Annotated in this window: 52 protein-coding genes, 2 tRNA genes and 1 pseudogene (2 of these 55 only partly in view); 27 read left to right on the plus strand and 28 right to left on the minus strand. The window is 70.4% G+C overall.

What is annotated here, in order from left to right; genetic code table 11:
• On the minus strand, positions 1-1177 hold the 5' portion of the coding sequence (locus ACFYPM_RS14175) for an HSP90 family protein (RefSeq protein WP_387195729.1). It extends 611 nt beyond the left edge of the window; only the first 1177 of its 1788 coding nucleotides appear in the window; it begins with the start codon at positions 1175-1177; its stop codon lies beyond the left edge, outside the window.
• A gap of 118 nt (positions 1178-1295) precedes the next feature.
• On the opposite strand from ACFYPM_RS14175, the gene ACFYPM_RS14180 reads away from it, so the two are divergent.
• Positions 1296-2522 carry an MFS transporter gene (locus tag ACFYPM_RS14180; RefSeq protein WP_387195732.1) on the plus strand — a complete coding sequence of 409 codons (1227 nt, stop codon included), beginning with the start codon at positions 1296-1298 and terminating at the stop codon, positions 2520-2522.
• Here the strand turns inward: ACFYPM_RS14180 and ACFYPM_RS14185 are convergent.
• Positions 2519-3676 carry an FAD-dependent oxidoreductase gene (locus ACFYPM_RS14185; RefSeq protein WP_387196400.1) on the minus strand — a complete coding sequence of 386 codons (1158 nt, stop codon included), beginning with the start codon at positions 3674-3676 and terminating at the stop codon, positions 2519-2521. The genes ACFYPM_RS14180 and ACFYPM_RS14185 overlap by 4 nt on opposite strands.
• A gap of 105 nt (positions 3677-3781) precedes the next feature.
• Here ACFYPM_RS14185 and ACFYPM_RS14190 point away from each other — a divergent pair, with 105 nt between their 5' ends.
• The 3 genes from ACFYPM_RS14190 to ACFYPM_RS14200 all read left to right on the plus strand — a co-directional run bounded on the left by ACFYPM_RS14190 (position 3782) and on the right by ACFYPM_RS14200 (position 6161).
• Entirely contained in the window at positions 3782-4363 is a 582-nt protein-coding gene (locus tag ACFYPM_RS14190; protein ID WP_387195735.1) for a TetR family transcriptional regulator, read from the plus strand.
• Between the two features lie 68 nt (positions 4364-4431).
• Complete coding sequence (locus ACFYPM_RS14195; RefSeq protein WP_387195738.1) at positions 4432-4980, plus strand: SigE family RNA polymerase sigma factor; 549 nt, start codon at positions 4432-4434, stop codon at positions 4978-4980.
• Complete coding sequence (locus tag ACFYPM_RS14200; protein ID WP_387195741.1) at positions 4977-6161, plus strand: hypothetical protein; 1185 nt, start codon at positions 4977-4979, stop codon at positions 6159-6161. The genes ACFYPM_RS14195 and ACFYPM_RS14200 overlap by 4 nt, the downstream gene beginning before the upstream one ends.
• An 84-nt stretch (positions 6162-6245) precedes the next feature.
• Here the strand turns inward: ACFYPM_RS14200 and ACFYPM_RS14205 are convergent, their stop codons facing one another.
• From ACFYPM_RS14205 to ACFYPM_RS14215, 3 genes are all read right to left on the minus strand, one after another.
• Positions 6246-7148: a sulfurtransferase gene (locus ACFYPM_RS14205; RefSeq protein WP_387195744.1), complete on the minus strand. Its 903-nt coding sequence runs from the start codon at positions 7146-7148 to the stop codon at positions 6246-6248.
• A gap of 124 nt (positions 7149-7272) precedes the next feature.
• Positions 7273-8814, minus strand: coding sequence for a hypothetical protein (locus ACFYPM_RS14210; RefSeq protein WP_387195747.1), 1542 nt, complete (start codon positions 8812-8814; stop codon positions 7273-7275).
• Positions 8815-8990: 176 nt separating this feature from the next.
• Positions 8991-9758: an SGNH/GDSL hydrolase family protein gene (locus ACFYPM_RS14215; protein ID WP_387195750.1), complete on the minus strand. Its 768-nt coding sequence runs from the start codon at positions 9756-9758 to the stop codon at positions 8991-8993.
• 243 nt (positions 9759-10001) lie between these two features.
• Here ACFYPM_RS14215 and ACFYPM_RS14220 point away from each other — a divergent pair, with 243 nt between their 5' ends.
• The 5 genes from ACFYPM_RS14220 (at position 10002) to ACFYPM_RS14240 (ending at position 13942) form a co-directional block, all read left to right on the plus strand.
• Positions 10002-11141, plus strand: coding sequence for a transporter substrate-binding domain-containing protein (locus ACFYPM_RS14220; RefSeq protein WP_387195754.1), 1140 nt, complete (start codon positions 10002-10004; stop codon positions 11139-11141).
• Positions 11027-12187 carry a hypothetical protein gene (locus ACFYPM_RS14225; protein WP_387196402.1) on the plus strand — a complete coding sequence of 387 codons (1161 nt, stop codon included), beginning with the start codon at positions 11027-11029 and terminating at the stop codon, positions 12185-12187. Before ACFYPM_RS14220 ends, ACFYPM_RS14225 begins: the two co-directional genes overlap by 115 nt.
• A gap of 153 nt (positions 12188-12340) precedes the next feature.
• Positions 12341-12766 carry a CBS domain-containing protein gene (locus ACFYPM_RS14230; protein ID WP_387195756.1) on the plus strand — a complete coding sequence of 142 codons (426 nt, stop codon included), beginning with the start codon at positions 12341-12343 and terminating at the stop codon, positions 12764-12766.
• Between the two features lie 67 nt (positions 12767-12833).
• Complete coding sequence (locus ACFYPM_RS14235) at positions 12834-13262, plus strand: SufE family protein (protein WP_387195759.1); 429 nt, start codon at positions 12834-12836, stop codon at positions 13260-13262.
• A gap of 20 nt (positions 13263-13282) precedes the next feature.
• Entirely contained in the window at positions 13283-13942 is a 660-nt protein-coding gene (locus ACFYPM_RS14240; protein WP_387195761.1) for a DsbA family oxidoreductase, read from the plus strand.
• Between the two features lie 68 nt (positions 13943-14010).
• Here the strand turns inward: ACFYPM_RS14240 and ACFYPM_RS14245 are convergent, their stop codons facing one another.
• The 4 genes from ACFYPM_RS14245 to ACFYPM_RS14260 all read right to left on the minus strand — a co-directional run bounded on the left by ACFYPM_RS14245 (position 14011) and on the right by ACFYPM_RS14260 (position 16839).
• Positions 14011-14559 (minus strand): YbaK/EbsC family protein, encoded by a 549-nt coding sequence (locus ACFYPM_RS14245; RefSeq protein ID WP_387196405.1) that lies wholly within the window; start codon positions 14557-14559, stop codon positions 14011-14013.
• Positions 14560-14654: 95 nt separating this feature from the next.
• Entirely contained in the window at positions 14655-14849 is a 195-nt protein-coding gene (locus ACFYPM_RS14250) for a hypothetical protein (RefSeq protein WP_357243056.1), read from the minus strand.
• Positions 14850-15131: 282 nt separating this feature from the next.
• Entirely contained in the window at positions 15132-16520 is a 1389-nt protein-coding gene (locus ACFYPM_RS14255) for an MFS transporter (RefSeq protein WP_387195764.1), read from the minus strand.
• Between the two features lie 58 nt (positions 16521-16578).
• A complete protein-coding gene (locus tag ACFYPM_RS14260) occupies positions 16579-16839 on the minus strand; it encodes a hypothetical protein (protein ID WP_387195766.1) in 261 nt (86 codons plus the stop codon).
• A 218-nt stretch (positions 16840-17057) separates the two neighbouring features.
• Here ACFYPM_RS14260 and ACFYPM_RS14265 point away from each other — a divergent pair, with 218 nt between their 5' ends.
• Positions 17058-21497, plus strand: coding sequence for an HAD-IC family P-type ATPase (locus tag ACFYPM_RS14265; protein ID WP_387196408.1), 4440 nt, complete (start codon positions 17058-17060; stop codon positions 21495-21497).
• Positions 21498-21513: 16 nt separating this feature from the next.
• Here the strand turns inward: ACFYPM_RS14265 and ACFYPM_RS14270 are convergent, their stop codons facing one another.
• Positions 21514-21864 carry a YciI family protein gene (locus ACFYPM_RS14270; protein WP_387195769.1) on the minus strand — a complete coding sequence of 117 codons (351 nt, stop codon included), beginning with the start codon at positions 21862-21864 and terminating at the stop codon, positions 21514-21516.
• A gap of 282 nt (positions 21865-22146) precedes the next feature.
• Here ACFYPM_RS14270 and ACFYPM_RS14275 point away from each other — a divergent pair, with 282 nt between their 5' ends.
• The 5 genes from ACFYPM_RS14275 (at position 22147) to ACFYPM_RS14295 (ending at position 24927) form a co-directional block, all read left to right on the plus strand.
• The gene (locus ACFYPM_RS14275) at positions 22147-22281 is read left to right on the plus strand and encodes a hypothetical protein (RefSeq protein ID WP_387195772.1); all 135 of its coding nucleotides are present in this window, start codon (positions 22147-22149) and stop codon (positions 22279-22281) included.
• Positions 22282-22410: 129 nt separating this feature from the next.
• Positions 22411-22914, plus strand: coding sequence for an O-acetyl-ADP-ribose deacetylase (locus ACFYPM_RS14280; RefSeq protein WP_387195775.1), 504 nt, complete (start codon positions 22411-22413; stop codon positions 22912-22914).
• Between the two features lie 209 nt (positions 22915-23123).
• Positions 23124-23504, plus strand: coding sequence for a VOC family protein (locus ACFYPM_RS14285; protein WP_387195778.1), 381 nt, complete (start codon positions 23124-23126; stop codon positions 23502-23504).
• A 169-nt stretch (positions 23505-23673) separates the two neighbouring features.
• Positions 23674-24549: an alpha/beta fold hydrolase gene (locus tag ACFYPM_RS14290; RefSeq protein WP_387195781.1), complete on the plus strand. Its 876-nt coding sequence runs from the start codon at positions 23674-23676 to the stop codon at positions 24547-24549.
• Between the two features lie 138 nt (positions 24550-24687).
• Positions 24688-24927 (plus strand): hypothetical protein, encoded by a 240-nt coding sequence (locus ACFYPM_RS14295; protein WP_387195784.1) that lies wholly within the window; start codon positions 24688-24690, stop codon positions 24925-24927.
• 429 nt (positions 24928-25356) lie between these two features.
• On the opposite strand, the gene ACFYPM_RS14300 is transcribed toward ACFYPM_RS14295, so the two are convergent.
• The 6 genes from ACFYPM_RS14300 to gyrB form a co-directional block, all read right to left on the minus strand.
• A tRNA-Ala gene (locus tag ACFYPM_RS14300) sits at positions 25357-25432 on the minus strand.
• Between the two features lie 43 nt (positions 25433-25475).
• The gene (locus ACFYPM_RS14305) at positions 25476-25604 is read right to left on the minus strand and encodes a DLW-39 family protein (protein WP_387195786.1); all 129 of its coding nucleotides are present in this window, start codon (positions 25602-25604) and stop codon (positions 25476-25478) included.
• Positions 25605-25647: 43 nt separating this feature from the next.
• Positions 25648-25721: transfer RNA gene (locus tag ACFYPM_RS14310), tRNA-Ile, on the minus strand.
• Positions 25722-25872: 151 nt separating this feature from the next.
• The gene (locus tag ACFYPM_RS14315) at positions 25873-26778 is read right to left on the minus strand and encodes a DUF3566 domain-containing protein (RefSeq protein ID WP_387195789.1); all 906 of its coding nucleotides are present in this window, start codon (positions 26776-26778) and stop codon (positions 25873-25875) included.
• A 4-nt stretch (positions 26779-26782) separates the two neighbouring features.
• Positions 26783-30565: an intein-containing DNA gyrase subunit A gene (gene gyrA, locus ACFYPM_RS14320; protein ID WP_387195792.1), complete on the minus strand. Its 3783-nt coding sequence runs from the start codon at positions 30563-30565 to the stop codon at positions 26783-26785.
• 130 nt (positions 30566-30695) lie between these two features.
• A complete protein-coding gene (gene gyrB / locus ACFYPM_RS14325; protein WP_387195795.1) occupies positions 30696-32642 on the minus strand; it encodes a DNA topoisomerase (ATP-hydrolyzing) subunit B in 1947 nt (648 codons plus the stop codon).
• A gap of 521 nt (positions 32643-33163) precedes the next feature.
• Here gyrB and ACFYPM_RS14330 point away from each other — a divergent pair.
• On the plus strand, positions 33164-33718 hold the full coding sequence (locus ACFYPM_RS14330; protein WP_387195798.1) for a hypothetical protein: 555 nt from the start codon (positions 33164-33166) through the stop codon (positions 33716-33718).
• Here ACFYPM_RS14330 and ACFYPM_RS14335 read toward each other — a convergent pair.
• Positions 33703-34191, minus strand: a complete 489-nt coding sequence (locus tag ACFYPM_RS14335) for a MarR family winged helix-turn-helix transcriptional regulator (protein ID WP_387195801.1) — start codon at positions 34189-34191, stop codon at positions 33703-33705. The genes ACFYPM_RS14330 and ACFYPM_RS14335 overlap by 16 nt on opposite strands.
• 118 nt (positions 34192-34309) lie before the next feature.
• Between ACFYPM_RS14335 and ACFYPM_RS14340 the strand changes: the two genes are divergently transcribed.
• Entirely contained in the window at positions 34310-34534 is a 225-nt protein-coding gene (locus ACFYPM_RS14340) for a hypothetical protein (RefSeq protein WP_387195804.1), read from the plus strand.
• A 10-nt stretch (positions 34535-34544) separates the two neighbouring features.
• On the opposite strand, the gene ACFYPM_RS14345 is transcribed toward ACFYPM_RS14340, so the two are convergent.
• From ACFYPM_RS14345 to dnaA, 5 genes are all read right to left on the minus strand, one after another.
• Positions 34545-35153: a DUF721 domain-containing protein gene (locus tag ACFYPM_RS14345; RefSeq protein ID WP_387195807.1), complete on the minus strand. Its 609-nt coding sequence runs from the start codon at positions 35151-35153 to the stop codon at positions 34545-34547.
• Positions 35143-36276 carry a DNA replication/repair protein RecF gene (gene recF / locus ACFYPM_RS14350; RefSeq protein WP_357243008.1) on the minus strand — a complete coding sequence of 378 codons (1134 nt, stop codon included), beginning with the start codon at positions 36274-36276 and terminating at the stop codon, positions 35143-35145. Before recF ends, ACFYPM_RS14345 begins: the two co-directional genes overlap by 11 nt.
• A gap of 16 nt (positions 36277-36292) precedes the next feature.
• Complete coding sequence (gnd, locus tag ACFYPM_RS14355; RefSeq protein ID WP_387195812.1) at positions 36293-37165, minus strand: phosphogluconate dehydrogenase (NAD(+)-dependent, decarboxylating); 873 nt, start codon at positions 37163-37165, stop codon at positions 36293-36295.
• A 40-nt stretch (positions 37166-37205) separates the two neighbouring features.
• A complete protein-coding gene (dnaN, locus tag ACFYPM_RS14360) occupies positions 37206-38339 on the minus strand; it encodes a DNA polymerase III subunit beta (RefSeq protein WP_387195815.1) in 1134 nt (377 codons plus the stop codon).
• Positions 38340-39111: 772 nt separating this feature from the next.
• Positions 39112-41031 carry a chromosomal replication initiator protein DnaA gene (gene dnaA, locus ACFYPM_RS14365; RefSeq protein WP_387195817.1) on the minus strand — a complete coding sequence of 640 codons (1920 nt, stop codon included), beginning with the start codon at positions 41029-41031 and terminating at the stop codon, positions 39112-39114.
• Between the two features lie 541 nt (positions 41032-41572).
• On the opposite strand from dnaA, the gene rpmH reads away from it, so the two are divergent.
• The 9 genes and pseudogenes from rpmH to ACFYPM_RS14410 form a co-directional block, all read left to right on the plus strand.
• Positions 41573-41710 (plus strand): 50S ribosomal protein L34, encoded by a 138-nt coding sequence (rpmH, locus tag ACFYPM_RS14370; protein WP_007453904.1) that lies wholly within the window; start codon positions 41573-41575, stop codon positions 41708-41710.
• 33 nt (positions 41711-41743) lie between these two features.
• Complete coding sequence (gene rnpA, locus ACFYPM_RS14375; RefSeq protein WP_387195820.1) at positions 41744-42160, plus strand: ribonuclease P protein component; 417 nt, start codon at positions 41744-41746, stop codon at positions 42158-42160.
• Positions 42157-42447, plus strand: a complete 291-nt coding sequence (gene yidD, locus ACFYPM_RS14380) for a membrane protein insertion efficiency factor YidD (protein ID WP_387195823.1) — start codon at positions 42157-42159, stop codon at positions 42445-42447. Before rnpA ends, yidD begins: the two co-directional genes overlap by 4 nt.
• Positions 42448-42449: 2 nt before the next feature.
• The gene (gene yidC, locus ACFYPM_RS14385; protein ID WP_387195826.1) at positions 42450-43445 is read left to right on the plus strand and encodes a membrane protein insertase YidC; all 996 of its coding nucleotides are present in this window, start codon (positions 42450-42452) and stop codon (positions 43443-43445) included.
• 211 nt (positions 43446-43656) lie between these two features.
• Positions 43657-44277: a protein jag gene (locus ACFYPM_RS14390; protein WP_387195829.1), complete on the plus strand. Its 621-nt coding sequence runs from the start codon at positions 43657-43659 to the stop codon at positions 44275-44277.
• Positions 44278-44419: 142 nt separating this feature from the next.
• Positions 44420-45130 (plus strand): 16S rRNA (guanine(527)-N(7))-methyltransferase RsmG, encoded by a 711-nt coding sequence (rsmG, locus tag ACFYPM_RS14395; protein WP_387196411.1) that lies wholly within the window; start codon positions 44420-44422, stop codon positions 45128-45130.
• A gap of 604 nt (positions 45131-45734) precedes the next feature.
• Entirely contained in the window at positions 45735-46706 is a 972-nt protein-coding gene (locus ACFYPM_RS14400; RefSeq protein ID WP_387196414.1) for a ParA family protein, read from the plus strand.
• 27 nt (positions 46707-46733) lie between these two features.
• A complete protein-coding gene (locus ACFYPM_RS14405; RefSeq protein WP_387195832.1) occupies positions 46734-47747 on the plus strand; it encodes a ParB/RepB/Spo0J family partition protein in 1014 nt (337 codons plus the stop codon).
• Between the two features lie 1618 nt (positions 47748-49365).
• A pseudogene (locus ACFYPM_RS14410) lies at positions 49366-49957 on the plus strand (hypothetical protein); the annotation flags it as partial.
• An 883-nt stretch (positions 49958-50840) separates the two neighbouring features.
• Here ACFYPM_RS14410 and ACFYPM_RS14415 read toward each other — a convergent pair.
• Together ACFYPM_RS14415 and ACFYPM_RS14420 are read right to left on the minus strand one after the other, a co-directional pair.
• Positions 50841-51845 (minus strand): D-alanine--D-alanine ligase, encoded by a 1005-nt coding sequence (locus ACFYPM_RS14415; RefSeq protein ID WP_387195836.1) that lies wholly within the window; start codon positions 51843-51845, stop codon positions 50841-50843.
• A 7-nt stretch (positions 51846-51852) separates the two neighbouring features.
• On the minus strand, positions 51853-53169 hold the full coding sequence (locus ACFYPM_RS14420; RefSeq protein ID WP_387195839.1) for a PLP-dependent aminotransferase family protein: 1317 nt from the start codon (positions 53167-53169) through the stop codon (positions 51853-51855).
• A gap of 295 nt (positions 53170-53464) precedes the next feature.
• Here ACFYPM_RS14420 and ACFYPM_RS14425 point away from each other — a divergent pair, with 295 nt between their 5' ends.
• Positions 53465-54130, plus strand: coding sequence for a GNAT family N-acetyltransferase (locus ACFYPM_RS14425; RefSeq protein WP_357242969.1), 666 nt, complete (start codon positions 53465-53467; stop codon positions 54128-54130).
• A 16-nt stretch (positions 54131-54146) separates the two neighbouring features.
• Here the strand turns inward: ACFYPM_RS14425 and ACFYPM_RS14430 are convergent, their stop codons facing one another.
• The 4 genes from ACFYPM_RS14430 to ACFYPM_RS14445 all read right to left on the minus strand — a co-directional run.
• The gene (locus ACFYPM_RS14430; protein ID WP_387195842.1) at positions 54147-55310 is read right to left on the minus strand and encodes an N-acetylmuramoyl-L-alanine amidase; all 1164 of its coding nucleotides are present in this window, start codon (positions 55308-55310) and stop codon (positions 54147-54149) included.
• 164 nt (positions 55311-55474) lie between these two features.
• Complete coding sequence (trxA, locus tag ACFYPM_RS14435; protein WP_053651673.1) at positions 55475-55798, minus strand: thioredoxin; 324 nt, start codon at positions 55796-55798, stop codon at positions 55475-55477.
• Positions 55799-55829: 31 nt separating this feature from the next.
• Positions 55830-56780, minus strand: a complete 951-nt coding sequence (gene trxB / locus ACFYPM_RS14440; protein ID WP_357242963.1) for a thioredoxin-disulfide reductase — start codon at positions 56778-56780, stop codon at positions 55830-55832.
• A gap of 182 nt (positions 56781-56962) precedes the next feature.
• Positions 56963-57671, minus strand: the 3' portion of a protein-coding gene (locus ACFYPM_RS14445) for a hypothetical protein (protein ID WP_387195846.1). The gene runs 278 nt beyond the window's last position; the window shows 709 of its 987 coding nt (coding positions 279-987); the start codon falls outside the window, past its right edge; the stop codon is at positions 56963-56965.

Raw genomic sequence — 57671 nt, forward strand, 5'->3', positions numbered from 1 at the left:
TGGCCGCGTAGCGGACCACGCCGTAGCGCTCGCGGAACTCGGCGAGGGTGAGCGTGCCGACGTTGCTGTCCATGGGCCACCACCTGTCGACCAGCCGGAGCATCTCGTCGTCGTGCAACGCCAGGGCCTTCACACCGAGGTGGTGCACCTGGAGGAACTGCGCCAGCCGGTGCGGGTCATGCCGCGCCAGCCGGACCAGCCAACCGCGCACCTGGTCGCCGAGCGCCTCGCGGGTCGCCGTCAGCAGCGTGTCCTCGTAGAGGGCCTCCCGGCTGGCGGTCGGGCGCAGCTCGGTCGCGTCCACCACGCAGTGCGCGAAGAACGCCCACTCGGGCAGCAGCCCGTCGGCGTTCTCGGTGAGCAGCATCCGTTTGAGGTAGACGCGGTGCCCGGCCCGGGCCGCCGGGTTCACCGGGGTGGGCAGGATGACGGCGACGCCGGTCAGCCCGGCCTCCGGCACGGCCAGCGGCAGGACGTCGAACGGGTCGACGCCGAGCGTCTCCCGCGCGTACCGGACCAACGCCGCGCGGTCCAGCGGCGCACCCGGCGTGGTCGGCCACGGCGGTGCCCCGGTGGTGGTGACGACGTCGCCGACGCGCACGGTGACCGGCAGCAGCGCCCCGAAGAGTCGGGCCAGGTCGGTGACGGTCGGGGTGGTGAACCACTGGTCGGCGTCGCGGCGGGGCACCAACGTCACAGTGGTCCCCGGCTCGGCGCGGGCGGCCTCCGGCGGGGCCAGCGTCACCGCGTAGCGACCGTCGGCGTACCCGGTCCAGCGAACGGTCGGACCGTCGCCCTGCCGGGTGAGCACCTGGATCTCGTCGGCCACCAGGAAGCAGGAAAGCAGGCCGATGCCGAACTGGCCGAGAAACTCGTGCCGGGAGAACCCCAGCTCGTCGCGCTTCGAGCTGCGGCCGATGGTGGCCAACAACTCGTGCACCTGCGCCTCGGTCAGGCCGATGCCGGTGTCGTGTACCCGCAGCGTGCCGTCCCCGGTGCGGTCCGGTGTCTCGATGCGGACCAACGCCGGCGCGTCGGGCTCGACCGCACGTCGGGCGGTGATCGCGTCCACCGCGTTCTGGAGCAGCTCGCGGACGTAGACCCGCGGGCTGCCGTAGAGATGATGGCTGAGCAGATCGACCACGCCACGTAGGTCAACCTGGAAAGAGTGGTCCACGCCTGATTTCTCCCCGGTCCAATGCCGGCGCCCACCGTACCGATGATCACCGACCGGCGCGTCCCTCTTTCGTCCGGCGGCTTGACCCTCGACCCGGTCGAACCCGCACGGTCACCGGATGACCTCTCCTGCTCTCGGTCGAAACTTCCGGCTGCTCTGGTCCGCCGCCGTCTCGTCGAGGCTCGGGGACGCGCTGCGTACGCCGGCACTGGCCCTACTGGCCGCGACCGTGACCCGCGACCCGCGGATCATCGCGGCGGTCACCGTGGCCGGTCAGTTGCCGCCGCTGCTGTTCGGCCTGCTCGGGGGCGTGTACGCGGACCGCTGGGACCAACGTCGGACGATGGCTCTGGTCGACGGGGTACGCGCCATCGTGGTGGCGGCGCTGGCCGTGGCGGTCGCCCTCGACCGGGTCGGCGTCGCGGTGCTGCTGCTGGCCGCGTTCCTCCTCGCCGCGCTGGGCACGCTCTTCGACTCGGCGTCATTCGCCCTGCTTCCGGCGCTGGTGCCCCCGGACGCGCTACCCCGGGCGAACGGTCGGCTTCAGGCGGGGTCAGCGGTGGCCGGCGGCTTCCTCGGCGCGCCCGCCGCCGGTGTCCTGTTCGCCGTCGCCCCGGCCGTGCCGTTCGCCCTCGACGCCGTCACCTTCGCCGCCGCCGCCCTGCTCGTGCTGGCCCTGGCGCCGCTTCCGGTCGCGGTTCCCCGCGCGAGCACTCGACGCCGGTCCGTGGCGAGCGAGATCGCCGAGGGGGTGCGCTGGCTACGCGGCCACCGAACACTGTGGCGGGTCACCGTGCTCGCCGCCGCCAGCAACCTGGCGATCAGCGGGATCATGGCGGTGCAGGTGCTCTACGCGCTCGACGTGCTACGGGTGCCACCGGCCGGGTACGGCGTGTTCGCCGCCGCCGCCATCGTCGGCGGTGTGACGGGGGCGCTCGGGGCGGGTCGGCTCGCCGCCCGGGTCGGCACGGTGTCGACGCTGCGTGCGGTGCTCGCCGCGCAGACCGTGGCGTTGACCGGGTTCGCGCTGGCCCGCGATCCGGTGCTCGGTGGCCTCGCGTTGGCCGTCTTCGCCGCCGGGACCGTGGTGTGGAACAGCCTGTCGGCGTCGTACGGGCAGCGGTACGTGCCGGCCGGGCTGCTCGGCCGGGTCGGTGCGGCCCAGCGGATGGTTGGTCTGCTCACCGCACCGGTCGGGGCGGTGCTCGCCGGTCTGGCTGCCGCGGCGTACGGCACGGTGCCGGTGGTCGGCGCGGCGGCACTGACGTTCGCGCTTGTCACCCTGGCCGCGTGGCGGACACTGCGGACCGCGCCCAGCGTGCTGAGCCCCAGCGGGGCCGCCTAGCCGGACGCCGGCTGCCGGTGGGACAACCCGGACAGGCGTAGCGCGACCTTCCGGCGGGCCGGCGGCAGCGCGCCGAGCAGCCGGATCAGCACGTCCCGGGCGGGACGGCGGGCCGGGGAGACGGTCGCCAGTCGGGTCAGCCCGGCGGCGAAACTCAGCACGTCCTCGGCCATCGGCCGCTGCCGGGCACTGTATTCGTCGAGCAGCGATTCGGGGCCTCCGTCGAGCACGTCCGCCACCGCGGTGCCGAGGGCGACCGCGTCGCAGATGCCGAGGTTCATGCCCTGACCGCCGGCCGGGCTGTGCACGTGCCCGGCGTCCCCGGCCAGCAGCACCGGCCCGGCCCGGAAGGTGTCGGCGATCAGGTGGTGCACCCGGAACCGGGAGCCCCAGAGCACCTCGGTCACCCGGTCGGGTCGTCGCGCCGGGCCGCGCTCGTCGAGCAACCTCTGCAGGTACGCGGCATCCGGATCCGCCGGAGCCGTCGCCACCGCGGCCACCAACCGGACCACTCCGTCCGGCAGCGGCGCCCAGATCAGCGGACCGGAACGGGCCAGGAAGAGCGCCACCTCGTCGCCGGGCAGGACGCTGTCCACCCGCACGTCGGCGAGCACGAAGGATTCCTCGTCGCGGGGGCCGGTGAGGCCGATCCCGGCTGCCTGCCGGACGGTGCTGTGCAGACCGTCGGCACCGACCACGTACCGGGCGCGCACCGCCGCCCCGTCGACCTGCGCGAGCACCCCGTCGTCGGTCGGGCTCAGGCCGGTCAGCCGGGACGGCCGTCGTACCCGGACGCCGAGGGCGGCCAACTGCGCGGTGAGGACCTCCTCGGTGACCGACTGCGAGACCAGCAGCGCGTAGGGGAAGCGGGACGGCAACTCGTGGAACGGCACCGTCAGCAACACCCGGTCCCGGTCACGGACGGTGAAGCGCGGCGACCGGATGCCCTGGGCGACGAGCGGCGCCGCCGCGTCGATCCGGTCCAGCACCTCCAGGGTGTACGCGTGCACGACCGCCGCACGGGAGGTCGTCGGCGGCGCGGCCAGTTGGTCCAGCACGGTCACCACGATCCCGCGCCGGGCCAGCGTCAGCGCGGTGGCGAGACCGGTGGGGCCGGCGCCGACCACCAGCACATCCGTGCTCTCGGGCAGCATGGCCACCTCCGGAAACTGTTGCCAACGGGCGTTGGCAAACGCTTGTTGGCAACGCTAGGGCGCTGCTGATTGTGTGTCAACAGTTGTTGGCATACGGTCGTGGGCATGACAGCGTCCGCCCAGCCGACCCACCCCCGCCGCTCCGACGCCACCCGGGCGGCGATCCTGCGGGCGGCCCGGGAACGCTTCGCGGCGGACGGATACGAGCGCGCCACGATCCGGGCCATCGCCGCCGACGCCCAGATCGACCCGTCGATGGTCATGCGCTACTACGGCAGCAAGGAGGGGCTCTTCGCGGCGGCGGCCGAGTTCGACCTGCGCCTGCCCGATCTGGCCCCGGTGCCGCCCGCGCACCTCGGCGAGGTGCTGATCCGGCACTTCCTCGCCCGCTGGGAGGGCGACGAGACACTCGTGGCGCTCCTGCGGGCCGCCAGCACCAACCCGGGCGCCGCCGAGCGCATGCGGGGCATCTTCGCCGACCAGCTCACCGCCGCCGTGGCCAGGTTCGGCACCGATCCCGCGACGACCGCCCGCCGTGCCGGTCTGGTGGCCAGCCAGATCCTCGGCCTGGCCTTCACCCGTTACATCGTCCGCCTGCCACCCATGGTGGACGCGCCAGCCGAGGAGCTGGTCCCCTGGGTCGCGCCGACTCTGCAGCGCTACCTGACCGGGATGCCGGAAAACTGACCCAACCTTTTACCCCTCCCCGTGCGTCTGGCAGGTGACGCGCAACGCGACGGCCGGGAAGGGGGCGGATGGCACCGACGGGACACGACGGCCGGGACGGCTACCTCGCCTTCGTGGAAAACCACCAACACCGGCTGCTGCGTGCGGCCTATCTGATCTGCGGCAACCAGCATCAGGCCGAGGATCTGCTCCAGGACGCCCTGCTCAAGCTCGCGCTGCGCTGGGCGTCAGTCCAGAAGGGTGACCCCTCCGCGTACGTGCGGACCATCCTCTACCGGGATGCCGTGTCGTGGTGGCGTCGCCGACGGCGGGAATGGCTGAGCGCCACACCACCGGACCGGGTGACCCACGACCGGGACGGCGCGCTACGGCTGACCATGCACGACGCACTGAGCCTGCTACCACCCCGGCAACGGGCCGTCCTGGTGTTGCGCTACTACGAGGATCTGACCGAGGTCGCCACCGCCGAGGCACTCGGGGTGACCGTCGGCACCGTGAAGAGCCAGTGTCATGCGGCGCTGCGCCGCCTCCGCGAGGTCGCCCCGGACCTCGCCCGGGACGCCCGGCCACGGCAGGGCTCGGCCGATCTGGCCGCCGGCTTGGAGGTGAACCCGTGAACGAACAGGACCTGCGGCGGCTGCTGACCATCAGCGTCGAGGACGTTCTACCCAGCCAACCGGCAACGGCCGGTTGGGACCGGGCTCGGCGCAGGCGACGAACCCGACGGGCCGTCGGCATTGTCGCTCTGGCCGTCACGCTTGTCGGCGGTGGCGCGGTGGCGGTTCTGCGACCTCCAGACCCACCGCCGAATCTCTCGGTGGCGCCGACCCCGACCCCCGTCCCCACGCACGCCGATCCCGTGCAGACCCCCCCCGCCGAGCTGACCTTCGCACCCGATCCGCTCGCCCGGCTCGGCGGCCCGGCGACCGTGCCGCTCTCCGAGCGACCGGTCGAGCGGGCTCTGGCGCTGTTCCAGCCGACGGACGAGGAAAATCGCGCGGACGGCCCGGTTCGGGTGCTCGGCAACGACGGCGTGGTGCGCAGCCTCGACGTGGTGACGCTGCAACCCACGCAGGATGCGGGCTACAACGAGGCAACCGCCGTGAAGCCGGGCGTGCTGTCGCCGGACGGCCGGTCGGCGGCGTTCGCGCAGACCAAGGAACTGGTCATCGTCGACCTCACCACCGCAGCGGTGCGCCGGATTCCCCTCGACGGCTATCTGGAGCTGGTCATCTGGGCGAACGACCGGGTGCTGGTCGGGGGCGACGACCGGACGTACGCGGTGGACCGGGCCACCGGGGCGGCGAGCAGGATCGACGTGTCGGCCTGGGTCCTGGCCGCACCCGACCCGGAGGCCGGCCGGGAGGCGCCGCTGATCGAGCTGATCGGCGAACGAGATGGCTTGGAACTGCGGAGCCGGACCGCCCGCGAGGCGACGATCCGTTCCGAACAGCGGATCACCAGCGACGGACTGCCCTCGCCGTACCGGATCAACGAGTTCTACGGCCGGGGCTGGCTGCACGGCGGGCGGCTGGCCAGCGCGGCATGGATCACCAGCGGTGAGATCGACGGCGCCGAGGGTACGGCGGTGCTGGATGCGCGGACCGGTGCCGTGGCTCACCTGCTCGACCTGGGCCGGGAGCGCAGTAAGGGCTGCTGCGAGGTGCTGGGCTGGGACAACGAGGGATCGGTGCTGCTCCGGTTGGAACCGGCCGCGCTGGCTCGCTGGAACCCGGAGACCGGTGAGGTCACCGGCATCATCCGCGACCTGCGTGGCGTGATCGCGGTCGCTGGTTGAACGACCGTCCCCGCGCGACAGGGCAGCGCGCGGGGACGGTCCACACCACTTCGGCCGCTCAGGCGGCCACCTCACCGACGCCGCTCAGGCGGCCAGGCCACCGGGCTGGTCGCCCTTGACGACGGGCGCCCGGACCAGGTTGCCCCACTCGGTCCACGAGCCGTCGTAGTTGCGCACCTGCGGGTAGCCCAGCAGGTGCCGCAGCACGAACCAGGTGTGGCTGGACCGCTCGCCGATCCGGCAGTACGCGATCACGTCGTCGTCGGGGCTCAGCCCGAGCTGGTCGGCGTAGATCGCCTTCAGCTCGTCGGCCGTCTTGAACGTGCCGTCGGAGTTGGCGGCGGACTTCCACGGCTTGCTGACCGCGCCCGGGATGTGGCCGCCCCGCAGCGCGCCCTCCTGCGGGTAGTCCGGCATGTGCAGCGTCTCGCCCGTGTACTCACCCGGCGACCGGACATCGACAAGCGGGCGGCCGGCGGCGATGTGCGCCATGACCTGCTCACGGTAGGCCCGCAGCGGTGCGTCGGCGCGTAGCGGCACCGGATAGTCGGCACGGGGGCGGGCCGGCTTGTCGCGGGTCACCTCGCGCCCCTCGGCGATCCACTTCTGCCGCCCGCCGTCGAGCAGCCGCACGTCGGCGTGGCCGAATAGCGAGAACACCCAGAGGGCGTACGCGGCCCACCAGTTGAAGTTGTCGCCGTAGAAGACGACCGTGTCACCCCGGCCGATGCCCTTCGCGGCGCACAACTCGGCGAATCGCTCGGCATCCAGATAGTCGCGGGTCACCTGGTCGTTCAGCTCCAGGTGCCAGTCGACCTTGACCGCACCGGGAATGTGACCCGATTCGTAGAGCAGCACGTCCTCGTCGGACTCGACAACCACGAGGCCCTCGTCACCCAGGTGCTCGGCCAGCCACTCGGTGGTGACCAGCCGTTGCGGGTCCGCGTACGACTGGAGGCGGGGATCAGGATCGTTCGGCACAGACATGATCCCAAACTACGCCGCGACACGACCGGACGGCCCGGCATCAGGGATCGGGAACGACACATGTGGCCGGAAACGCGCCCGGCCCACCACCCGGGAGGATGATGGGCCGGGCCGCACACCGGCTCTAACTGCCCGCGGGCTGCTCGGCAACCCCGAAGAACCAGATGGCCGCAGCGGTCTCGACGCCGTCCTGGTTGACACCGACAACCTCGAGCATCGTCCAGCCGGCCTCCGTCGGCACCCAGGTCACCGACGCGCTGCCATCGGCGTTGGCCGGCACGGTGCCGGTCTGCTCGTTGAAGGAGTAGCGGTAGCTGACCGTGCCGGGCAGGACCGGGGTGAAGGTGAACACCCCGGGTACGCCCGGTCCGCCGCTCTCGGTGAACTCCTGGTAGACGGTCGCGGAGATGGTCGGCATGGTGAGGGCGCCCGAGAAGCGGTAGTTGGTCACCGGCGACTGGTTGCCGAGGGCGTCCACGCTCCACACGTCGAGTGAATTCGGGCCGCTGCGGGGGTTCAGGGACACCGTGGCCGAGCCGCCGGGGTGATCGGCGGTCACCCGGCCGGGAGCGCCGGAGTTGAGCTGGTAGACGAATCCGACAGCGTCCGCCGCGCCCTCGGCATCGAAGGTGAACCTGCCCGACAGCGCCGGTGCCGGCGTGCCGTCGGCCGGGAAGTCGGTGGAGGACACCGCCGGTGCCGTGGCCGGCCCCTCGAAGTCAGTACGGAAGTAGCAGACCGGACTCCACGCACTGGTGGCTCGGCTGTCCGCCGCCCGCACCTGCCAGGCGTAGACCCGGTCGTGCTCGAACAGGGAGGGGATATCCCGGAACCGGCCCAGCGCCCGCTGGTCGTCGCGGGAGAAGTCGATGCGTTCCACCCGGGCGTCCGGCTCGTCGACCGGCCAGAGTGCGAACGTCGCGGTGATCTCGTCCGTCCCACCGGTGTCGGTGCGGTCCTTGTCGTGCACGACCGCCGAGAGGTCCAGGGTTCGGAACGGCAGCACCTGGTACGGCTCGGTGACAGTGCAGTTCGTGCCGTTCGCCGTCTGCAGGTCGGTCGGTACGCCCGGCGGGTAGTTGTGCTCGATCGAGAGGCCCACCTGGCTCGCGTACTTCCGGGCCAGCTTCGGGTTCTTCTCCACCTTGACCGGGAGCCGGAGCGAGAGAGTGAGCGTCGACCTGCCCTCGGCGAGGGCCTGGCGCAGCCCTTCCGTGGCGTCGAAACCGACCTGGGAAGCCGGGCACCCGGACTCCGCAGGCAGCGCGGTGGTGTCGATACGCGCGAGGTCGACCGGGGGCTTCGCCCAACTGGAGCGCGAGGTGTACGCCTCGGTGCGCCACAACTCCACCTCGGGACGCTTGGCGCAGTCGCCGGCCCCGGTCTCCTTGGCGTTGAGCGTCGCGAGTTCGATGACCGCGCCACGATAAGAGGTGATGTCGAAGGTGAAGTACGCCCGCGCGGTGTGCGGGCGTCGCTTGCTGTCGACCCAGGTGCCGACGGACACGTCGCCGGCGTGATCAATGTTGATCTTCTTTGGGCGCTCGGAGTCGGTCCAGGCCCAGGAGGTGTTCTCGATGCGCACGTCGTTCGCGTTGGCCGGCGAGGCGGTCGAGACGACCACCAGCCCGGCGGCGACCAGCGTGGACAGTGCGCCGGCCAGCAAGGATCGCCCGGTTGATCTGGGCGACGTCGTACCAGATATGAGGGTCATCCGTCATCCGCCTTCCCCTGTTGTCCCCGTGCTCGATCGACGGGGGCAACGGAGACTATCGGGTGGGCACGACGTCGGGTGATCCAATAACTGGTCTACGTGGCGGGCCGGATGCCCTGTTCGGAGGCTCAATCGACGATCGGTCCGAGCAGCGGGCGCTTCGCCGTCACGGTGTCACCGGACGACCGGCCGGTCAGCCGCCGCTTCACCCAGGGTGCGAGGTGCCGACCGGCCCACCGCACGTCGGCGGCACGGGCAGCCAACCACGGCGACGGCGCTGGGTGCGGCGGGACCAGCAGCCACTCCTCGTCGCAACCGACCCCGAGCGCGTTCAACACCTGCCCCGCGACCCGCCGGTGACCGGCCGGGGAGAGGTGCAACCGGTCGGTGCTCCAGAGCATCGGGTTGAGGAAGGCGTCGTCGGCGTACAGGTCGACCATGATCGCGCCGTGCCGCTCAGCAGTTTCACCGACTGCCTGGTTGAGCAACTGCACCCGGGGTGCGACGAGGCGCTGGCCGGGAAGTCGGGCCATCACGTCGGCGAACCGGAAGAGCAGCACGTCCGCGCCGCCGGAACGCAGTTGCCGGACCACCTCGTCGAAGCGGGCCACCAGCGCGTCCGGATCGAAGGTGCGGCGCAGCACGTCGTTGCCGCCGGCCGCGAAGCTGATCAGGTCGGGCTTCATCGCCACCGCCGACGGCACCTGCTCGGCAATGACGCTGGGAAAGAGCCGGCCCCGGATGGCCAGGTTCGCGTACCGGAAGTCGGGGCCCGTCTCGGCGGCGAGCCGGGTCGCCACCAGGTCCGCCCAGCCCCGGAAGGTGCCGTCCGGGTACGCGTCATCCATGCCCTCGGTGAAACTGTCCCCGACCGCGACAAAACTGCGCCAGCGCACCCGCGCCCCCTCACACCACTCGTTGCCTGCGGCGACCAGTCTTTCACCGAGGGCGCGGTGGACAGTGCCCCGATCGGGCGACGTGGCGGAGGTCATGCAGCCCGGCCGATCGGTCCGGCCTGCGGAGCGGAGACCGGTCCGGCGCTACTGTCGCCAATCCGGCTGGCGGCGCAGTGTCGTGGCTCGCGCCCAGGACCCACAATGAGAGGCCGATCACCGGTCCGAGCAGCGGGGAGGACCCAGTTGAGCCAGGCAAGCGAGCCGAGCCCTCCGGGGCCGACCCCGGCGACGGCCACCTCGACGCGCACCGCACGGGCCCGCCAGCTCCGACTCGTCGGGCTCATCGTGGCGCTGGCCGTGCTGGCCGCCGCCCTGGTCCCGATCGTCCTCGCGACCGGCCCGCCAACCCGCGACGAGTTGCTGGAGCAGGCCGGCCTCAAGGGAAAGCAGCAACTCGTCATCGGGGTGAAGGACGACCAGCCGGGCATCTCGCAGCGCCTCTCGAACAACGTCTGGAAGGGCTTCGACGTCGACATCGCCTACCTGATCGCGGGCTACCTCGGCTTCGACCACTCCCAGGTGCGCTTCGTGCCGATCGAGAGTGAGGACCGGGCCCGTCGACAGGCCCGGGACAACGACGGGTTCGTCATCGTCGACCTGGTCATCGCCTCGTACAGCATCAACGAGCGGCGCAAGGAGGAGGGCGCCGTCTTCTCCGCCTCGTACCTGCACACCGAGCAGTCGGCGATCACCCTGAAGAGCTTCGAGGGGCAGGTGAGCAGCCTGGAGGATCTCCGTGGGCTGACGGTCTGCTCGCTGACCACCTCGACGTCCATCCAACGCCTCGCCGAGGCCGGCGCCAGGCCGGTGGGCCGAAACCGGATCAGCGAGTGCGTCCAGGAACTGTACGACGGCAAGGTGCAGGCGGTCACCACCGACGCGGCGATCCTCGCCGGCTTCGTCACCGCCGACCAGCCGGGCGACGACGGTCAACGCTTCCCGGTGACCCTCAACAACCCGAAACCGCTCCGGCACTGGGACATCGGCTCGTCGCCGCAGGAGAAGTGGGGCATCAACGTCGGCCCGAATCAGGCCCTGCTCGACCTGGTCGACCTCGCGCTCTACGAATCGGCCCAGGACGAGGAGAACTCCACCTGGGAGAACGCGTACAACGCCAACCTCCGTTGGCAGCAGGGATACAACCTCCCGCAGCCGGTCGCGGAACAGCAGCAACCCGAGGCGAGGAAGGTGGAGGTGCGACAGTGGCCGTGGGAGAGGATCGCGCTACCGACCCCGGCGCACCCCGGATCGTCACCGTCGCCGGCGAGACCCGCCGCCCGCGCCGGATGGCGGGGGCGCGGCAGGCACAGCAGTGGCTGCTGACCCTCCTACCCGCCTTCCCCGTCCTGCTCCTGGTGCTGCGACTGTGGCAGCTCAGCCACCAGGACATGTCCACGATGCTGCTGCTGGTGCAGTACGTCAGCCCGCTCGGTCTGCTCAGCGCCCTGCTGATCGCGCTGGTGTGGGCGTTCCCCGTCGTCGTGCTCGCCTTCGGTGTGCTCGGTCGGCTGCTGCGGCTCAGTGCCCCGGACCGATTCGACCCGGAACGGTCACTCCTGGCCTCCGGGACGGCACGCACCCCGGGCTGGGTGATCAGCGCGGCGGTCGCGCTGGGGGCGCTCACCTGGCAGCTCCGCTTCCTGCCGTCGCTACTGATGCTCGCCCTCTGGCTGCTCGCGCTGCGTACCCGCTATCTGCACCCGGACCAGCCGACCCGGGTCCTGCTGGTCAGTGTGGCGCTGCCCGTGGCGGCGGCGGTCCTGGCCTACAGCGTGCTGGGGCCGGCGATCTGGACGGCCTGCCAGCATCGCGAGTGGGCCACCGCCGCGCTGCTGGCGGTGCCGCCCGCCGCCACCGTGCTGCTCACCGGCCCGATCCCCGGCTGGATCGCCCCGGCGCTGACCCACGGCCTGGCGTTCACCGTCGCCACCGTGCTCCCGGTGGTGATGGGCGCGGTCTTCCTCCGGGTGCCGCTGTTGCCCACCGCCGCGATCGAGGTGGTGCCGAGCGAGTCGGCCAGGACGAGCCCGGCCGCGACACCCGCGACGGACGACGGCGCGCCGGCCGAGGGCAGCGGGGCCGGACCGTCACCCGTCGCCGCCGCTGACCCGGAGGTGGTGCTCGGCGCGCTCATCGCGGTCACCGACACGTCGACGATCGTGCTGGACCGGGCCGCCACCGTGCGGTTCGTGCCGAACGGTTGGGTCGAGTCGCAGGTCCTCTGCCCACAGGTGACATCGGTGCCGTACAGCCTCGTGTCGGTGCGTGGTTGGCCGGTGGAGGAGACCGCGCTGGACTGGATGATGCCCCGAAAGCCGGTGGCCGATCCGGACGTCCGCTGTGCGGGCCGACTCCCCAGCGCGCGGTGACCCGGACCCGACGGCGGCTGCGGCGACCTGCCGCTTGAGGGTCTGGTGGACCGACTTGTCCACGAGGTACGCAAGGAACGTGGGAACCTGGTGTAGCTGCCGCGTCACGGGGTAGTGCAGTCGGATCGACCGAAGACGTTTGCGGAGGCTCTCATGACCGGGTACCGGGTCAGTGACGTGATGACCAAACAGGTCGTGTACCTGCCCGCCGAAACCACACTGGACGAGGCGGCCAGGGTGATGAAGGAGGCGGACATCGGTGACGTGGTGGTCACCGACGGCGCAAACCTCGCCGGCATGCTCACCGACCGGGACATCGTGGTGCGGGCCGTGGCGGAGAACAGTTCTCCCGCGGCCACCACCATCGGCTCGATCGTCACCCGCGAGGTGGTCATGATCGAACAGCACTGCACGGCGGGCGAGGCGGCGGCGCTCATGCGAGACCGGGGCATCCGCCGGGTGCTGGTCTGTGACACCGACCGCAAGCTGGTCGGCATCGTCTCGCTCGGCGACCTGGCCATGCAGCTCGACCCCACGAGCGCGCTCAGCGAGATCAGCGAACAGTCTCCGACGGTGTGACGAACGGGTCGGGGGCGCGGTATGCGCCGCCGACCTGTTCGCGAATGGCCGGCGGTAGCCTCGACGCATGGCTGACATGCCGGCCCGACTGGCCGAGATCGTCGACGAGTTCGCTGCCGCGCCGCGCGACCTGGTGCTGGAGATGCTCCTGGAGTACGCGGACGTCATCCCGGTGCTGCCGGAGGGCTCCGCCGCACGCGAGGGCATGGAGCAGGTGCCCGAGTGTCAGACGTCGTTCTTCCTGCGTGCCAGGGTGACCCCGGAGGGCACCGTGGAGACGGTCTTCGACTGCCCGCCGGAGGCGCCCACGACCCGGGCGTTCGCCGGGATCCTCGCCGAAGGGCTGGCCGGCGCGAGCGCCGAGCAGGTGCTGGACGTGCCGGACGACCTCTACCAGCGGATGGGCCTGGCGCAGGCGATCAGCCCGCTGCGGATACGCGGCGGCACGGCGATCCTGGGCCGGCTCAAGCGCCAGGTGCGGGAACAACTCGGCTGACCGCGAGGTTGCCACCGATCATGGAGATCGAGATCTACGCGGACGTCATCTGCCCGTGGTGCTACATCGGCAAGCGCCGACTGGACGAGGCTCTCGCCAGTTACCCCGGCGAGGTGACGGTCCGCTACCGGCCGTTCCAGCTCGACCCGTCGCCGGTCGCCGAGCCGCTCCCGCTGGTGCAGGCGCTGGCCGGCAAGTTCGGCGGGCCGGAGCGCGCCCAGCAGATGGTCGCGCACGTGACCCAGGCCGCGGCCGCGGACGGGCTTCGACTGGACTACGACCGCGCGGTGATCGCCAACACCTTCGACGCGCACCGGCTGGTCTCCTACGCCACCGACCACGGTCGGGCGGCCGAGATGGTGGAGGCGTTGTACCAGGCGCACTTCCACAACGGGGTCGACGTGGGCTCTCGGGAGGCGCTGGCCACCCTGGCCGGCGAGGTCGGTCTGGATGCGGCCGACGCACGCCGCTTCCTCGACTCCGACGAGCGCGTCACCGACGTCGCGGCCGAGTTGGCCACCGCCCGGGATCTCGGCATCACCAGCGTGCCGACCTTCGTCCTGGCCGGAAAATACGCGGTCACCGGCGCACAGGAGGTGCAGACTCTGCTCGCCGCGCTCAGCGAGGTCGAGCAGCGCGAGGCTGCGGCGGGCGAGCAGCGCGAGGCTGCGGCACACTGAGCCACCGGGGCACCCGGCATCGATGATCATCGTGTTTCACGTGCAACAACATCGATGCCGGTGCCTGTTCAGGCCGGCCTGGCCAGCCCTTCCACGACCTGCGCGCCGGGCAGCGCGCCCAACGCCGGCCCTGGCAGAGCAATCTTGCTGTGCCGTACGCCCGACCCGATGATCACGTGCGGAGTGGCGATGACCCGTGCGTCCACCAGGATCGGCCACTGCGCCGGCAGCCCGATCGGGGTGATGCCGCCGTACTCCATCCCGGTCAACTCGACCGCGTCGGTCATCGGGGCGAAGCTCGCCTTGCGGACGTCGAGCGCCCGGCGGGCCACCCCGTTCACGTCGGCCCTGGTGGTGGCCAGGACGATGCAGGCCGCGTAGCGGACCACACCCTCACGCTTGCCCGCCACCACGACACAGTTGGCCGACACGTCCAGTCCCACCTCGTACGCCACACAGAACGCCGCGGTGTCGGCGAGTTCGGCGTCGATCGGCGCGACCAGCACGTCGTTGACGTCCACCGGCGCCTCGGCGGGCCACTGCGCGATGGCCTCCGCCACCGGCGGGGCGAGCAGGTCCAGGCGGGCGCGGGCGGGTTCGGTCTTCAGCGTTCCCATCACGGGTGCGATCCTCGCATCCGCGACGCTGAACCGCCCAGCGGCTCCCGGGCCGTTTCGGGACGCCACCGGCCCGGGCCGAACCGATCCGGTGCTCAACTGCCGGCGAGGAACGCGTTGTCGCGCAGGAACGACTGGTCCCTGGCGGCCGCCAACTCCTCCTCGCGCCGAGCCCTGGCCCGTTGCAACTCCAGGTCCTCCAACGCGTGCCGGACACCCAGCCGGATCACGCCGTAGAGGAAGACGAAACCGAAGACGTAGAGGATCACCGTGGTGACGACAGCGAACATGGCGTCACCGTAAGACGAACGTGAACCGTTCTTGTTCTCATTTCCGCCCCTATCCCCCGTACGTGTCGCGGACCTGGCGGACAGAACCAGCGAGAAACTGGCCCACTCAGCCTCGCCGCCCGCAGCGGTCGGTCAGGGACCCACTCTGACAACATCGGCGGGCCTGAAAGGACAAGTTGGCTCCCGGCGACCATCACCACGGCGAGCGGCAGGATCGTCAGGAAGTTCATCGCCCGCCATCCTCCTGGCCCCAACCGGGCCGGCCGCGACCGAATCCCCGGATCACCCGCCCGGTCGGACGGTTCCGGCCACCACGACGCGACCGGCCAACAGCGCTCCGAGCAGTGCCAGGCCCGCCGTCACCGCAAGAGTCGCCGTGTAACTGGCCGGGCCGGGCGCGCTCCCCGCGGCCAGGACGGCACCGGTCAGCGCGAGCACGGTCGCCGCGAAGAGGGAGTCGCCCAGTTGCAGGGAGGAGCTGTTGCGGCCCTGTTCACCGGGGGCGGACAGCTCCAGGGTGAGCACCGACAACGACGGGTAGAGCAGCCCCATGCCGAGGCCGGCCATCGCCCACCCGAGCACGGCGACAGCCACCGGCAGTTCGGGCCGGACGGCCAGCGCCACCGTGGCCGTGCCGACCGTGATGCAGCTCAACCCGGCGCGCGGCAGACTGGCCCGCGACGCCGGCACCGGGATCCGGCCCTGCAACCAGGAGCCGGCCGACCAGGCCAGCGCGCCGACCGTGAGGACCAGCCCGGCGGCGGTCGGCGAGAGGCCCCGCTCCCGGGAGAGCATCAACGGGATGACCACCTCGGCGCCGACGAAGGCCGCCGACGCCAGCCCGCGCAGCCCCACCACCGTGGGAAGCCCCCGGGCCGCCCGCAGGAACCCGGCCGGCAACAGGCGCGGGGCACAGACCAACAGGCCGACCACGGCAAGCGCGGTGAGCGTCAGGGCGGGAACGCCGCGCTGCTGCCCCCCGATGTGCAGCAGAGCGGCGCTCACCGCCGCCCCACACGCCCAACCGATCCGTCCCGCCGCGCCGGCCGGTGGCCGGGTCACGGCGCTCCGCCCCAGCGACCGCAGGCCGGGATGGATCAACAACACCGCCGGCACCGCCACCGCCGGCACCGCGAGGAAGACCCACCGCCAGTCCAGGTGCTCCACGATCAGGCCGGCCACCGCCGGCCCCACCAGCGACGGTACGACCCACGCCGCCGCGAACGCCGCGAAGATCCGCCGGTGCAGTTCCGGCGGGTACGCCTGCCCGACGATCACGTAGAGCGCCACCGAGAGCAGCCCGGAGCCGAACCCCTGCACCACCCGCCCGACGACCAGCACACTCATCACGGGGGCGGTCCCGGCGATCAGCAACCCGACCACGAACCAGGTGACCCCGTGCCACATCGGACCCCGGGGGCCTCTGGCGTCACACCAGATGCCAGAGACCACCATGGCCAGCACGCCCGTGGCGAACGGGCCACCGAACGCGATCCCGTACAGCGCCACCCCGTCGAGGCTGCGGGCGACGGTCGGCATCGCCGTACCGACCGCCAGCGCCTCGAACGCGAGCAACGAGATCAAGGCGACGCTGCCCACCGTCATGGCGCGCAACCGGGGTGCGAACATCCCCGGTACGGCCGGTGCGCCGGTGGTGACTGTGCTCGACATGACCCGAGCATGCGACTTCAACCTGGATTCAGGTCAATCACCGGCGATCCGGCACTCGTCAGGCGTCCTGTAGGGCCTGCCCGGCCCCACGCACCAGTCCCGACAAGTGCTGATCCGCCAGCAGGTGGCCGGCCGTGATCACCAGGGCGATCGGCCACTCGATGACCTGGAGTGCGGCGAGCACACCGAGCCCCGCGTAGTAGGCGACCTTGTCCGGTGGCGGCACCGCCACCTCGCCCAGCATCGGTAACGCCACCCGCCGTTTGTACATCCGGACGTTCTCGTGCGAGCCGTTCAGATGTCGCGTCAACGTGCTCATGCCGGCCTCCCCATGTCCGGTGATGGTCGTCGGATTCCACGGCCCACCCCGTCCATGCGCCGGCAACGACGCAAAGTTCCGCCACTCGGGGGGCATAACGGACGGCAGGTCGGGAAGCCAGGCCGCCGGACGTGAGTGCGGTGGGAGGACGAAATGTCAAAGGTCAGGACCAGCAGCAACAGGGAGTCGGACCGGCGTCCGTCCAGCCGTACGCCTCGATGACGGCGGCGGGTCGCGCAGCTGGCCGCATCCTGCCGTCCTTCGGCATGCCGCACCTGGTCGGCGAAGCGTCCCGAACTGTCGGTTCGGCCGCGTCCCGGCTGGCCCGCACGGCCGGGCTGACGCGGCGGCGGGTCTGGTCCCGGCCGGGCCGCCACCACATCGAGGTGCACGGTGTCTGCCAGGACGGCGGCAACCGGCTGGCCCGTCAGGTGGAGGGCGCGCTGGAGCGTCTACCCGGCGTCGCCTGGGCTCGGGTCAACGCCCCGTCCGGGCGGGTGGTGGTTGCCGTCGAGACCCCCGAGCCGGCGTTGCGCGACCTGATCGCCACGATCAGCCGGGTCGAGCGGACCTGTGACCACGAACCCGACCCGGAGATCCCGCCACCGCATCCACCTGAGGAGGGGCCGCGAACCCCCCGTACCCTTGGCGCGCTCGCCTCCGACGCGCTGGGCCTGACCATCTCGGCGGCCACCCGGATCCTGCCGTTCGCGCCGCTGCCCGGTGAGGTGGCCGGCGTGCTCGCCGCGGTCGATCTACAGCCGAAGCTGCACGAGTTGATCGGCAGACGACTGCGCTCCGACCCCCGCGCCGACATCCTCTTCCCGCTGGCCGAAGCGGTGGTGCAGGGCCTGACCGGCCGTTGGACGGGGATCGTCCTGGACGGCGCCCAGCGGGTGGTGCAGTGGGGCGAGGCGCGGGCGCAACTCGCCGCCTGGGAGCGGGCCGAGCCACGACTGACCGGCGACGCGGACCGCGCCACCGCCCGCTGGCCGGTCGTCGAGCGTCCCCGGCCGAAGCCGGACGGCCCGGTCGAGCGGTACGTCAACCGCATGCTCGCCGCGGGTGCGGCGGCCGGTGCGGCGGCAATGCCGTTCGCCGGGCCGAAACGGGCCATCGCGGTGGGCTTGTCGACGCTGCCGAAGGCGCCCGGCAGCGGACGCGAAGGGTACGCCGCACAACTTGGCTGGATGCTGGCCCGGCGCGGAGTGATCGCGATGGACCGCAGCGTGCTACGGGAGTTGGACCGGATCGACACGCTCGTGCTGGACGCCGCCGTGCTCGGCTCGGACCGAGGCGTTCTCGCCGATCTGGCGCCGGCGCCCGACGCGGACGTCGACCAGGTGGCGGAGCGGGCCTTCGCGCTGTTCGACCCGGAGGATCCGGCTGCTTCCCGCACCGCGGACGGCTGGCGGCTCGGACCGCTGGATCAGCTGCCCCGCACCGACCCGGGTGACATCCCGGACGGCGACCGGCTGCGCTCGGCCGGTGGCCAACTGCTCGGTCTCGTCCACGGCGACCGGCTCGCCGCGCTCCTGCGGGTCGAGCCGGAACCCGCGCCCGGCGTCGACCGCCTCCCGGCCGCCGCCCGGCAGGCTGGCCTGCGGCTGGTGGTGGCCGGCGGCGACGAGCAGCGGTACGGCTTCGCCGACGCGATGCTGCCCGGCGGCGACCAGCTGACCGAATCGGTACGCGCGTTGCAGCGCGACGGTTCCGTGGTGATGCTCGTTTCGGGGGACCGCAGGGCGCTCGGCGCGTCCGACTGCGGTCTGGGGCTCGCCGCGCCGGAGGCGCTGCCACCGTGGGGCGCACACCTGCTGGTGGGCGCCGACCTGCGGGTGGTGGCCCTCGTGGTCGAGGCGACCGGGGTAGCCCGACGGACGGCCCAACAGAACATCCGACTGGCCATGGCGGGCACCGGCCTCGGGGCACTGGGCGCGTTCACCGCTCCGCCGACCCAACTGCCGCACAAGGCGCTCGTCGCGGTCAACGGCGCGGCCGGGTTGGCCTTCGCGAACGGGGTCTGGCAGGCCCGCCGGCTGCGCGACCAGTCGGACAGCCCGGCACCGGTGGCGACCGCCTGGCACCTGATGCCGGTCCGTACCGTGCTGGACCACCTGCACACCACGCCGGACGGTCTGGCCACCGCGGAAGCACAGCGCCGGCACCACGACGGTGGCGGGAACGGCGACGCCGGACCGGGACGCGGCGGTCTGCTGCGCGCCTTCGTGGACGAGTTGTCCAACCCGCTGACCCCGGTGCTGGCCGCCGGGGCGGTGCTGTCCGCGTCGTTCGGCTCGATTGTCGACGCCGCGCTCGTGGGCAGCGTGGTCGGCGGGTCCGCCCTGATCGGCGCGGTGCACGAACGCAACACCGAACGGTCACTCGCGGAACTGCTGTCCCGTTCCGCGGTGACCGGGCGGGTCCGCCGGGACGGTGGCGAGCAGGTTCTCGCCGCCGAGGACCTGGTCCTCGGTGACGTCATCGCCCTGGAGCCGGGTGACTCGGTGCCCGCCGACTGCCGCGTCCTCGAATCGGTGGGCCTGGAGGCGGACGAGTCGTCACTGACCGGCGAGTCGCTGCCGGTCGCCAAGTCCAACCGACCGGTGGTGGCCGCCGCCATCGCCGATCGACACTCGATGCTCTACGAGGGCACCACCGTCGCCGCCGGGCACGGCACCGCCGTCGTGGTCGCGACCGGGTCGGACACCGAAGCCGGCCGCAGCCTGGCGCTCGTCCGGCAGGCCCCACCGACAAGTGGGGTGGAAGCCCGCCTCGGTTCGTTGACCAGCGCCGCCATCCCGTTGGCCGCCGGTTCGGCGGTGGCGGTGGCCGGCGCGGGCCTGCTTCGGGGCGTACCCCTGGCCGAGACGGCGGCGACCGCCGCGAACCTCGCCGTGGCGTCGGTGCCGGAGGGGTTGCCGTTTCTGGTCAGCGCGGCGCAGTTGGCCGCCGCCCGGCGGTTGGCCGAGCACGGCGCGTTGGTCCGCAACCCGCGCACCATCGAGGCGCTGGGTCGGGTGGATGTGCTCTGCTTCGACAAGACCGGCACCCTCACCGAGGGCCAGTTGCTGCTCGCCGGGGTCGGCGACGGCGTGGGCGATCGGTACGCCCCGGTGGACCGGCTCGACGACCGGCTCCAGTTGACGCTGGCCGCCGCGCTGCGCGCCACCCCCGCCGCGGCCAACCCGGAGGAGTTGGCGTTGCAGACCGACCGGGCGGTGCGGCGGGGCGCGGGCGTGGCCGGGGTGGTGGAGCAGTCCGGCGCGACTGGTTGGCGGGCTGCCGGCGGGCTGCCGTTCGAACCGTCCCGTGGCTATCACGCAAGCATCGGAGAGACCGACGGCCGCCTCTTGCTGAGTGTGAAGGGTGCTCCGGAGACGGTGCTGCCGCGCTGTTCGAACCGGCGCACCGACGGCAGGCAGGAGCCGCTCGATGACGCCGGACGCGCGGAGCTGGAGCGGATGCTCGCCAATCGGGCCGGAGCGGGAAACCGGATCCTCGCCGTCGCCGAGTGCCAGGTGAACGACCCGAAGGTGACCGACAACGACGTCCGAGGGCTGACCTTCGTGGGCTTCCTGGCCCTGGCGGACGGGGTCCGGGAGAGCGCCGCCCCGGCAGTGCGTCGCATCCGCCAGGCCGGCGTACACACCATCATGATCACCGGCGATCACCCCGCCACCGCCGAGGCGATCGCCGCCACCATCAGCGAGCACGACGAACAGCGGGTGGTCACCGCCGGCGAACTGGACCAACTGGACGACGACGCGCTCGCCGAGCGGTTGGCCAACACCGATGTGGTGGCCCGCTGCACCCCGGCGCACAAGGTGCGGATCATCCAGGCGTTGCAGAAGCGCGGACGGACCGTCGCGATGACCGGTGACGGCGCCAATGACGCCCCGGCGATCCGGCTGGCCGACGTCGGCATCGCTCTCGGCCAACGGGGCACCCCGGCCGCCCGCGCAGCGGCCGACCTGGTGGTCACCGACGACCGGTTGGAGACCATCATCGCCACCCTGATCGAGGGGCGGGCGATGTGGTCGTCGGTGCGGCACGCGCTCAGCATCCTGGTCGGTGGCAACCTCGGCGAGATCGCGTTCAGTGTGCTGACCGCCGCGGCCACCGGCCGCTCCGCGCTCACCGGACGACAACTGCTGCTGGTCAACCTGCTCACCGACCTGGCGCCGGCGCTGGCAATCGCGGTCCGGCCACCCGCGTCGGACCGCACCGACGCGCTGCTCCGGGAGGGTCCGGACACGGCACTCGGTGAGAGCCTCACCAGGGAGATCGGCCTCCGGGCGGCAGCGACCACGCTGGGCGCGACCGCAGGCTGGACGTTGGCCCGCTACACCGGACGCCGCCAGCGGGCCGGAACGGTAGCCCTGGTCTCCCTGGTCGGCACCCAACTCGGGCAGACCGTCCTGGCCGGCGGCACGAGCCCGGCCGTGCTGGCGTCCACGGCGGCCTCACTGGGCGTACTCGTCGTGGTGGTGCAGACGCCGGGGGTGAGCCAGTTCTTCGGCTGCACCCCACTCGGTCCGGTGGGCTGGACCATCGGGGCCGGCTCGGCGCTCGGCGCGACCTTCGCCAACGGCGCGCTCACCAGGCTGATGGAACACGTGCCCCAGGCCCGACCAGCGGGCGGCTCACCGGGCTGAACACCCCGGCGCCTGCTCACGGCTCGTCGGGGTAGCGGTCGGGCATGATCTCCCGGACCTCCTGCGCGCAGCGGCACGCGGCGGCAAGCTTGGCAGCCCACGCCAGCGCGTCGTCGCGGGTGGCCACGTCGACGACCGCAAACCCGCCAATGACCTCCCTGGTCTCCGGGTACGGACCGTCGGTGACAGTGCCGTCGGTGCCCACGATGCTCGCCTGCTGCCTCTCCAGGCCGGTGCCGAACACCCACACGCCCGCGTCCACGGCCTCCTCGACCACCGCGTGCGAGGCCTTACCCACGTCGGGCAACTCCTCGGCGGGGATGTGGTCCATCGAGCCGTCATTGAACGAGATCAAGTACCGCGCCATCCTTGTGACTCCCCTGTCCGGGCGGCCACCCTCGGCCGCCTCTCGTCTTCTCTACGAACGACTCGCCGCCGATTCGACGCTCCACCGCAAAGATTTGGCGGGATCTTCGCCGGCTCGGCGCTCGCCATGGTCGTCGCCCGAGCAGATCGCGCGTGAGTCTGCCCGTCAAGGGACGTGGCTTATCTGGGCGGGTGACTGGACCGTGTGGCTACCGGCCCACAGATGAGCCGCCAGCCTTCCGGCTGGCCCCTGGATCGCCGGGTGCGAACTACCCTGACCGCCATGACGACGATCGAGCAGCTTGAACGGGACGTTTGGCCGGACCTCGGCCCGGGCGCCACGTCTCTCGTGCGGCGTTGCACGAAGCTGCGGCGCACGCCGACCGGAACGGAAGCGGCTGGAATCTGTTCTGGCTGAGCTCATTGCCGATGCCCCGTCCGCCGACCCTGACCTTGAGCCTCACGACCTGGACCGGCCTCTTCGCGAAGCCATCGTGCGGTTCCTTGGCCCAGCCGGCCTCGGGCTGGCGTGATGACATCATCAGGTATGCCCGTGATCGAAGTTGTGCTCGGTGACATCACCAGCGAGGACGTCGACGCCATCGTTACCGCCGCCAATGAATCACTGCTGGGTGGCGGCGGCGTGGATGGGGCGATTCACCGCGCGGCAGGACCGCGACTGGCCCAGGCGGGTGCCGCGCTCGGACCCTGCGCCACCGCCGACGCAGTCGCCACACCGGCATTCGACCTCAACCCGCCAGTACGCCATGTCATTCACACCGTCGGCCCCGTGTGGGAAGGCGGTAGCTACGGTGAGGCCGACCTCCTGACCTCGTGCTATCGGCGTAGCCTCGAAGTTGCCGACGAGCTCGGAGCGCGCAGCATTGCCTTCCCGGCCATCGCCACCGGCGTGTACGGCTTCCCGCCCGCACAAGCAGCGAAGATCGCGATCTCGACAATGAGAGCAACGCCTACCGAGGTCGAGCGGGTCCGCCTGGTCGCCTTCGACGAAGAGACGTACGAGCTGCTGGCTGCGGCAGCGCAGGCGTGACCGGCTCAGCGGCCGACACCTGCGGTTGACGGCTGTTGTCGCGCGTCTCGCTGACCTGCTGACTGACGACGGCCAGCCCGACGGGCACCTTCGCCCAGGACCCGCTCGCCTCGCCCGGCACGATCGCGAACTTGTTTCGTACCGCAGGGACCGATGAGATCCGCATGCGACCGCCCCGGCAGTTCCCATCCTGAAGGTAGGTTTCGTCAATGGCATGCCGCACCAGTGAGCTCGTGCTCAAATGCCGCGACCTCGAGGTGCTCGCGCGGTTCTGGTGCGAGGTCCTGGACTTCATAGTGCTCGATCGCGAAGAGGGGGTCTACATCAAGATAGGCCCGCGCGAAGGGTTCGGCGGCCCGCAGCCGACGATCTTCCTCATCCGCAACGACGAAGCGAAGAGCGGGCACGTTCGGCTGCACATCGACGTCAACCCCACCGACCGCGATCAGGACGCCGAGCTCGGGCGCCTCCTGGCCGCCGGGGCCAAGCTCGTCGACATCGGTCAGCCTGCAGATGCGTCCTGGCACGTCCTCGCCGCCCCAGAAGGCAACGAGTTCTGCCTGCTCAAGCGCCGCCTCGACCCACTCTGACGCGACCGGCTGTCTGCTTGAAGCGGGGTCACCGAGTTCGTGCGCTACGTTGATCGAACGCCCGCACCGCGGCTGATTCCCATCGCGCACGAGCCTGACTACCGGACTGTCAAGATCGACCGCCTCGCCCCCGGACCGGCGCTTCGCCCCCCGGACTCGAGGTGGTGGCATGGCGTTTCCGATGATCCTGGTGCAACATGCAGCGGTGAAGTCGATCTACCGGACTCCTGCCGGCAGGGACAGCATCCGCCAATGGTGCGAGGAGCAGCTGAGTGCCTGGCCGGTCCAACACGATCGTCACGTGATTCGCGCCCAAGGCGAAGACACGCACGTCGTCACGGCAGGCGCAGGCCCCGTCACGGTCGTATTCGTTGCTGGGGACCGCTTCAGTGCGGCCGCCTACCTGCCGTTGCTCACAGCCTTGGCTCAGCGTTACCGGGTGGTCGCTGCCGATGTTCCGGGCCAGCCTGGATTGAGTTCCGGTGAATCGGGTGTCGCCGGTGGCCGTCTCACCTGGTACGGCTCATGGCTGGGAGAGGTCATCGAGGAAAGCACCGCCGGGCCGGTCGTGGTGTTCGGGCATTCGTTCGGCGGCGCTGTCGCGCTCACGGCAGATCACTCGCGGATTCACGGCAAGGTCGCCGTGGCTCCGGGAGGGCTGTGCCAACTCAGAGTCACTCCCCGTGTCTTGTTGGCGTTCCTGAGCTGGCTGGTGCGTCCACGGGCTGCTTCGAGCCTTCGTCTGCTGCGAATCCTGTCCGCTCCCGGCCGAGCGCCCCGCGCCGACCTGGTGGAGTGGATGACGTTGGTCGCCCGACACGCCCGTCCGGTGAGTTCCGATGACCTCGTACGGCCGCTGACGCGCACGATGCCGGTCGTGGTCGCAAGCGGAGACCAAGACGTATTCTTGCCGCCGAACCGCCTGCGTTCAGGGGCACAACAGCGGCTCCATGTTGATCTAGACATCATTTTCGCCGCCGGCCACCTGGTCACCGATGAGCATCCCGATCAGCTCGCCGCGCTGGTCGGCCGACTAGTCGACTGACGCTCAAGCCCTTCGCGCGTGGGCGGTACTTCGACGCCGACGCCAAAGCCAGAACCGGCGACGTCGACGCCGCGACGGTGGACCGCGCGTGGCGCTCGGTGACCTTTCAGGACTACGCCGAACGCTGACGGCTGTCGCGTGATCACGCTGACCACCGTCTTGGAAGGGCTGACCACCCAGCTCTCCAACGACGTCCTCGAATCGTCGTCGCGCCCGCACTTCGAGCTGCTTGACGTGATCCTCGGTTGCTGGCCCACGGATGGCCCGTGGTGGCGTTCGGGTTCAGTGGTCGTGACCGGCAGCGGGACGGATGTGTTCCCACTGCGGGTCATAGCAAATAAGGCCGTGGTCAGCGGCCATTTGTGCTGCTGCGGCTGAACCCTCGTCGGACCGGTTGAACGGGACCGTGAAGTAGACCATAGGGCCGGGCCGGACGCCTCATCGATGAGCCCGTTCGACAGGGGGTAAAGCTGTCCATCGTGGCCATAGAGGTCGGGCCATCGTGCCGCCACGGCATCGACGTAGGCGCGGATACGGAGTGTGGGCGGCTATTCGTCGTTCTCAAGCTTTGAGGGACGGCCCGGCACACTCGCGCCGACAGGCCTCCGGCCCCGACGGCCGCGACACGCCGCACGGACCAGCGCAGTCGCTGTGAGCAACTACTAGAAGTGGTCCTGCTTGGGGTGGGGGCGGAGGAGGCAGCCTGCACCCTGCCCGAACCCGGCCGCATCTGGCGGGGCAGTTTGATCAGCCAACGGCGAGGCCCACCTGGCTGTACTCGAGACCGAGATCAACCGGGGAAAGTGCTGGTGGAGCCCAGGGGACTCGAACCCCTAACCCCTGCCTTGCAAAGGCAGTGCTCTGCCAGTTGAGCTAGGGCCCCGTGGACGGCCGTGACGACGATCGCTCGTCGTGGCCGTCAGGCGTCAGCGCAGGTCGGGTGCGGTGGTCGCCTCGTGCCAGAGGGCACGCTCGTCACTCGAGGCCTTGATCTTGTTGAATACGACGGCGGCCACGCCGACAACGCCGACCAGAATCAGCAGCTTCTTGAACATGGGGCGACCCCTCGTGCTCGACTAACGTCGGACGACCGTGCGGTGGGGCTAGATGGAATCGAACCATCGACCTCAGAGTTATCAGCTCTGCGCTCTAACCGACTGAGCTATAGCCCCGCGTTGCGACGAGCAAGATTAACCCATCCGCTCTGCCGACCCCAAATCGGGGTCCGAGCCTGCGAACTGAGCCGTCGCCGCCTGCCAAAACCTACCCGAGTACGGGACGCCGGAGCGACCGCATTCCGCGGCGCCCCGGCGTCCCGGTCGCTCAGTCCCGCTCGGCGAGCGTCAGCTCGATCCCGCCGACGAGGTCGGCGCAGACGTTGTAGACGAACGCTCCCAGCGTGGCCAGCGCGGTGAACAGCACCACGTTTACCAGGCCGATCAGCGCCGAGCTGAGGATCACGCCCTTGGCGGTGATCTGGAAGCCGCTGGTGCTCTGCCCACCGCCGGCGTTGACCAGGTCACCCAGGCTCTCGTTGACGCTCTTGAACACACCCATCGCGTCCAGCGCCAGGTAGAGCACCGAGGTGGCGACCACCACGACGATGAAGAGCACCACCGAGACGGCGAACGCGAACTTCATCACCGACCACGGGTCGATGCGCTTCAGGTTCAGCCGCGCCCGGCGCGGTCCGCGGGACGCGGCCGAGCTGACCGACGTACGCGCGGCACGTACCGCATCACCGACGCGGGCAGCCCCGACCGCCGACGGGTTGCCGATGCCCGGCGGCAGGCCACCGCCGCTGACCGGGCGGCCGGCGGAGGAGGTACGGGTCCCGTCCGACGGCGGCTGGGTCATGCCGGGTGTGATCCGCGGCTGGGTGCCGGTGGACCCCGTCGACGCCGCCTGGCCGGGCCGAACGTTGATCGGCTGGGTGGTCGCCGGCCGGGCCGAGGGTGCCGCCGCACCCGAAGGTGCGGCGGCGGACGTCGGCGCCTCGGCACCGGACGCCTCGGTCCTGTCATCCTTGCCAGCGTCGTCGCTGGTCGGCTCCGGCGGGGGTGTCATGCCCGGGGCCCTGGTGAATTTCGGGGCAGGCGCGTCGGCGGGGACCGTCGCCCGGCCTACGGCCGCGCGGCCAGTCGCTGGTGTGCCGCCCATGGCGGCCTCCTCGTCGACCGGGTTGGCCGAGGTCCCCGTGTTCCCCGACTTCGCCTGTGTCTCCGTCATTCAACTAGTCCTGTTCGTCAGGCTCGTCGGCATTGCGAGCAATCGCCACGATAGTCACGCCGTCCGGGAGGTCCATCAGCTTGACCCCCATTGTGTTCCGGTCACGCGTACGGCGTACAGGCTTCACCGGAGTCCGGATGACACCACCGTTGCTGGTGATCGCGAACAGCTCGTCGTCCGGATCGATCACCACCGCGCCGACCAGACCACCGCGCCGTTCGGTGATCTTTGCAGTCAACACGCCCTTACCTCCCCGGCCCTGCACCGGGTATTCCTCGATCGGGGTCCGCTTCGCGTATCCCCCGTTCGTGGCCACCAGAACGTCCAGACCCTCCCGAACGACCTCCATGGCCAGCAGGACGTCGTCGTCCGTGAAGCGCATGCCGATCACCCCCGAGGTGGCTCGGCCCATCGGCCGCAACGCCTCGTCCGAGGCGTTGAACCGGATCGCCTGCGCCTTCTTGGAGACCAGCAGCAGGTCGTTCTCCGGCGCAACCAACGCAGCACCGACCAGCTCGTCCTCATCGCGCAGGTTGATCGCGATGATGCCGCCGGAACGGTTGGAGTCGAACTCCTCGAGCCGCGTCTTCTTCACCAGGCCGTTCTTCGTGGCCAGTACCAGATAGGGGGCTACCTGGTAGTTCGGGATCTCAATGATCTGCGCTATCTGCTCGTCGGGTTGGAAGGCAAGCAGGTTGGCCACATGTTGGCCCTTGGCTACCCTACTGGCCTCCGGCAACTCGTACGCCTTGGCCCGGTACACACGGCCCTTGTTCGTCAGGAACAGGATCCAGTCGTGGGTCGAGCAGACGAAGAAGTGGCTGACGATGTCGTCCTGCCGCAGCGTAGCGCCACTGACGCCCTTACCCCCGCGTCGCTGCGAGCGGTAGAGATCGACCTTGGTCCGCTTGGCGTAGCCGGTCCGGGTGATCGTGACGACCACGTCCTCGCGGGCGATGAGGTCCTCCATCGAGACCTCGCCGTCGAACGGGATGATCTGCGTCCGGCGGTCGTCGCCCCACTTGGTGACGATCTCGCCGAGCTCCTCGGAGACGATCTTCCGCTGCCGCTCCGGCTTGGCCAGGATGTCCTTGAGGTCGGCGATCTCGATCTCGAGCTTGGCCAGGTCGTCCACGATCCGCTGCCGCTCCAACGCGGCGAGCCGGCGCAGCTGCATGTCCAGGATCGCGGTCGCCTGGATCTCGTCGATCTCCAGCAGCCGGATCAGGCCCTGCCGGGCGTCGTCCACGGTCGGCGACCGCCGGATCAGCGCGATCACCTCGTCCAGCGCGTCCAGCGCCTTGCCCAGACCGCGCAGGATGTGCGCCCGCTCCTCGGCCTTGCGCAGCCGGAACGCGGTCCGCCGACGGATCACGTCGATCTGGTGCTCGACGTAGTAGCGGAGGAACTGGGCCAGGTTGAGCGTGCGCGGCACCCCGTCGACCAGGGCCAGCATGTTGGCGCCGAAGGTCTCCTGGAGCTGGGTGTGCTTGTAGAGGTTGTTCAGCACGACCTTGGCGACCGCGTCGCGCTTGAGCACCAGCACGATCCGCATGCCGGTACGGCCGGAGGACTCGTCGCGGATGTCGGCGATCCCGGCGAGCTTGCCCTCCTTGATCAGCTCGGCGATCCGCTCGGCGAGGTTGTCCGGGTTGACCTGGTAGGGCAGCTCGCTGACGACCAGGCAGGGACGGCCGCGCTTGTCCTCCTCGACCTCCACGACGGCGCGCATCCGAATCGAGCCACGACCCGTGCGGTACGCGTCCTGGATCGCGGTCTGGCCGACGATGAGGCCGTAGGTCGGGAAGTCCGGGCCCTTGACGATGCCGAGCAGCGCTTCGAGGGTGGTCTCCTCGTCCTCCTCCGGGTGCTCCAGGCACCACTGCACCGCCGCGCCGATCTCCCGCAGGTTGTGCGGCGGGATCTTGGTGGCCATGCCGACCGCGATGCCCTCGGAGCCGTTCACCAGCAGGTTGGGAATCCGCGACGGCAGGATCGTGGGCTCCTTGGCCCGGCCGTCGTAGTTGTCCTGCAGGTCGACGGTGTCCTCGTCGATGTCCCGCAGCATCTCCATGGCCAGCGGGTCGAGCTTGCACTCGGTGTTGTGGCTGACGAAACCGTCGGAGACGAACGAGTGGTCGTCGGTGTCGACTCGAACGCTGTATACCGCTTGGACGCCAGCCTCGGTGATCTGCGCTACCTCGGCGTAGTAGAACCGCCCGTCGACCAACGGCTCGACCACGTCGAGCACCTCGGTGTTAGTGATCCGGGCGGCGATCTCGTCGCGGTCCCGCTCCCACCGCTCGACCCGGTCCACGTTGTGCCGACGCAGCCAGTCCCGCTCGGTCCAGCGCTGCGCGCCGTGCTCGCGAATGAACTCGGCAACCAGCGGCACGTGGTCGCTGGAGAGCGCGGTGCTGCTCGCCGGCACCTGAGCCAACTCCGACTCCAGCTTGGCCTGCTTGCGGCCGAGGAAGCCGACGTGCGCGGCGAAGATCCGGGCGTCACGGCGGTTGGTGACCACGACCTTGATCTCGCCGTCGTCGTAGCGGGTCTGCCGGCTGATCACGCCGAACTCCAACAGCAACTGCTGAACCTCGCCAGCCAACCGCTCACTGCGGGTCGAGTACGAGATCTGGATGGTGTGCCGGGGCAGCAGCGAGGACGAGCCGTCACCCTCGAAGAGCGCCTGGAGGAAGGCCCGTTTGATCGCGGCCGGCCCCTGCCAAACGAACTCCGGAACGAACTTGTCAGCGCTGCGAGCGCCCACCAGGTCGCCGAGGAGGCTGCTGCGCAGCGCGCTGAGGTTTTGCACATCGAGTTCGTGCAGGGTGCTGCCCGACGCGATGACCCGCTCGCTGACGTAGCGGGGGCCGCCGACGGCCAAGTCGAAGGCCGCGAGAACGCGGACGAAGAACTCCCGGTCGACGTTGTTGAATCCCGCGCGGTTCTCGGAGACCCAGCCCTCGCTGACAAAGGCACCGGCGAGGACGGCGGCCTCGACGTGCTCCAACATCGGATAGCCGATTTCGTCCGGCACCGAGCGCTGTAGGACCACCCGGTCACCCGGAGAGATCTCGGCGAGCAGCTTCCAGAGCAGGGTCGGCACGCCGGCGACGTCCACCAGGCAGAGCACCGGGTGGTTGTGGGTGCCGGTCAGTTCGTACCCCTCGCGGGTGCGCAGCCGCAGGGTGGGGTGCTCGCCGGAGTGGAAGAACTTCGAGGCGCGGACCAGGTCGCCGTTGCGGTCGCGGACCTTGAGGTCGATGTCGGTCTCGCTGCTCGCCGCCGCGCCGGGCACGATGTCGCCGACCCGGACGCTGCCCTCAGCGGTACGAATCCGGACATCTGCCGTAATACAATATCTCATGGCGGCAGCCGGATCGTTACCCGGCGAGCCGAAGTTGCCGTTGCCGTCGACCAGCGGGTAGCGCAGCGACCACGACTGGGCCATCCGGACCAGGGCGTCGTAGATGGCCGAGTCGCCGTGCGGGTGGAACTGGCCCATCACGTCGCCGACGACCCGGGAGCACTTCACGTAGCCGCGGTCCGGGCGGTAGCCGGAGTCGAACATCGCGTAGAGGATCTTGCGGTGGACCGGCTTGAGGCCGTCCCGGACGTCCGGCAGCGCACGCCCGACGATGACGCTCATCGCGTAGTCGAGGTAGGAGCGCTGCATCTCCACCTCGAGCCCGACCGGTTCGATCCGGTCGTGCGCGACCACCGCGGCGATGGCCTCGGCGGGGACCTCGGGCTCGTTCGGTGTGGACTCGGGAGAATCGGTCACTGTATACCCTTATCAGACTCAGAGTCGTTTTCGTGCTGTGGATAACCGCTGTGGATACCGGCCAAGCTGTGGATAACTCTGTGGACCGCCGGATCGGCCGGGCGTTGCCCGGCCGATCCACCGCAGTCCGTCAGATATCCAGGAACCGCACGTCCTTGGCGTTGCGCTGAATGAACGACCGGCGCGCCTCGACGTCCTCACCCATCAGCACACTGAACAACTCGTCGGCGGTCGCCGCGTCGTCGAGAGTGACCTGACGCAGGGTACGCGTCGCCGGGTTCATCGTGGTTTCCCACAGCTCGGGATAGTTCATCTCGCCGAGGCCCTTGAAGCGCTGGATGTCGTCCGGCTTGGCGTTCGGCTTCTTCTGCTGGCGCAGCGCGATCAGACCGTCCCGCTCACGGTCGGAGTACGCGTACTGGGCGTCGTCGCCCTTCTTGTTCCACTTGATCTTGTAGAGGGGCGGGGCCGCCAGGTAGACGTTGCCCATCTCGACAAGCGGACGCATGAAGCGGAACAGCAGGGTGAGCAGCAGCGTCTGGATGTGCTGGCCGTCGACGTCGGCGTCGGCCATCAGCACCACCTTGTGGTAGCGCAGCTTCTCCATGTCGAAGTCGTCGTGGATGCCGGTGCCCAGCGCGGTGATCAGCGCCTGGACCTCGTTGTTCTTCAGCACCCGGTCGATCCGGGCCTTCTCCACGTTGAGGATCTTTCCGCGGATCGGCAGAATCGCCTGGGTCCGGGGGTCGCGGCCCTGCTTGGCCGAGCCGCCGGCCGAGTCACCCTCGACGATGAACACCTCGGACTCGCGAGGGTCGGTCGACTGGCAGTCGGCCAGCTTGCCCGGCATCGAGCCGGACTCCAGCAGCGACTTGCGTCGGGCCAGCTTGCGCGCCTGCTGCGCGGCGATCCGGGCCCGGGCCGCCTGGGACGCCTTCTGGATGATCGTCTTGGCCTCGGCCGGGTTGCGGTCGAACCAGTCGACAAGCCGGTCGTTGCAGACCCGCTGCACGAAGCTCTTCACCGGGGTGTTGCCCAGCTTGGTCTTGGTCTGGCCCTCGAACTGCGGGTTGGTCAGCTTGACCGAGATGATCGCCGCGAGCCCTTCGCGGATGTCCTCGCCAGAGAGCTTCTCGTCGCCCTTGAGTAGCTTCTTGTCGGTGCCGTACCGGTTGACGACGCTGGTCAGCGCGGACCGGAAGCCCTCCTCGTGGGTGCCACCCTCGTGCGTGTTGATGTTGTTGGCGAAGGTGTAGACCGACTCGCCGTACGACTCGTTCCACTGCATGGCGATCTCGAGGGACATGCCCTCCTCTTCGGCCTCGAACTCGACCACCGTCTTGTGCATCGGGTTCTTCGAGGCGTTGAGGTGTCGGACGAAGTCGGCGATGCCGCCGTCGTACCGGAAGGTGACCTCGCGGGTCTTGCCCTCCTCGTCCTCCGCGACCCGCTCGTCGAGCAGGTGGATGGTGATGCCCCGGTTGAGGAAGGCCATCTCCTGCAGGCGTCGGTAGATGGTCTGGAAGTCGAAGTCGATCGTCTCGAAGACGTCCGGGTCGGGCCAGAAGGAGACGGCCGAGCCGGTGCGGTCGGTGGTCTCGCCCTTCTCCAGCGTGGACGGCTTGGAGTGGGCGTACTTCTGCCGCCAGACGAAGCCGGACTTGTGGATCACCACGGCCATCTTCGTCGACAGCGCGTTCACCACGGAAACGCCGACGCCGTGCAGACCGCCGGAGACCGCGTACGCCTTGCCGTCGAACTTGCCACCCGCGTGCAGCACGGTCAGCGCGACCTCGACGCCCGGCTTCTTGAGCTTCGGGTGGAGGTCGACCGGGAAGCCACGGCCGTTGTCGGTGACCTGGACCCCACCGTCGGCGAGCAGTACCACGTCGATGGTGTCGCAGTAGCCGGCCATCGCCTCGTCGACCGCGTTGTCGACGACCTCCCAGACGAGGTGGTGCAGACCGCGCTCGCCGGTGGACCCGATGTACATACCGGGCCGCTTGCGAACTGCCTCCAGCCCTTCGAGAACGGTGATCGACTCTGCGCCGTACTCCTGCTTGTCCTGCGCTGCCACCCTCGGCCACTTTCTCGCGTCAGCCGCGCCGGTAGGGCGCGGAGGGCGCGGGTTCGGCGGACAGGACGCGACGTCGGCGCGTGGACCGGTGCCGGAGACCTCCGGACAGCGGGTCGAACGCGCCGGTCGCCGCGGTTGCCCGCGGATCGCGATCGGCTCAACCCGACGTGGAGAATGAATCTGGGGCCACCGGCCCCATCCCTCTCCCGCACCGGGTCTTCGTCTCGCTGTCAATCCTACTGTGCGCGGGGGACAGAACCACCACTCGGCACCCTCAGAGAGGCGGCTGAGAAGTCCGTAGCCGGCAGAACCCCGCTGCCCGCGACTCCCCCCACACGCCAGGGTCCGATCGCACGCGCCGTCCCCGAACGGGTTGACCCGCGCTCGGGCGGGTCGGGGGTCGCGGCCGAAGCGTCCGTGCCGTACGTTTGCGGCGCTCCGGAACCAGGCTTGATCTTTACCGGCCGGAACCGGGACGATCGACCCGATCGACCCGACACGTGCTCTCTAAGAGGTGACAGATGGGGCTGGACAACGTCGCGGTGCACTGGCCGCGGACCGGCCGCTTCTATGATCCGGTCGCGCCGGCCGAGTTCGTCGACTTCGGCGAGATCGTCGATCTGCCCCGGATCTCCGCGCCGACGGCGGCGCTGGCCGAGCTGATCGCGAAGACCGGCACCATCCGGGCGACGGCGTACACCGAGTTGGTGGATCTGCTCCTCGGCCTGGAAGGTGTGTTGTACGCCACAGATGCCGCCGCCGAGGACGAGGACCCGGTGATCGACCCGGACGGCTGCGCCTGGATCGCCAGCGGCATCGAGCGGTTCGTGGCCGGGCACCGCGCGCACGGTGAGGTGGTCACGTTCGAGTCGGTGAGTACGGTGCTGCGCTCCCTGCTCGGCGACGGCAGATTGGCCGAACAGCAGCTGCGGTGGCTGGAGAGCCGCCTCGACGCGCTGCGCGACGAGCGCGGCGACCCGCCGCAGTGGAACTTCACCTGCGCCGAGATGGGCGTGCTTGCCGCTTTCTACCGGCGCTGCGCGGAGCGCGGGTTCGCCGTCTACGCCGACGTCTGACCCGCCACGTCGGCCTCCGCGGCGGCCGGTCGGTTGGCGGCGGCGATCACCTGGGTGAGCACCGCGTGCAGGTGTCGCAGGTCCTCGACCGGCAGCCCGAGCCGCTGCACGATCGCGGCCGGGATCAGCTCCGCCTGGCTCCGCAGGGCGGCGCCGCTGGCGGTGAGCGTGACGGCGAGGCTGCGCTCGTCACCGGGGTCGCGTTCGCGGCGCAGGTAGCCGGCCGCTTCGAGCCGTTTGAGCAGGGGTGAGAGTGTGCCCGGGTCGAGCTGCAACAGGCGGCTGAGGTCGCGGCCGGACAGCGGGGCGTGCTGCCAGAGCGCCAGCATCACCAGGTACTGCGGATGGGTCAGCCCCATCGGTTCCAGCAGTGGCCGGTAGACGGCCACCACGCTGCGCGCGGCCACCGACAGGGCGAAGCAGACCTGCTGCTCCAGCGCCAACGGGTCGTCGCGATCCGGTCGATCGCTCATCGGTTGCTCGTACCAGGCACGGTGACTACTCTACCGATCATTGGTGTACCAATCATTGGTGCCCCAACGATCTGCTCGTGGAACGGGCGGACGGACACGTGGTGGGAGAGGGCGGCAGATGAGCGAGGACGGTGCGGTCACCAGAGCGCCAGGCGAGGGCGGCCGGCTCCTGAGCTGGGCCTTCCGGCACCTCGCCGGCCCGGCCGAGGGTGTCCAGGGCGCGGTCCAGGGCGGTTCGACCGAGGCCCGTGAGGCGTGGAAACGCGACCTGGCCGAACGCAAGCGCTACACCCGGGAACAGCGCGAACACAGGCGAGCGGCCCGCGAGGCCGGAAAGGGCTGAGGAGCCCGACTCAGCCGTACGTGTCGCGGGGCCCCCGGCCGCGTACCCGGCGCGGCCCCTTGCCCCAGGAGGGCGCGGCCGGGCCATGGATGTGGAGCTTGCGCACCACGTTGTGGCCGACCTCGCTGGCGATCTGCTTGAGCAGCGAGCCGGCGAGCAGACGCAGTTGGGTCGCCCACGCGGTAGAACGTGCCTCCACCGTCAGCTCGCCGTTCTCCAGTTTGACCGGGCGACTGTGCTGGGCGACCTCCGCGCCGACGACTCGCTCCCAGGCGCCGAACACGGTGGCCTCGGCCGCCGGCTGTTGCCAGCCCCGCGCCTTCACCAGCCGGTTCAGCACCGCGCTGAGCGGCTGCGGGTCGCGCGGGTCGGGGCCGGGGCCGGAGTAACCGCGCAACCGCCGTCCCGACCCGCCGGCCGCGTCGCCGCCCGCACCGCCAGGGGTACGCCGGGCGCGGGCCGCCGCCTGCCGCCGGGACAGCGCCGCGTCGAGCACCGCCCGAGCCAGCTCCGGACCGCTGGCCGCCGCACCGCCCGTCGCCTCCACCCCGGGGGTACGCCCGCCCGCGGCGTCGCCCTTGCCACTCTCCGGTCGCTTGGGGCGTGGCTCATCCGACACGGCGTACCGTCCCTTCGCCGACCTGGTAGCGGGCACCGCGCAGAGCGGCTGGCACATCATCGTCCACCGCGCAGGTGACGAGCAGTTGACTCGCCCCGCCGACCAGCTCCGCCAGTCGCTCCCGACGGCCGGTGTCCAGCTCCGCGAAGACGTCGTCGAGCACCAGCACCGGCTCGATGCCGTCGGCGCGCAGCAGGTCGTACCCGGCCAGCCGCAGCGCAAGCGCGAACGACCACGACTCGCCGTGGCTGGCGTACCCCTTGGCGGGCAGCGGGCCGAGAGTCAGCGCCAGCTCGTCCCGGTGCGGACCGACCAGGGTGGTGCCCCGTTCGATCTCGGCGGAGCGGGACGCGGCCAGTGCGGTGGTCAGCGCGTCGGTCAGCGCGGCCCGGTCGGTGGTCGGCTCGGCCAGTTCGATCGAGGGTCGGTAGGCGATGCTCGCCGCGCCTCGGCCGGCGGCCACCGCGTCGTACGCCTTGGCGACGTGCGGGGTGAGCGCGGCCACGAGTTCCAGTCGGCCGGCGAGCAGCTCCGCGCCGTGCTGGGCCAGGTGGGTGTCCCAGACGGCAAGGGTGCCGAGGTCACCGCCGCGCGACCCGCCGGTCTTGCGAGCCAGGTACGCGGTGCGCAGCAGGGCGTTGCGCTGCTTGACGACCCGCTCGTAGTCGGCCCGCACTCCCGCGTACCGGGGCTGCCGGTTGACCAGCAGGTCGTCCAGGTAGCGGCGGCGCTCGGACGGGTCACCCCGGACCAGCTCAAGGTCTTCCGGGGCGAAGAGCACGAGTCGCAGGGCACCGAGCACGTCCCTCGCCCGCCGCGCCGGTGAACGGCCCAGCCGGGCCCGGTTGGCCTTGCCGGGCACGATCTCCAACTCGACCAGCAGCTCCCGGCCGTCGTGCACCACCGCACAGCGGATGACCGCGGCGGTGGCGCCCATCCGGACCAGCGGCGCGTCGGTGGCGACCCGGTGTGAGTCCAGGGTCGCCACGTAGCCCAGCGCCTCGACGAGATTGGTCTTGCCGACGCCGTTGGGGCCGGTCAGGACGTTCGCACCGGGCTGGAGGTCGACGGCCACCCGCTCGTACGAGCGGAAGTCGACAAGTTCCAGCCGGTGGACATACACAGGTTGTGGATACCGCTCAGCGCTTGTGGACGGCGTGGCCACCGAACTGCTGACGCAGCGCGGAGACGGCCTTCATGGCGGGCGAGTCGTCCTGCCGCGAGGTGAACCGGGCGAACAGCGAGGCGGTGATGACGTTGAGCGGCACCCCCAGCCGGACCGCCTCGTCGACGGTCCACCGGCCCTCGCCGGTGTCCTCGGTGTAGCCGCTCAGGTCGGCCAGCTCCGGGTCCTCGTCGAGCGCCAGATCCAGCAGGTCGAGCAGCCAGGAACGGACGACGGTGCCCTCCCGCCAGGACTTGATGACGCCCGGCACGTTGGTCACCAACTCCGAGGCCGCCATCAGCTCGTAGCCCTCGGCGTAGGCGTGCATCAGGCCGTACTCGATGCCGTTGTGCACCATCTTCGAGTAGTGCCCGGCGCCGACCGGCCCGGCGTGCACGAAACCGAACTCGCCCTCCGGCTTGAGCGCGCTGAAGATCGGCATCAGCCGGTCCACGTGCTCCTGGGCGCCGCCGACCATCAGCCCGTAGCCGTTCTGCCGACCCCAGACGCCGCCGGAGACGCCGACGTCGATGTAGCCGATGCCCCGCTCGTTGAGCCGCTCGGCCCGGGGTGCGTCGTCGCTGAAGCGCGAGTTGCCGCCGTCGATGATGATGTCGCCCTCGCCGAGCACCTTGGCCAGTTCGTCGATGGTGGCGTCGGTGACACCGGCGGGCACCATGACCCATACCGCGCGGGGCGACTCGAGCTTCTCAGCCAGGCCCGCGAGGGTCGTTACGTCGCTGATCTGCGGATTGCGGTCGAAGCCGACAACGTCGTGACCAGCGGCGCGCAACCGCTCCCGCATGTTGCCGCCCATCCGGCCGAGTCCTACAAGGCCGAGCTGCATGTGTTTCTACCTCCGTGGATCTGGGTGTTGCTGGGCGCGATCAGCGCGAGACGCGGATCGGCATGATGAGGTACCGGTACCCCGGAATTACCTCTCCATCCTCGCCGGCGGGGGAGATCACCGCGGGCTTGAAGGCGTCGACGAACGAGAGCACGGCGGTCTGCGAGCCGAGGTTGGCCAGGCCATCGATGAGGTACTGCGGGTTGAACCCGATGGTCAGCGCGTCACCGGTGAAGGTGGCCTCCATCGCCTCGCTGGCTCGTGCCTCCTCGGAACCGCCGGCCTCGACCACCAGGCCGTCCGCGCTGAAGCTCAGCAGCACCGGAGTGGTCCGCTCAGCGACGAGCGCGACCCGCTTGACCACCTCGATGAGGGTGCTCACCGAGACCCGGGCGGCGGCGTTGTGGGTGGCCGGGAAGAGCGAACGCACCGGCGGGTAGTTGGCACCGTCGAGCAGGCGGCTGGTGGTGCGCCGGGTGCCGCCGGCCAGACCGACCATGCCCTCGCCGGCCTTGCCCTGGGCGAGGGCGAGGGTGACCTCGCCGCCGATCGGGCCGAGGGCCTTGGCGGTGTCGTTCAGGGTGCGGGCCGGCACCAGGGCGTTGATGCTCACCTCGGGGTCGTCCGGCTGCCACTGGATCTCACGCAGCGCCAGCCGGTACCTGTCGGTGGCGAGCATCGACAGCGTGTTGCCGGAGAGCTCGACGCGGACGCCGGTCATCATCGGCAGCGTCTCGTCCCGACCGGCGGCGATGGCCACCTGGGACACCGCGGTGGCGAACGCGGCCGCGTCGACAGTGCCGGCGCTCTGCGGCATCTCGGGCAGCGCGGGGTAGTCCTCCACCGGCATGGTGGGCAGGGTGAACCGGGCGCTGCCACAGACCAACTCGAGGTGCGCGCCGACCGCGGCGATGTCCACCGGCTTGGCCGGCAACGCCTTGGTGATCTCGGCGAGCAGGCGGCCGGAGACGAGCGCGGCGCCGTCGGCGTCGCCCTGCACCTCGACGGTCACCTGGCTGGAGACCTCGTAGTCGAACCCGGAAACCCGCAGGTTGCCGTCGGTGACCCGGAGCATCACCCCGGCGAGCACCGGTACGGATGGCCGGTTGGGCAGGCTCTTCGCGGTCCACGCCACGGCCTCGGCGAGCGCGTCGCGCTCCACTCGGAACTTCATCAATGCCTCCGCGTCGACGTCAGCGACAACTCTCTCATGCCGACCGCTGCCTACCGTCCCGCCCGACCGTGCGGGTACCCATCGCACCTTAGGGCGCGGGGGTATCGGCTGTGCGCCCGACCCCACGTTTCCTGTCGGTGCTGACCTGTCGATCGGGCAGCGTTCGGCACGATCCACAGAAAGCCCAACGGTGATGATTGGTTTTTGTTCTCTTAGAAGAGATAACTCATCGTCTTCATCGCACCTGTGCAAACTGTGGAAAACCCGAGTCTGCGCAGCTCAGACACCTTATCTACAGGTGAATTGGCTGTGGAGAACCGGGGGTACAACCGGCCTGCCTGTCCACAGGCCGATCTCGGCGCTCGGTTGTCCACCGTTGTCCACCGGTTGTCCACCGGTAATCCACCGACTTTCTCCCCAAGCCTGTGGATGACGATGAAGATCACCATTGCTGTCATCCCCAGAACCTTCAACAGCTCGTACACAGGTGGACGGTTGTCGGTGGATAACTCGACGGTTGTCCCCAGGCGTCCACAGCTCCGTACACAGGGTTTCTCCACAGCCTGTGGGTAACCGGCGAGGGACGGACCGTAGTTATCCACCGACGGTGGACAACGAGCTGTGGACAACGAGTGGGAGTCGAGGCGGTCACGGCCTCAATGTGTGGCCTACACCATGTCGAGAGTCCAGCCCCAGACCCGAGAAAACGCCCGACCGGAGATCCGGTCGGGCGTTTCCTGGGCCGCGTGCCGCCGCGACGGCGGCGTACGCCTCAGCTGTTCTGCTTGATCCGGTTGGTCAGCTCGGCGATCTGGTTGTAGAGCGAGCGACGCTCCGCCATCTGCTGACGGATCTTCCGATCGGCGTGCATGACCGTGGTGTGGTCCCGGCCGCCGAAGGCCTGCCCGATCCGGGGCAGCGACAGCTCGGTCAGCTCCCGACACAGGTACATGGCCACCTGGCGGGCGTTGACCAGCACCCGGGACCTGGACTGACCGCGCAGGTCCTCCAGACTCACCCCGAAGTAGTCAGCGGTCGAGGCCATGATCTGGTCGGCGTTGATCTCCGGCCCGGCGCCGTCGGGCATGAAGTCCCGGAGCACCTCCTCGGCCAGGGACAGCTCGACTGTCGACCGGGTCAGGCTGGCGAACGCCGTCACCCGGATCAGCGCGCCCTCCAGTTCCCGGATCGAGTTCGACACCCGGGAGGCGATGAACTCCAACACGTCCGGCGGGGCGTACATCCGCTCCTGCGCCGCCTTCTTCTGCAGGATCGCGATCCGCGTCTCCAGGTCCGGTGGCTGGATGTCGGCGAGCAGCCCCCACTCGAACCGGGTTCGCATCCGGTCCTCCAGCGTGGCGAGCTGACGCGGCGACCGGTCGGAGGTGATCACGATCTGCTTGTTGGCGTTGTGCAGGGTGTTGAAGGTGTGGAAGAACTCCTCCTGCGTACGCTCGCGGTTCTCCAGAAACTGGATGTCGTCGATCAACAGGATGTCGACGTCGCGGTAGCGCCGCTGGAACGCGCTGGTCTTGTCGTCCCGGAGCGAGTTGATGAAGTCGTTGGTGAACTCCTCGGTCGAGACGTACCGGACCGAGCGGGCGTTGCCGAGCGTCGTGGCGTAGTGCCCGATGGCGTGCAGCAGGTGCGTCTTGCCCAGCCCGGAGTGCCCGTAGATGAACAGCGGGTTGTACGCCTTCGCCGGTGACTCCGCCACCGCCACGCTCGCCGCGTGGGCGAACCGGTTGGACGACCCGATGACGAACGTCTCGAACATGTACTTCGGGTTGAGTCGGTTGCCGCCGGTGTCGGCGCCGGGCAGCCGGCGGTCGTCGCGGCCACCCGCCCGGTGTTCCACTCCGCTGCGCCCCGGGCCGCTGTCCGTGCCGCCGTCGCGGGGCATCGCGCGGATCACGTGCTGGTCGCGCGGCGACCCCGGATCTTCCCGGTAGCGCGGCTCGTAGGGCCGGGTGTCCGGACCGGGTGGGTCGAGGCGACCGGCCTGCTCGTCGTAGCCCCGCCGGTCCGCTCCCGGTCGGGGCGACCGCATCGGCTCCGCGAAGGAGGCGCTGAACAACGCCTCCTGCCCGTCCCTGCTGGCGGGGATCATCCCGGGACGATGCGCGTCGACGCTCGGCGCGAGCGGCGGACCCGTGGGTGCGGGTGGCGCGACCGGCTCGGGCGTACGCGGTGAGTGCGACTGCTCGGGGATCATCGTGTCGGCGTGCGCCCGTGCCCCGTGGTCGGTGTCGAAGGGCGCGGCAGCCGGACCGTCGACCTCGAACGGGCTGGGCTCCGGGGCGCTGCGGTAGACGGTGCCGGCGGGTCGGCCCGTGGCATCCTCGGCCACCCGTACGGTGACCGCCACCTGGATCGGCCGGCCGAGCCGGCGAGTGAGGGCCTCGGTGATCGCCGGGCGCAGCCGTGACTCGATCACGTCACGGGTGAACGCGTCCGGCACGGAGAGCAGCGCGGTGTCCTCGACGATCGCCCGCAGCCGGGTCAGTCGGAGGTAGGCACGCTGCTGAGCAGAGATGATCTCGTCGGCAAGCTCGTCGGTCGCCGCTAACCACACTGCGGCAAGGTCGGTCGTACCGGCCACCGTCGTGCCACCCCCTCGCCTCTGCTCCCGGCCGCCGCTGTCTGCCAGCCGGCCGTCCCGGGCCCGCCGCGTTCGCGGGTGGAACAACACCCCACCCGGACGGTCGACCGGTGGTCATCCACAAGTTATCCACAGCCTGTGTACCGACCGATTGTGGCCGCTGCCGGACTCGGGTGGGACCTGCCCCCTGCCTGACCGGGCGCTGAAGCGGGTTCACCGTGCCGAACGATTCACTACCTTGTCCGGTCTTGCCTTTGCCACGACCGGAGCTTGAAGACGCTCACCGCAATCGGGCACGGTAACAGCGTTGTCCCTACGCCATCAACCGGCGACGCGGCGGCACCCTTCTCGGCATCAGCGAAAACCGCCCTCCTGCCCCGGGCGCGTCCTGTTGACCGCTCCTCGGGGTGTTTGACGGTCATTGCCACCCTGCGTAGGCTGGAACGGCTGCTTTCTCGCCCTCTGCTAGGGTGACGGGTGCTTGCTGTCCGCGGTCGCATGCCGCGCGTCGTCGAGGTCTCGCCCCGCCGGACAGCACCGATCGGGGGCCACCGTCGAGGTGGCCTGGACACCACCACACGACCCCGGCGATCCCGTCGCGCGGGGCGCGTACGAAAACGGAGAGCCTGACGTGAGCAAGCGCACCTACCAGCCGAACAACCGCCGGCGCGCGAAGACCCACGGCTTCCGGCTGCGCATGCGCACCCGTGCCGGCCGTGCCATCCTCTCGAGCCGTCGCGCCAAGGGTCGCACCACCCTGTCGGCCTGAGCCGACCGGGCCGGTCAGGGGACGTGGGCAGTCGTGCTGGCCGCCGCGCAGCGACTGCGGCGCAGCACTGACTTCGCCGCAGCGGTTCGCGGTGGCCGACGCGCCGGACGTGGTGCCGTCGTGGTCCACCTGACCGTGCCGGTGCCCGCCGACCCCAACCTTTCGACCTCGTCGGAGCCGGTGCGGGACGACAGTGCGGAGCAGTCCTCCGCGTTGTCCCGCGCCGGCTTCGTCGTGTCCAAGGCCGTCGGCAACGCGGTGATCCGTAACCGGGTCAAGCGTCGGCTGCGGGCACTGGTCCAGGATCGGTTGACCGCCCTGCCCGCCGGCAGCACGCTTGTCGTCCGGGCGCTGCCCGCCGCGGCGGAGGTGTCGTATCCCCGCCTCGCCACCGACCTGGATGCCGCCATCGCGGTCGCCCGGTCCCCCCGCGAGCGGCGGTCCCGATGACCGGTGCCGAGAAGACCAGTCCACGCGCGCCGACAACCGGTGCCAAGGTGCTGATCGCGCCCATCATCGCGTACCGTCGGTGGATAAGTCCGGCGTTGCCGGCCCGCTGTCGGTTCTACCCGTCGTGCAGCGCGTACGCCCAGGAGGCGGTCGCTCGGCACGGCGCGCTCCGGGGAGCCGCGCTGGCGGTCCGGCGGCTGTTGCGCTGCCACCCCTTCCACCCTGGTGGGTATGACCCGGTGCCGGAGCCGGGCGGCCGCCGTCGTGCTGATGTGACTGGAGCCTGAGAGTGGACTTTAGCCTCGACTGGATCTACTACGCGATCTCGTGGATCCTGCTGACCTGGCACTCCGCCTGGGACGCCATCGGGGTGCCGGTTGGTGCGGTGATCGGCACCAACTTCGCCTGGATCCTGTCCATCATCTTCCTGGTGGTCACCGTCCGGGTGATCCTGTTCCCGGTCTTCGTCAAGCAGATCAAGTCCCAGCGGGCGATGCAGGCGCTCCAGCCCAAGGTCAAGGAGCTTCAGGAGAAGCACAAGGGTGACCGGGAGACGCTCCAGAAAGAAATGATGGAGCTCTACAAGAAGGAGAAGGCGAACCCGTTGATGGGTTGCCTTCCGATGTTCCTTCAGATCCCGGTCTTCCTGGGTCTCTTCCACACGTTGAAGCGACTGGACCCGGCGAACCAGGGCAAGACCCTGTATGGGTGGAGCGTCGACCAGTTCGAGAGCGCCTCGCAGGCGAAGCTCTTCACCGCCCCGATCGCCGGCAAGTTCGGCTCGACGGCCGACGAACTGGCCCGGCTCGGCGCCACCGGCAGCACCGTCAAGATCATTGCTGGCATCCTGGTTCTGGTCATGATCGCGACCACCTACCTGACCAGCCGTCAGATGATCCTCAAGACCGGTTGGGCAGAGGACCCGCAGCAGCGGATGATCCAGCGGCTGATGCTCTACGGCATCCCGGCGTCGCTGCTGATCTCCGGCGCGATCTTCCCGATCGGCGTCATCATCTACTGGGTCACCAACAACCTCTTCACCCTCGGCCAGCAGCAGTGGGTGCTGCGGAAGTTCCCGCCGCCGGTGACCGCCAAGAAGGCCGTCGCCCCCGCGGCCACCCGCAACCCGGTGCAGCCCGCCAAGTCCGGTGGTCTGTTCGGTCGCGGCAAGGCGGCCCCGCCGGCGCCGGTCAAGGCGACCGCGCCCAAGGTGGCCGGGCCGAAGCCCGGTGCCAAGCCGGTGAACAATCCGAAGAAGAGCCGTCCCGCCAAGCGGCAGGGCTGAGTTCAGAGGGCCGTCGCCGGGTGACCGGCGGCGGCCCGTTCCGCACCGCGCAGCCGCCGTCCGGTGGCGCCGAGCGGAACCGACCGCGCATCGTGCGGCCACGGGCGACACTGCCCGTACAGACGTGCCCGCGGGCACCGGCGACCTCCCGCCGGCCCCGGGAAACCAGTCGGACCCGACGGTCCGGCCGAGCGAGTACGGAGATGAGACCGTGACCGAGACCAGCATCCCCCGCGCCGAGCAGGCCCTGGACGAGGAGGAGACCGCAGCGCTCGCGGCGGACGGTGACGACACCGAGACCGACGACGACAGCGCGGCCGACGACGACACGGATACCGCCGCCGGCGGCAGGGTGAAGAAGGCGGTGAGCGAGAGCGACCTGTTCCGGCAGAGCGAGATCGCGGCCGACTACGTCGAAGGGCTGCTCGACATCCTCGACTACGACGGTGACATCGACGAGTTGGTCGCCGCGGGGCGGCCGATGGTCGAGGTCGTCGGCGAGCGGCTGCAGAACCTGGTCGGCCAGCGAGGAGCCACCCTGGAGGCGCTCCAGGAGTTGACCCGACTCGCCGTCTTCCGGCAGACCGGATCGCCGAGCCGGCTGCTGCTCGACGTTGGTGGCTATCGGTCGAACCGCCGCAAGGAACTCGCCGCGGTCGCCAAGAACGCCGTCGAGAAGGTCAAGGAGTACGGCGAGCCGGTCCGCCTGGAGGCGATGTCCGCGTTCGAGCGCAAGTGCGTGCACGACGTGGTCAACGCGATGTCCGGGGTGGCGAGCGAGTCCGAGGGCGTTGAGCCGAACCGGCGCATCGTCGTACGGCCAGCGGACTGACCGGGTGACCCACGACGACAACACGGCCGACGCCGTGACCGGCCCGGGCGGTACGCCGCTCGGGCCGTCCGCTGTCCAGCCCGAGGGGGAAGGTGCCGACCCAGATCGACTCGGCACCACCCCGTCGCCCGCTGACGCGGCGCTGCCGCCCGCACTGGCCCCGGCCGCACTCTTCCTCTTCGGCGATCGTCTCGACCTGGCTGCCTCGTACGCCGAGTTGTTGGTCACCGACGGGGTGGTCCGCGGTCTGATCGGCCCCCGGGAAGCACCTCGCATCTGGGACCGGCACCTGCTCAACTGCGCAGCGGTCGCCGAACGGATCCCGTCCGGCGCGTCGGTCCTCGATGTCGGGTCCGGCGCCGGTCTGCCGGGTCTGGTCCTGGCCATCGCGCGCCCGGATCTCACGGTCACCCTGATCGAGCCGCTGGCGCGACGCACGTCATTCCTGATCGAGGTCGTCGAACGACTCGGTCTGGCCAAATCGGTGCGGGTGTTCCGTGGTCGGGCGGACGAGGCGGCTACCGGGTCGAGCGGTCGGGAACCCATAAGCGGCGACGTGGTGACCGCCCGCGCGGTCGCGCCGCTGGATCGCCTGGCGGGCTGGAGTCTCCCGCTGGCGGTCCGTGGCGGCCGGCTGCTGGCGTTGAAGGGTTCGTCCGCGGCGGCCGAGATCGAGGAGCACGCCGAGGTGGTGGCGCGACTCGGTGGCGGGGAGCCGGCGGTCCACCTCTGTGGGGCCGGGGTCATCGATCCACCCACCACCGTCGTGGAGATCGTGCGCGAGCGGATGGTCGGCCCGGCACGCGTGGCGGCCAACAAGCGCTCCCGCAGCGGCCGCCCCCGTCGACGCTGACACTTCGCGTCATCGGGCTTCCGGCGGGTGGGTTGCCTCGTTGTACCGGTGCGGATGGACAAGGGGATGAGAACCCGACGTGGACCGGCCGCGCCCGTCCGCCGTAGGCTGACCGCGCGTCGATAGTGTGGAGCGGGCGACGGACGTCGCGGGTCTCCGACCGCTCCCGTGAGCCGTACGCTCTGGGTTGCGAGCGTGGGTGTGGCCAAGTTGACCGGGGCGCGGACCGACCATCCGAAGCGGGCAGGGATGACAGGTGCATGACGACGGCAGGTACGACGATCCACGCGTGACCGGGTCGACAGGCGATCCCGTTTCACGTGAAACCGACTACCCGAACTGGTCGCCGGACGCGACCGGGCCGGCGACCCGACCCGCGGACGGCGATCCGCTGGTGTTCGGCGGAAAGCCAGAGGCTCAACAGACCGGGCCCGAGGTCGTGGACCCGGCGGCGGCTCGACGGACATCGGAGGGGTCGACCCGACCAGCCAATGTCGTGGAGGTGCGGCAGACGTTGGGACGGCGCAACACCGCGAGATCGGTTCGCTTCGAGCCGGCGGTTCCGCACCAGCCCAACGCGGCGGCCGTCCGGGACGCAGCTTCGGTGATCGCCGACGCACCTGTCGCTTCGACCGAGTCGTTGGCTGCCGTGGCGGCCGACCCCACGTACGTTTCACGTGAAACCCCGACGCGCGAAGAGGATGACCCACCGTTGGCTATGGAGGCGATGCGCGCCGTGCAGATCCTGAATCCCAGTGGCGAGGTGACCATGCCTCGGCCCGACCGGACCCGGGTCATGTGCGTCGCCAACCAGAAGGGCGGCGTGGGCAAGACCACGACCACCGTCAACCTTGCAGTGGCGCTCGCCCTGCACGGCAACCGGGTGCTCGTGGTGGACCTCGATCCGCAGGGCAACGCCTCCACCGGGCTCAACGTCCCGCACCACACCGGAATCCCGGACGTCTACGACTGTCTGATCAACAGCGTGCCCCTGGCCGAGGTGGCCCAGGCGGTCGAGGGCATCCCCAATCTCTGGTGCGTACCCGCGACGATCGACCTGGCCGGCGCCGAGATCGAGCTGGTGTCGGTGGTGGCGCGGGAGTCGCGCCTGGACCGCGCGATTGCCGCCTACCCGGGCGAGTTCGACTACGTCTTCATCGACTGCCCGCCGTCGCTCGGCCTGCTCACGGTCAACGCCCTGGTTGCGGCGCAGGAGGTGCTGATCCCGATCCAGTGCGAGTACTACGCCCTGGAAGGGCTCAACCAGCTGATCAACAACATCAACCTGGTGCGCCAACACCTCAACCCGAAGCTCGATGTCTCCACGATCCTCCTGACGATGTACGACCGGCGTACCCGGCTGGCTGACGCCGTCGAGCAGGACGTCCGGAACCACTTCGGTGACAAGGTTCTCCAGGCGGTCATCCCCCGTAACGTCCGGGTCTCCGAGGCACCCAGCTATGGCCAGTCGGTGATGACCTACGATCCCGGATCGCGGGGAGCCACGAGTTACTTCGAGGCCGCCCAGGAGATTGCCGAGCGAGGCGTCAAGGAGCCGGTGGGCCGGAATGCGTAGTGCGGACGAGTCGCTGGGAGGCGAGGCATGAAGAACCGTCCTCGGGGCGGTCTGGGTAGGGGCCTGGGAGCGCTGATCCCGACCGGGCCGGTTCCGGGTGCCGCCGGCACCGTCACGGCGGAGCCGGAGAACGAGTACGCGGACGACACCGGGACCGCGGCCGTCTCGACGGTGCCCGTCGGGCCGACGGTTCACGAGCCGGAGCCCACGCTCAGTCCGGTACCCGGAGCGCGATTCGCCGAGATCCCCGTCGACGCGATTCTGCCCAACCCGAAGCAGCCCCGCCAGGTCTTCGACGAGGAGGCACTGGAGGAGCTGAAGACCTCCATCCAGGAGGTCGGCTTCCTTCAGCCCATCGTCGTTCGGCAGCTCGACGACGAGAAGTACGAGCTGGTGATGGGCGAGCGGCGTTGGCGGGCCGCCCAGGCGGTGGGGCGGGACAGCATTCCGGCGATCATCCGGGACACCCGTGATGACGCCATGCTCCGCGACGCCCTGCTGGAGAATATCCACCGAGCCAATCTGAACCCTCTCGAAGAGGCCGCCGCCTACCAGCAACTGCTGGAGGAGTTCGGGGCCACCCACGAAGAGTTGGCCCGCAGGATTGGTCGGAGTCGCCCGCAGATCTCCAACACGATCCGGTTGCTGAACCTGCCGGCCCAGGTGCAGCGCCGGGTTGCTGCGGGCATCCTGTCGGCGGGCCACGCCCGCGCATTGCTGAGCCTCGACGGCAGCGAGGCGCAGGAGCAGTTGGCATTGCGGATCGTGGCGGAGGGCCTGTCGGTCCGGGCGACCGAGGAGATTGTCGCCCTGACGCTCAACGACGGGCCGGCGAAGGGGCAGGCCGCGAAGCGCCGACCGAAGGCGCACGCGCCGGCCCTGACCGATCTTGCCGATCGACTGTCCGACCGGTTCGACACCCGGGTGAAGGTCGACATCGGCCGGAGCAAGGGAAAGATCACCATCGAGTTCGCGACCGTGGACGACCTTGAGCGGATCGTCGGGATCATCGGAGTGCAGCAGGAGGAGAGCGGCGACTGAGTGCGCCCTCTCCGCCGACGGCCGCGCACCCCTCCGGGTAGCGCGGCCGTTCCGTATCCGGCTCACTGCGTTTCACGTGAAACGGCCGCCGTTTCACGCGCCGCCGGGACGCGGGTTCTGTTGTGCTGGTCGTTGTCGGCGCCCCCCGCCACGAGACCGACCGCGATACCCCGCGCCGCCACCTGTCAGCCCTCTCCGGACCAGCCAGCAGTCGGCGCTCGGCGAATTCGGGCGAGGTAGGGCTACGGCCCGGCGTGCAGGGTGTGGCGTCGGCCCGGGGCGGACCGGGCCGGGCTCGTTTCACGTGAAACAGAGATCGCTGGACAGGAACACCCTCGGGCCCAGCCGGGGAATGACCACGGGGCGTCGTTGCGACCGCTGAGTGGCTCCCTGCGGCCCCGCGTACCGCAGGGTGGCCTCCCGCCGGCCCACGCCGCCGCGCGGGCCTCTCGACGCGAATGCGGCCGCGGAGAGATCTGTCGTGACTCCCTACGTCTGGCTGCTGCCACCGATCGTTCCCTTCCGGTGCTCGGCGGGGGTGCCTCCAGGTCGGTCTGCGGTGGGCCGGGGGTCGCCGGCCGTTGGTGGCTGACGGTTGGCGCCGTACGCCTGCCATCGGTTCCTGACGGTGGACGAGGTCCTCCGGTGGTTGTCCGACGGCCCGCGAGGTGCTCCGGCGGTGGTGCCCGACCGATGCGGCTCGGCACGAGGCATGCGGTCGTCGGTGCGCTGAGGCTCGGCGGGGCCCCCGGTCGTCGGTGCGCGACGGTGGGTGGACGCTTCCGGGCCGTTGGTGCCCGGGGTTCGGCGGAGGGCTCCGCTCGTTGGTGCTCGACGCTCGGCCGGCACCTCCACTCGTCGTCCGGGTGCTGCCTCGCGCTTCCCCGATCTCCGGCGGCTGCCGACGTCTGCTGATGGGCCACGCATCATCGGTCCGTTGCGGAGGCGGCTCGTTCCACACCCGTGATCGCGTCCTCTTCCCGAGGCGTGGACGCGGCGTCGGGCGACCGGCGCTGCCCCCGTGCCTCGGTCCAACGCAGGACTCGCCCTCACTCCGCAGCGCTCGCCGAGCGGAAGCGCGGCAACCTCACCGCGACGTGTCGGCGTGGACGTACCCCCGGAGGCGACGGCACGGCACGGAGATCGTCTCCGGAGGACGCCGCCGCCCGCCGTAACCCGCGTCCTTCCCATCGGTGCCGACGACCTACCCGCCGCGGATACCGACGCCAGGACTGCCGGCGTCCAGCGGCCGGCGTAAGCGGTTGCTCAGGCAAGGCTTCCGCAGCGGCACCGGAGGGCAGTTCGGCCGGATCCGGCCGGCGCCGTCGAGCAGTTGCTGCCGCTTGTTCAGCAACCCGCGGACAACGACCGACCGGCCGAAAAGTTATCCACACCCTTTGTCCACAGGCACCCCCTGTTTCACGTGAAACAGCGCGTGAGAGCGGGTGTGAGCCTGTGGATGACGGCCTGTGTTGGGGATCTCGGCAGCCTGTGGATATCGGTTCACCGCTCGGTGGTGACGTGGCACACGTGGCCGACCGGGACCACTGGATCTGGTCGGTCGGGAGCGGTCAAACAGGTAGGGACAGCGGTGCCAGACTCGGTTAGGGTCAGCGTCGTGCACGACACCCCTCCCTCAGTCCCGGACTTCACGCAGTGGCCGTCGTTCCCCTTCGAGGGGGACCTCCACGTGAAGCAACTCGATGATCCGGTCCCGGTCGAGCCGCCCCGGAAGGGCGAGGGTCTCCGGGAATGCACCGCCTGCAACGCACCCGACGAGGCCTATATCTGGGTCGGCGAGCGGTGGCGGGTCCGTGCCATGGACCGGCCCACCGGCCTGCCCATGGTGCTCATCCTGGAATCGCGAACCCACCTCGACCTCGGCGACCTGCCGAACCTGCTCGCCGCCGAGTTGGGCGTGATGACCGTACGGCTGGAACGGGCCATCCGGTCGCTCGACGGCGTGGCGCGGGTGCACGTCAACCGGTGGGGCGACGGCTCGGTCCACCTGCACATGTGGTTCCTCGCCCGGCCGTACGGTCGCCTCCAGTTGCGGGGCACCTTCCTGTCACTGTGGGATTCGATCCTGCCGCCGATCTCCGAGGCACAGTGGCGGGAGAATCTGGCGCTCGTCGCGGCCTGGCTTGCCGAGTTCGGCGGCCGTCCGCTTGCCGAGCCACCCCGGATTCAGTGGCAGGCACCGTCCAGTCTGCTGGCCCAGTCCGCCGCTGCGGACGCCGCTGCCGCCGCGCAGGCAGCATCGGCGGAGGCAGTTTTGGCTGCCTCGGTCGTCGAGGCAGCAGAGGAGATCCCGGAACCAGCGCCGGAGCCCCGCGCCAGCGCCGATCAGACCGGTGGTGACGGAGCATCCGCAGCCGGTCCCGTCGTTCTGGGCTCGGACGCCGGCTCGTCGGTCAATACCGAACCGACGGGTGGATCCGCTCGACTGGCATCCGCCAGCAACGAGCCAACGGGTGCAACCACCGACCCAGCAGCCGGCTCCCGATCAGCCGGCAGCCGAGCAGCCGGCGAGCCCACATCCGGCACCTCAGCAGCCGGCGCCGTTGGTACCGACGAGTCGGCTCCCGGCGGGTCCGCAAACCTCGGCGGTGCCGCAGCCCGTCGTCAGCGGGCGGGCAACACCGATGTCGAAGCCGCCCCCAACGCGGTCAACGAGACCGCCCCAGAGGTTGACCCGGACAGGGCCGACCCGGACGGCGGCACTGCGGACGGCGGGGCTGCGGACGGCGGCACTGCGGACGGCGGCACCGCGGACGGCGGCACCGCGGACGGCGGCACCGCGGACGGCGGGGCTGCGGACGGCGGGGCTGCGGACGACGGCACTGCGGGTGCCTCACCTGCCGCACCCGCCCACGGCAACGGCCCGGACGCACCCGACGTACGTAAGGCTCCCTGAGCGGGGGACCGACCACAGGGTGGCGCGGCGGTCCGGGCTCGCGGCAGCCGGGCAAGAAACCTCGTGGTCGGCCCGCGAGCGGTGTCGCACACCGAGATGGTTCGGCCGGCGAGCGGTGTCGCACACCGAGATGGTTCGGCCGGCGAGCGGGTCGCACCGAGGCGGTGGCGGGTGGGTCAGGCAGTGGTGACGCGGGCCGCCGCTCGGGCGACCAGGGTGCCGAGGAGCCGGCCTAAGTCCAGCCCCGCTGCCTGCACGGCGAGTGGCAGTAGCGACGTCTCCGTCATGCCCGGCGAGACGTTGACCTCCAACACGTGCGGCTGCCCGGCAGCGTCCACGATCACGTCGACCCGCGAGAGGTCCCGCAGACCGAGCGCGGTGTGCGCGGCGAGGGCCACGTCGGCGACGGTGGCGGACACCTCCGGGTCCAACCGGGCAGGAGCGTGCCAGGTGGTGCGCCCGGCTGTGTAGCGGGCCGCGTAGTCGTACACGCCGTTGCGCGGCACGATCTCCACCGGTGGCAGCGCCCGTGGTCCGTTGCCCAGGTCGATCACGGAGACCGCGACGTCCATCCCGGGCACGTACCGCTCCACCAGGGCGGTGGAGTCGTACGCGAAGCAGCCCACCATCGCGGCGGGCAGCGCCGCAGCGTCCCGGACCACCGCGCCCCCCAGCCCCGATCCGCCCTGAGCGGGCTTCACCATCAGCGGCAGACTCAGTCGGTCGACGATCCGATCCAGTACGGCGACCGCGCCGAGCTCGGAGAAGCGGTCGTGTGGGAGGGCCACCCAGTCCGGGGTGGGGATGCCGTTCTCGCGGAGGACCGCCTTGGCCGACGGCTTGTCCCAGGCGACCCGGGAGGCGCGGGCGTCACAACCGACGTACGGGATGTCGCACAGGTCCAGCACGCCGCGCAGCGAACCGTCCTCACCGGTGGCGCCGTGCAGTGCGATGACGACCGCGTCCGGCGGGTCGGCGGCCAGTGCCGGCAGCAGGGCCACGTCGGCGTCCCGCAGCTCGGCTTCCACGCCGATGGCGCGCAGCGCGTCGAGCACCCGGCGACCGGAGCGCAGTGACACGTCCCGTTCGTAGGAGAGTCCACCGGCGAGCACGACGACCCGCAGGTCGGCCGGAACGGCGGGATCGGTCACGAGGAGGCGCTCGGCGGCGGTCGTACCCATGCCGGCATCATGCCAAGTCGGGCCCTGGCACGTCGGAGCCGGCCTGGCCGCGTCGGCCGGCGGCGCCGCCACCCACAGCGCCGAAGACCCGGCGCATCGCGATCTCCTGCTCCATCACACCGGCCAGCCGGCGGACGCCCTCGCGGATCCGCTCCGGCGGCGGGAAGCTGAAGTTCAGGCGCATGGCGCCGGTGCCGGTGCCGTCGGCGTAGAAGCCGGTGCCGGGCACGTAGGCGACCCGGGCGGCGACCGCGCGGGGCATCATCGCCTTCGAGTCGAGCCCGTCGGGCAGGGTGGCCCACACGAAGAGACCACCGGCCGGCGTGGTCCAGCTGGTGCCCTCGGGCATCAGGTCGGTCATCGCGTCGAGCAGCGCGTCCCGGCGTTCCCGGTAGACCTCGCGGTAGACCTTGAGCTGCTGCCGCCAGGGCATCGTGCCCAGGTACGTGGAGACCGCGGCCTGGGCGTAACCGCTGGGGCAGAGGATCTGCGCCTCGCTGGCGATGACCAGCTTGTCGCGGACCGCGTGCGGCGCCAGGATCCAACCGACCCGCAGGCCGGGCGCGAAGGTCTTGGAGAAGGTGCTGAGGTAGAAGACCCCGTCCCGGCGACGGGCACGCAGGGGCGCCGGCGCGTCACCCTCGAACCCCAACTGACCGTACGGGTCGTCCTCGACGACGAGCAGGCCGGCGCTCGCACAGATGTCGAGCACCCGTTCGCGGCGTTCCTCGCTGAGCGTCACGCCGGTCGGGTTCTGGTAGGTGGGAATCGTGTAGAGGAACTTCACCCGCCGCCCGGCGCGGGCCAGATCGGCGATGGCCGCCTCCAGCGCCTCCGGAATCAGCCCGTCCGCATCCATCGGCACGTGCACGACCTGCGCCTGGGCGGCCTGGAACACCCCGAGCGCACCGACGTACGTCGGCCCCTCGGCGAGCACCACGTCACCCGGGTCGAGGAAGAGTCGGGCCACCAGGTCCAGTGCCTGCTGCCCGCCGACGGTGACCACGACGTCCTCGGGGGAGGCACCACACGCGGCGTCGATCCCGGAGAGCGACATCACCTCGCAGATCCGCTCGCGCAGCTCGAGGGTGCCCTGGCCGATGCCGTACTGGAGGGTGGTCACGCCGTGCTCCGAGCCGAGCCGGCCGAGCATCTCACCGACCGCGTCCAGCGGAAGGGCGGCGATGTAGGGTGCGCCACCGGCGAGCGAGACGACCTCTGGACGGCTGGCGACCGCGAACAGTGCTCGGATCTCGGAGGGAGTCATTCCGCGTACCCGCCGGGCGTACCGGTCGGTGTAGTCGTCGAGTGTCGTGCCGGTCATGACCTCACCTCGATCGCTGCTCGGGTGGCTGCCGCCCCGGGGTACCCCATCCTCTGATGACCATGGCGGAAGGGACACCGATTGTCGATCCTAATCCGCCGGTGTCGCGTCGTCGCCGTACCGAAGCGGATCGACCACATGGCGGACCCTCGTCGGCGTCCCCCGATGTGGTGGGCATCTGCGCGTCCCCTCCCGGATCGCCGATCGGCGGCGTACGATCGCTCGTCGGAGCAGGAAGGCGGCGCTGTCGTTGCGTGCCGCTCCTACCACCGAGCCTATTGTGGGGATGCGCCATATGTCGCGACGTCTGGTCAGCCTGACCCTCGACACCCTGGAAGACCTTCCTCGCCCGTGCCGGCAGTGCGTCTACTGGGAGCTTGATCCGGTCTCCGCGGACCGGGCCTGCGCCGCCGGCGATCCGGGCCTGGAGAAGGAGGCGTGGGTCTCCCAGACGCTGCTGGAGTGGGGCTCCTGCGGCAAACTCGCGTACGTCGACGGCATGCCAGCGGGTTTTGTGACGTATGCGCCGCCCGCCTACGTGCCCCGCTCGATGGCGTTCCCGACCTCGCCGGTCTCCGCTGACGCGGCACTGCTGATGACCGCCAACGTGGTCGCCGCGTTCGCCGGTGGCGGGCTGGGCCGGATGCTGGTGCAGGGCGTCGCCCGGGACCTGACCAAGCGGGGGATCAAGGCCATCGAGGCGTTCGGCGACGCCAAGTTCGGCGACGCGGACGACCCCGTGGGCGGCTGCGTGGCACCTGTCGACTTCTTCCTCTCCGTGGGGTTCAAGACCGTCCGTCCGCATCCGCGTTTCCCCCGGCTGCGCCTCGAGCTGCGGACCGCGCTGAGCTGGAAGTCCGACGTCGAGTACGCGCTGGAGAAGCTGCTCGGGTCGATGAGCCCGGAGACGCTGCTTCGTCCGGTCCGGCCCGCTCCCGCCACCCGCTCCACCAACACCTGATCGCCGAACCGGCGGATCAGTCGACCACCGTGCCGGCGGTGACGACGGCCCGCAGTTCGCTGACGTCGAGCGAGCCGGTGGGCACGTCCCGCTCGATCGGGTAGTACATCCGCTGCACGGCCGCCACGATCGCCTCCACCACCCGGTCGCGGAAACGAGGGTCGACCAGTTGGGCGCGGTCCGTGGGCGAGGTGAGGTAGCCGACCTCGACCCGGACGGCCGGCATCCGTGTCAGCCGCAGCAGGTCCCAGGTCTTGGCGTGGGTACGGCAGTCCCGCAGCCCCGTGCGGGCCACGATCTCCCGCTGCACCAGCCCGGCCAGGCGTTCACCGGTCGCCGACGTCACGCCGTTGTCGGTGCCGTAGTGGTAGGTGGCGACACCCTCCGCGTCGGGGTTGGCGTGGCCGTCCAGGTGCAGCGAGATGAACACGTCGGCGCCCAGCGAGTTGGCCAGCAGCGCCCGGTCGGTGTCCGGCAGGCACCTGTCGGGCGACGGGCCGCGGGTGAGCTGCACCCGTACCCCGGTCGCGGCGAGTCGCCCCTCCAGCCGGCTGGCCAGGTCATGCATCAGGTCGGCCTCCGTCCAGCGCAGCGACCCGTCGGGCACCACCATCCCGGGGTCGGTGCCCCCGTGCCCGGGGTCGACGACCACCGTCTTGCCGACCAACGCCGGCCCGGACTGCCGGATCGCGTCGGACTCGCGCAGCCACTGCGGTCGGCCACCGACCACCTTGCGGCCGATCCGGCGCAATGCGTTCATGGTGTGCGGGCCGCAGGATCCGTCGGGGGTGAGGCCGACCTCACGCTGGAACTGGGCGACCGCCCGGGACGTCCGGATGCCGTAGATGGCGTCCGCCCGGCCCACGTCGTACCCCATCTCCAGCAGCCGCTCCTGCAGTGACCGGACATCCTCGCCGGTGAGCGGGTCGGGGACCGCGTGGTAGAGGGTGCGGGCGCCGAGCCGCCAGCGGGCGGCGTCCAGGGCGCGCCAGGTCTCCGCCCCGACCCGGCCGTCCACGCTGAGGCCCCGGGACTGCTGGAACGCGCGGACCGCCCGCTCGGTGGCGAGGTCGAATTCGTCGGCGGCCGGTCCGGTGGCGCTGAGCAGGTCGAGGCCGGTCAGGATGCTGCGGATCTCCGTGACCGCGGGTCCCCGGTCACCGGATCGGATCGGACGCACGGCACGACCCCCTCTGCACGACACTGGCTGGCCGGGCGGCCCAGGGTTGAGGCTATGCGTTCCCGGGGTGGCGAGGTGGCACGGCCGGGAAAAACGTCGGCCGGTTAGACACCGAACCCCGCACCCAACGAGCGGGTACGGGGTTCGGTGAACGTCTCTGTTGGTCAGAGAGCCGATTCGATGAGTCGGACCAGCTCGCCCTTCGGCTTGGCACCAGCGATCGACTGCACCGGCTGGCCGTTCTTGAACACGGTGAGCGTCGGCACCGACATGACCCGGTAGGCGCGTGCGGTTTCCGGGTTCTCGTCGATGTTGAGCTTGACGATGCTGACCCGGTCGCCCATCTCGCCGGCGATCTCCTCGAGCAGTGGCGACACCTTGCGGCAGGGGCCGCACCACTCGGCCCAGAAGTCCACCAGAACCGGCTTGTCGGCCTGCAGTACGTCAGCGACGAAGCTCTTGTCGGTGACCGCCTTGGTATTTCCCACTGTGCCCCTCCTCCGGGATGTGTTACTTGTTTCAGCTGAGCGTCGCGATGAACCGTTCGGCGTCGAGCGCGGCGGCACAGCCGGTGCCGGCCGCGGTGATCGCCTGACGGTAGGTGTGGTCGACCAGGTCACCGGCGGCGAAGACGCCGGGCACGTTGGTGCGGGTGCCGGGGGCTTGGACCTTCACGTAGCCCTCGTCGTCCATGTCGACCTGACCACGGAAGAGCTCGCTGCGGGGGTCGTGACCGATGGCCACGAAGACACCTGTCACGTCCAACACCTTGGTGTCACCGGTGTGCACGTTGCGGACCCGTACGCCGGTGACCTTGCCGTCGTCGCCCAGGATCTCCTCGACGGCGCTGTTCCACTCGACCTTGATCTTCTCGTTGCTCAACGCCCGCTCGGCCATGATCTTGCTGGCCCGGAACGAGTCGCGGCGGTGGATGATGGTGACCGATTCGGCGAAGCGGGTGAGGAAGCTGGCCTCCTCCATCGCCGAGTCGCCGCCGCCGACGACCACGATGTGCTGGTTGCGGAAGAAGAAACCGTCGCAGGTGGCGCAGGAGGAGACGCCGTGGCCGAGGAACTCCTGCTCACCGGGCACGCCCAGCGGACGCCAGGCCGAACCGGTGGAGAGGATGATGGATCGGGCCCGGTAGGCGGTCTCGCCGACCCACACGGTGCTCACCGCGCCGGAACCGGCGTCGCCGGTGTCCACCAGCTCGACCCGGGTCACGTCGTCGGTGAGGAACTCGGCACCGAACCGCTCGGCCTGCTTGCGCATGTTGTCCATCAGCTCGGGGCCGAGGATGCCGTCGGCGAAGCCGGGGAAGTTTTCCACCTCGGTGGTGGTCATCAGGGCACCACCGGACTGCACGCCCTCGATGATCAGGGGCTTCAGGTTGGCGCGTGCGGCGTAGACCGCCGCGGTGTAGCCGGCCGGCCCGGAGCCGATGATGATCAGGTTGCGGACCTCGTCCACTGCCGTCTCCCGAGTGTGTGTGTTCAGCGTCGGTGAGCGCACCGGTGCTGATCCGAGTTGCCGACGCCTGGGTGGGGTCGACAGCTGACTTCCAGAACGTCATCGTACGAAGCGGGGATTCCCGAGACGGGCATCTGGTGGGTCAGGTCACGTGGGTGGTCATCGTGCCGATGACCGTGGATTCACCCTACCCGCGCCGAATACCGGCTGTCCGCGCCGGACCCCGGCACTCCGCAGTCCGGGCCGCTCACCCAGGCCCAGCGGGCCCCGGTCGCGTCGGTGAAACGGATGATCAGCGTCTGCTCGCCCTGGAAACGCGCGTAGTCGATCACTTCGACCGCCAGCGGAGCGGATCCGTGTTCCGCCGCCACCTCGGCCAGGCAGGTGCTCAGTGCCGCCTCGCTGGTCAGCCGGGCCAACTGGTCCAGCCCGTCGGGCGACGAGCGTCGATCCTGCTCGGTGCCCACGCCCGGCTGCGAGCCGGGGGCGGCACCGCTCGTCCGGCCGGGTGTGGTCTGCCGGTCGGCGTTCGGCGCGTTGCCGAGGGTCTGCGGGGTGTAGTCCGTACCGCTGCGCAGTGTCGGGCCGGTGGTGCGGGCCGCCGCGGCGTCCGCGGGCGCGTTGGCCGGGTGCCGTTCGACGGCGATGGTGCCGGAGTCGTCGCCCGCGCGCATCGACAGCTGGTTGAGACCCAGCGCGAGCGCGACGACGGCGATCGCGGCGGCGGCCACCGGTGCGCCACGGCGGACCCAACCGGCCCGACGACCTGGACCGGTGGACTCCCGGCGACCAGAACGGGCCGGTGCGGGGATGGCTGCCCATCGACCGGACCCGCCCTGCACCGGTACGACAGGCGATGTCGTGGGGCGGTCGACGTCGGAGGCCTCGTCG

Source organism: Micromonospora sp. NPDC005203 (assembly GCF_042872705.1).
Classification (GTDB): Bacteria; Actinomycetota; Actinomycetes; order Mycobacteriales; family Micromonosporaceae; genus Micromonospora.

Bases quoted from the DNA above. Each gene is read 5' to 3' on its own strand.
- ACFYPM_RS14180 (WP_387195732.1), top strand. From the start codon at position 1,296: ATGACCTCTCCTGCTCTCGGTCGAAACTTCCGGCTGCTCTGGTCCGCC.
- ACFYPM_RS14185 (WP_387196400.1), bottom strand. From the start codon at position 3,676: ATGCTGCCCGAGAGCACGGATGTGCTGGTGGTCGGCGCCGGCCCCACC.
- ACFYPM_RS14190 (WP_387195735.1), top strand. From the start codon at position 3,782: ATGACAGCGTCCGCCCAGCCGACCCACCCCCGCCGCTCCGACGCCACC.
- ACFYPM_RS14195 (WP_387195738.1), top strand. From the start codon at position 4,432: ATGGCACCGACGGGACACGACGGCCGGGACGGCTACCTCGCCTTCGTG.
- ACFYPM_RS14205 (WP_387195744.1), bottom strand. From the start codon at position 7,148: ATGTCTGTGCCGAACGATCCTGATCCCCGCCTCCAGTCGTACGCGGAC.
- ACFYPM_RS14230 (WP_387195756.1), top strand. From the start codon at position 12,341: ATGACCGGGTACCGGGTCAGTGACGTGATGACCAAACAGGTCGTGTAC.
- ACFYPM_RS14235 (WP_387195759.1), top strand. From the start codon at position 12,834: ATGGCTGACATGCCGGCCCGACTGGCCGAGATCGTCGACGAGTTCGCT.
- ACFYPM_RS14240 (WP_387195761.1), top strand. From the start codon at position 13,283: ATGGAGATCGAGATCTACGCGGACGTCATCTGCCCGTGGTGCTACATC.
- ACFYPM_RS14245 (WP_387196405.1), bottom strand. From the start codon at position 14,559: ATGGGAACGCTGAAGACCGAACCCGCCCGCGCCCGCCTGGACCTGCTC.
- ACFYPM_RS14250 (WP_357243056.1), bottom strand. From the start codon at position 14,849: ATGTTCGCTGTCGTCACCACGGTGATCCTCTACGTCTTCGGTTTCGTC.
- ACFYPM_RS14255 (WP_387195764.1), bottom strand. From the start codon at position 16,520: ATGTCGAGCACAGTCACCACCGGCGCACCGGCCGTACCGGGGATGTTC.
- ACFYPM_RS14260 (WP_387195766.1), bottom strand. From the start codon at position 16,839: ATGAGCACGTTGACGCGACATCTGAACGGCTCGCACGAGAACGTCCGG.
- ACFYPM_RS14265 (WP_387196408.1), top strand. From the start codon at position 17,058: ATGACGGCGGCGGGTCGCGCAGCTGGCCGCATCCTGCCGTCCTTCGGC.
- ACFYPM_RS14270 (WP_387195769.1), bottom strand. From the start codon at position 21,864: ATGGCGCGGTACTTGATCTCGTTCAATGACGGCTCGATGGACCACATC.
- ACFYPM_RS14275 (WP_387195772.1), top strand. From the start codon at position 22,147: ATGACGACGATCGAGCAGCTTGAACGGGACGTTTGGCCGGACCTCGGC.
- ACFYPM_RS14280 (WP_387195775.1), top strand. From the start codon at position 22,411: ATGCCCGTGATCGAAGTTGTGCTCGGTGACATCACCAGCGAGGACGTC.
- ACFYPM_RS14285 (WP_387195778.1), top strand. From the start codon at position 23,124: ATGGCATGCCGCACCAGTGAGCTCGTGCTCAAATGCCGCGACCTCGAG.
- ACFYPM_RS14290 (WP_387195781.1), top strand. From the start codon at position 23,674: ATGGCGTTTCCGATGATCCTGGTGCAACATGCAGCGGTGAAGTCGATC.
- ACFYPM_RS14305 (WP_387195786.1), bottom strand. From the start codon at position 25,604: ATGTTCAAGAAGCTGCTGATTCTGGTCGGCGTTGTCGGCGTGGCCGCC.
- ACFYPM_RS14315 (WP_387195789.1), bottom strand. From the start codon at position 26,778: ATGACGGAGACACAGGCGAAGTCGGGGAACACGGGGACCTCGGCCAAC.
- ACFYPM_RS14330 (WP_387195798.1), top strand. From the start codon at position 33,164: ATGGGGCTGGACAACGTCGCGGTGCACTGGCCGCGGACCGGCCGCTTC.
- ACFYPM_RS14335 (WP_387195801.1), bottom strand. From the start codon at position 34,191: ATGAGCGATCGACCGGATCGCGACGACCCGTTGGCGCTGGAGCAGCAG.
- ACFYPM_RS14340 (WP_387195804.1), top strand. From the start codon at position 34,310: ATGAGCGAGGACGGTGCGGTCACCAGAGCGCCAGGCGAGGGCGGCCGG.
- gnd (WP_387195812.1), bottom strand. From the start codon at position 37,165: ATGCAGCTCGGCCTTGTAGGACTCGGCCGGATGGGCGGCAACATGCGG.
- dnaN (WP_387195815.1), bottom strand. From the start codon at position 38,339: ATGAAGTTCCGAGTGGAGCGCGACGCGCTCGCCGAGGCCGTGGCGTGG.
- yidD (WP_387195823.1), top strand. From the start codon at position 42,157: ATGACCGGTGCCGAGAAGACCAGTCCACGCGCGCCGACAACCGGTGCC.
- ACFYPM_RS14405 (WP_387195832.1), top strand. From the start codon at position 46,734: ATGAAGAACCGTCCTCGGGGCGGTCTGGGTAGGGGCCTGGGAGCGCTG.
- ACFYPM_RS14415 (WP_387195836.1), bottom strand. From the start codon at position 51,845: ATGGGTACGACCGCCGCCGAGCGCCTCCTCGTGACCGATCCCGCCGTT.
- ACFYPM_RS14420 (WP_387195839.1), bottom strand. From the start codon at position 53,169: ATGACCGGCACGACACTCGACGACTACACCGACCGGTACGCCCGGCGG.
- ACFYPM_RS14425 (WP_357242969.1), top strand. From the start codon at position 53,465: ATGTCGCGACGTCTGGTCAGCCTGACCCTCGACACCCTGGAAGACCTT.